Genomic DNA, 57,671 nt, shown 5'->3' on the forward strand with positions numbered 1-57,671 from the left:
TGAGATCAGGCGTTTTTTGCGCTTGCCGTTCAAACAGCGAAACAAAAGTGCCCTCAGGCAGATCCGCTTCCGTACGTTTTTCATCAGAAAGGAGCGCTTCCCGTTCAGGAGCGGACAGCAGGCTTGCGTCGGCCAGCTGAATATCCGGATTTTCAGCGCAGGCTTTAATCAGATTGACAAAATGAGCGCTCCAGCGGCGGATGGTTTCGTCCGCAAATAAGGCTTTCGCGTAATCAAAGCTCAATCCGACCTCTTCTCCGCGTTCAGCCGCTTCTAAGGAAAGATCAAATTTAGCGACATGATGATGCATGGAGTATGAAGAAATCTCCAAATCTCCGAGCCGCAGGGCCGGGATCTCCATGTTCTGCATATTAAATAACACGCTGAACAGCGGACTCCGGCTTGTGTCCCTCGTTAACGGCAGTTTTTCAATTAATTCTTCAAGCGGATAGCTTTGATGCTCAAAAGCTTGAAGGCTCGCCGTTTTCACCTCATCCAGAAATTGTTTGAACGTTTTTTTGCCGGCAGGATGCGACCGAAGCGCAACTGTGTTGACAAACATGCCCGGCACGTCTTGGAGATCAGGATGCTGTCTTCCGGCCGCCGGAGACCCGACTATGATGTCTTCCTGCCCCGAATATTTGGACAGCAGCACTTGAAAAGCGGCTAACAAGAACATGTACATCGTCGTATCTGTATCAGCCAGCAGCTTCTTAATCTGCGCCGTCACCTGTTTATCAAGCCCGAAGATGACGCGTTCCCCTTCAAAACTGCGCTCGGCAGGACGCGGGAAATCAAGCGGCAGATCCAACACCGGCAGATCGCCTTTGAACGTATCAAGCCAGTAGGCTTCGTGCTGATCGAGATTTGCTTTTTCACGCTGCCAGACTGAAAAATCCTTATAATGAATCTTTGGCAGCGCAAGCTCCGTGCCTTGATAAAGCTTCGCAAGATCACCGATGAAAATGCCCATTGAGCTTCCGTCCGTAATAATGTGGTGCATGTCAATCAGCAGAAGATGCCGGTCTTCTTCAAGCCGGATCAGCTTCGAACGGACAAGCGGCGCGCGGTTGAGCGCAAACGGCCTGATAAAAGCTTTTGTCAGCTCTTCTGCATCTTCTTCCCGGCCCTCGGCGGTTTCAAGCTCAAACGACACATTTTTGTGAATGGTCTGCACGACTTCTCCCTCTGCCATGTCAAACGACGTACGCAGTGTCTCATGACGGTTGATTAATGCCTGCATGGCCTCCTCAAGACGCTTTTTGTCTACTGACCCTTCCAGCAAAAGTACAGCAGGGACGTTGTAGCTCGTGCTTGCCTGTCCGAGCTGATTAAGGATATACATCCTGCGCTGTGCTGAGGAAACAGGATAATGCTTCTGATAAGGCGCTTGTCGGATCGGTTCAAACTGCTGCTCCTCCTCGCTCTCATGCTGCAAATAATGCGCAAGCTCCTGAATGGTCGGCTTTTCAAATAACACTTTAATCGGCACTTCTTTTTGAAAGTGCTCCTGGATTTTAGCGGTCATCATCATGGCTTTTAAAGAATGTCCGCCAATCGTGAAGAAATTGTCAGTCACACCCGCTTTTACACCGAGAATGCCTTCCCAAATGTCAGCGAGTTTCTGCTCCGCTTCCGTTTTCGGCGCTACGTATTCTTTTTGAACGGCTTCAGCCTGAGGCTCAGGCAGCGCTTTTTTATCAATTTTTCCGTTCGCCGTCAGCGGAAACTGATTCATCTGGATGAAGTGCGCGGGAATCATATATTCCGGAAGTGATTCCGAAAGCGTTTTGCGCAGGTCTTCCGGCGAAAGGGCTTGGTCTGCCGTAAAGTAAGCGCAGATTTCATTTTCATCCGCTTTATTTTTCCGGATCACAGCCGCAGATTCCGTCACATTCTCCGCCTGGCTGATTTTCGCCTCGATTTCGCCGAGCTCGATTCTGAAACCGCGGACCTTTACTTGGTTGTCAATTCTGCCGAGAAACTCGATCGTGCCGTCCGGAAGCCACTTCGCCAAGTCCCCCGTCCGGTATATCATTTCATCCGGTCTGAACGGATCGCGGACAAACTGCTTCTCCGTTAATTCAGGCAGGTTCACATAGCCTCTTGCCACTCCGCTTCCGCCGACGCACAGCTCACCGGGCGCGCCGATCGGCTGGAGATTGCGGTTTTCATCCATAATGTACGCAGTGGAATTTCCGATCGGCTTCCCGATCGGGACCGAACCGTCATAATCCTGATCAATGAGAAAACTCGTCGAAAACGTCGTATTCTCCGTCGGCCCGTATCCGTTCCAAAGCGACAGCTCCGGTGATGCCTTTCTCACTTTGCTGACGATATGCGGCACAAGTGCATCACCGCCGATGATGAGGTGCCGGAGCGTGTTAAACATGCCGGCATCCTTTTGGGCAAGCTGATTAAACAGCGGAGACGTCAGCCACATGGTCGTGATCCGCTGCTCTTTCAGAAATTGGGCGAATTGTCCGGCGTCAAGCAGCGTCTCTTTTTTCACCGGGTGCAATGACGCTCCGTTCAGCAATGCGCCGAAGACTTCGAAGGTTCCGGCATCAAAGCTGACGGCTCCCGTTTGCGCCATCCGGTCTTCTTCATGAACCGGCACGTAATTCGAATGTTTGACGAGCCTGATGATATTTCTGTGTTCAATCATGACGCCTTTCGGTTTGCCGGTCGATCCGGATGTATACATGATATACGCCAAGTCGTTGCTGCCGGTCGGAAGATTCAAGTCTGTTCCGCTTACCGTTTCATCCGCGCTTTCATCCAGCATGACGACCGGGACTTGCAATGTGCCCGCTTGTTCTTGATAGTCCTGAACTGTCAGCACGAGCCGAATCGAGCTGTCTTCCGCCATAAAGCGGAGACGGTCCTCCGGAAAAGCCGGATCAATCGGCACATATGCGCCGCCTGCTTTTAGGACGGCAAGCATTCCGACAACGGTTTCCGCAGACCGGTCGTTCATAATAGCGGCGGTCCGGCCTTTTTCCAGCCCGCTCTTCACAAGGTGTCTCGCCAGACGGTTGGCCGCTTCGTTCACTTCACGGTAGGTCCATTCGCGTCCCGCTTCTTTTATCGCGATGCTTGCAGGCGTCCGGTTTGCCTGTGCTTCAAACAAACGGTGAACGGCCTCCTCTTCCGGAAGCGCCGTTTTCGTATCATTGAATATCTCAACAATCTGCCGCTCTTCTTCGCCTGAAACAAGGCCGAGTTCCCGCACGGGCGCGTCAGGCGTTCCGACCGCGGCTTTCATCATGCGGGTCAGATGGTGCGCCGTTCGTTCGATGGCATCATGAGCGAAAGCCGCTCCATTGTATTTGATTTTGACAGTCCACGTTTTTCCCGGATACACGATGAGATTGAAATCAAAGCTCGTCTGCTCAAAAGCATGTTCAACTTTAATGGAAAAGCCGAGTCTTTCCTCCATGCCCCCGTTTTCCAGCTCTTTGTCCAGCGGATAGTTTTCAAACGCGACCAAATGATTTAAGAGGCTGCCGTCTAGGGCGGAGCGCTTTTGAATGTCATAGAGCGGCACATAATCATAGCGCTCGGCTTCCACGGCGTTTTTCTGAACTGCCGCCATCACGTCCGAAAAGGCTGCATCTTTGTCAATCTTGATTCTGACGGGAATTGTATTGATGAACAGCCCCGCCATCGTTTCTATGCCGTTGATTTCTGAAGGACGGCCTGATACGACGGTGCCGAACACCACATCGTCTGTATAGTTGTATTTGCTGAGCACCGCACCCCAAACGGCCTGAAACAGGTTAGGCCCCGTGACTTGATGTCGGTTGGCGGTCTGCTGAATCTGCGCGACCAGCTCTTCATCCCAGACAAAAGAATATTCTTCATTTTGGTAGTCTTTCTTTTCTGATGCCAGACGGCCCGGGAGCAGGCTCGGCTGTTCGAAATCCGCCAGTCGGCTGCTCCAATATTGTTCCGCCTCCTCATAATCCCGGCCTCCGAGCCATTTGATATAGTCAGAGTAAGGTTTGCCTTGGCTTCCCCCGGCAGGCCGGCCGGCACGAAGCGCTTCATAGTTTTGGAACAGGCTTTTCATCAAAACGCCCATACTCCAGCCGTCCATGACGATATGATGATTGCTCCAGACGAGATACAGCTCCTTCTCACTGAGTCTGAACACCGCCGCTTTAAAGAGAATATCTTTCGCCAGATGAAAGCCCTGCTGCTGCACGCCGCGTTTATAGCGTTCAATATATTCGGTTTGGCGCGATTCATCTAATTGACTGATATCTTCATAGTGCACCTTCGTCTTCCGCTCCGCCAATACGACTTGGCGCGGTTTTTGAAGCTGCTGGTGCACGAATACCGTACGCAAAATGTCATATGTCCGGATCAGCTCATTGACGCTTTTTTCAAAAAGCTCCAGCTGAAAGCTTCCGTGAATCCTAAGCTCTAATTGTGTGAAGTAGGAGGAAGAATGCGGATCAAGCAGCGCATGATACAGCATTCCCTCCTGCATCGGTGTGAGTGCATACACCTTTTGAATCGATTTTTTGCTCATATGTCACCTCTGTCTTTTCTGTTAGAGAATTTCCATTAATTTATCAAGTTCATCAAGCGTCAGATCATCATCGCCAAGATCGCTAGGCGTAAGCTCAGGTCCGTCTTGGGCCAGGCAGTGATCTATGATTTTCAAGAGGTGCCCTTTAAAACTGTCACTGAACGATTGAATGGTTTTTTCATGAAATTCGAGAGAATGATAGGCAAACGTCATCGTCATCTGCCCATTTTCTATAAATCCGACAATATCAAGCGCATTCGGCTTCTCTGTGTCAGGGCTCAGCGATTGTCCTGACGGCATCCCGGATCTTGTAAATAAGCCGGAATCCGACATCTCATTAAACTGGCCTAAGTAGTTAAAGCTGATATCCGGATCAATCTCAAATGAAAGATTCTCTTTATGCTCAGGCGCCGTTACATAACGCAGAATGCCGTAGCCGACTCCTTTGTTCGGGATGTGTCTGATGTCTTCTTTCATTTGTTTCAGCTGATATGAAAGATCGTCGGCGTGCTTCATCTCAAGGATCATCGGATACATGCTCGTAAACCATCCGACCGTCCGGGTGATATTCAGGCCGTCAAGAATGTCTTCGCGCCCGTGGCCTTCCAAATGAACGCCGATCGTGTCTTCACCCGTCCACTCTTTCAGCGCCAGTCCGAGCGCCGTGAGCAGGATGTCGTTCATTTCGGTGTGATAGGCTTCATGTACGTTTGTCGTCAGCTGTTCAGTTTGTTCAGGCGTCAGAGAGAAGCTGACCGTTCTCGTATGTCTCATGCGCTGATCACCAGACTGCCTGTCTTTCGGAAGCTGAGTGCATACCTCTTTTTCCTCAAGCTCTCTCCAGTAATCCGCTTCTTTCAGAAACGCCTTCGTATTTGCGTATTCTTTGATTCTCTCGGCAAATTCGGCGAATGAATGTGTTTTCGGCGGCAGCGCGGGTTCATTGCCTTGCTTCAGCTGCGTATAAACGGACGTAAAGTCCTCCAGTAAAATCCGCCAAGATACACCATCCACGACTAAGTGATGGATTGCGAGAAGAAGGTGGTCTCCATCTTCAGCCCGGAAGAGCCCGGCTTTCAAGAGATGTCCTGTTTCCAGTGAAATACTGCTTTGAAGACGGTCTGCTTCCCTTTCGATACGGTCCTCATGGTCTTCAGCAGGTCCGTTCAGCTCAAAGACGTTCAGTTCAACAGACGCATCCTCAAGCCCTCTGTAATACGGTTTTTGTTCACGATAAATCATCCGGAGCGCATCATGGTGAACCGTCAGGACATGTAATGTTTTTTCTGTTATCTCCGGATCAAAGCCGTCTTTCGCGTGAAGCATGACGGATTGGTTCCAGTGGTGTTTGTCCGTGAAGTTTCGTTCAAAGAACCAGCGCTGGATCGGCGTTAAAGCCGCTTCGCCTTCGACAGGGCCCTGGTCGGCCTGCTTGCCTTCCGTCCGCTCCACGTAGGAGACGAGCTCTTCGATGGTCGGATGCTGGAAGAGATCTTTCATCTCCAATTTATAGCCGTGCTGGTTCAGGCGGCTCGCCATTTGGATGCCTTTGATCGAGTCCCCGCCGAGCGTGAAGAAATTATCGCTTACGCCGATCTGGTCAAGACCGAGCACTTCCTGCCAAATGTCGGAAAGCAGCGTCTCCATCTCCGTTTCCGGCGCTTTGTATGCCGCGCTTCCCGCTTCAATGTCAGGCGCCGGCAGGGCTTTTTTGTCAATCTTTCCGTTTGCGGTGACCGGAAGCTCGTCCATCTCCACCCAGAACGCCGGCACCATGTAGTCAGGCAGCGTGTCTTTCAGCGCGGATTTGAGCGCTTCAATATCGTCCTGCTGAGGCGCGACATAGGCGCAAAGCGCGGTATTGCCCGCTTTGTCTTCCACGGCCGTCACCGCTGCGTCATGAACGTCCGCAAGCTGGGCGAGGCGGACTTCGATTTCTGAAAGCTCGATCCGGTAGCCCCGCACTTTGACCTGCTGGTCAATACGGCCGATGTATTCGATGCCGCACTGCGCGTTCCATTTGACGAGGTCGCCGGTCCGGTACATGCGCTCGCCGGGCACGAACGGATCTGCGGTAAACCGCTTCGCCGTTTCTTCTTCACGGTTCAGGTATCCGCGCGCCAGACCGCGGCCGGCCACGCACAATTCACCGGCAATGCCTTCCGGCTGCACCTGATCGCCGTCGCCGAGAATATAAACTCTCGTATTGGCAATCGCCCGTCCGATCGAAAGCGATCCTTCCTCCGGATTGATGACGCCGCTTGTCGCGACGACGGTGTTTTCCGTCGGGCCGTAGTTGTTGACGATCGTGTACGGCTGTTTCACCGCCCGCTTCAGCTTGTCGCCGCCGACGAGAAGCATGCGGAGAGAGGTATTTTCCAGCTCCATAAATTGTTCGGCCAGCTGCGTCGGCAGGAAAGTGATGGTCACGCCGTGCTCTTCGAAATAGTGATTTAAGCGGGTGATATCCAGCCGGATCGCTTCGTCAATGACGTGAAGCTCCGCGCCGATGGTCCATGTCGGGAACATTTCCCAGATAGAGGCGTCAAAACCGAAGCCCGCGTATTTGGCGCTTTTATCATCCGCCGTCATGGCGAATGCGTCGTGATGCCAGAAACACAGGTTCACCAGCGCATGGTGTTCGACCATGACACCCTTCGGCTGTCCGGTCGTTCCTGACGTGTAAATCATATAAGCGAGATGATCCGCCGTTGTTTCCGTCTGCGGGTTCGCTTCATCGTTTTCATCAAGCGGCAGGCTCAAAATGGAGCGGCTGCCGTCAAGCAGAATCGTTTCTCCGTTGTAGCTTTCCGGCACGTCGAGCGCTTCCTGTGTAAGAAGAAGCTTGGCGCCGCTGTCCTGCAGAATGTAGCTGATCCGCTCTTCCGGGTAGTCGGGATCAATCGGCACAAATGCCGCGCCTGCTTTCAGGACGCCGAGTACGCCCGCGGCCATTTCCAAGGACGGTTTCGTCAAAATGCCGACACGTTCGTCAGCCGTGACGCCGCAGTCCATGAGAATGCGCGCGATCCGGTTCGCCCTTGCGTTCAGCTCGCCGTACGTCCATTTCGCGCCGTTGTATGCCGCGGCCGGCCGGTTCGCGTAGCGGGCGGCCGTTTCTTCAAAGAGACGGTGAACCGTTTTATCCCGCGGCACAGAAAGTGTTTTTCCCTTCCATGCGTTGAGGAGAGCTTGTTTTTCTGTTTTATTCACCAATGAAAGCTCAGAAAGCTTCGCAGCCGGATTTTCCGCTGCGGCTTCTAACAGTTGAAGCCAGTAATGCTTCCATGTCTCTGCCGTTTCCGGTTTAAACAGCGCGGTGTTATATTCAAGCACAAACGTTAAACCTTCGTCTGTGTCCTCAGCCGTCATTGTCAGGTCAAACTTGGCTGTTTTTCTGTCAAACGGATGGTGCTTCAGCTCAATTCCTTCCATGACCAGATCTTCCGCATTTGCATTTTGCATTGAGAATACCGCATCAAACAGCGGATTTCTGCTCGTATCACGCTGCACCTCAACCTTTTGCAGAAGGTCTTCAAGCGGATAATCCTGCGCGTCAAATGCATGTAAAGCGGTTTGTTTTACTTCTTTAAGATAGTCCGTGAACGTTTTGTCCGCTTCCGGATACGTACGAAGCGCGAGTGTATTCACAAAAACACCGATGACGTTTGCGAGATCCGCATGTGACCGTCCCGCAACCGGCGAGCCGACAATGATGTCATGCTGTCCGCTCAGTTTTGATAGAAAGGCGCTGTATGTCGCCAGCAGCACCATGTACATGGTAGAATCCGTTTGTTTCGCAAGACTGCGAAGAGCCGACGTCTGTTCCTCAGTCAGAGAAAAGACCAGCTTGTCTCCTTCAAAGGTTTGCACGGCCGGACGGCTGTAATCAGCCGGCAGCGTCAATACCGGAAGCTCGCCGTCAAGCTCCCGAAGCCAATGCTCCTCCTGCTTGCGGTACTGCTCTGATTGAATAAATTTCTGCTGCCATACCGCATAGTCTTTATAATGAATCCGCAGCGGCTCAAGCGTTTCGCCGCCATACAAGCGGGACAGTTCATCTATCAGCACGCCGACTGAAGCGCCGTCCGAAATGATATGGTGCATGTCAAACAGCAGCAGGTGGTCATGTTCAGCCAGCTTGACCAGTCCCGTTCTGACGAGAGGAAGCTGATCCAGGCGGAACGGCCGGATAAAGCTCTGAATAATCCGTTCAGCATCTTCTTCAGAGGCTTCATAATATTCCATGTCGATATCAGCTTCCGTCCATATGCGCTGAACCGTTTCCCCATCCTTTATGTCAAATGTCGTTCTGAAGGCTTCATGGCGTTCTGTCAGCTGTTTCATGACGGATTTCAGCTTTTCCGCATCAAGCTTTCCTTTTAAGCGGAGCACAGACGGCATGTTATAGCTTGTTTCAGCGCCTTCCAGCTGCTGAAGCACGAACATCCGCTTCTGCGGTGAAGAAACCGGATACGTTTCCCGCTCGGCCGCCGGTGCGATGCTCTCAGCCGCCTTCCGCTCAGCCCCTTCAATCAGCTGCGCCAGCCCCGCAACCGTCGGAGAAGTGAACAGATCCTTTAAGGTAAGCTGCACGCCGAATGTCTTCTGGATAAGGGCCAGCAGTTTCATCCCCGCTAACGAGTGGCCCCCGATCTCAAAGAACTGGTCATGGACGCCGACCCGCTCCATTTGCAGCACCTCAGCCCAAATATCCGCCAGTTTTTGTTCTGTTTCATTGCGCGGCGCCGTATATGACACGGCATTCGCTGCGGTCACATCCGGCATCGGCAGCGCCCGCCTGTCGATTTTTCCGTTCCCTGTAAGAGGCAGTTCATCCAATTGAATAAAGACGGACGGAATCATATAAGCCGGAAGATCCTTCGCCGTATGCTCCCTCAGCTCCCGGGAAGAGATTTCCCTGAGGCCGACAACATACGCGCAAAGAAGTTTGTCACCCGCACCCTGATCCACAGCGAGCACAATACATTCCTGAATCTGGTCATGACTTTGGAGCTGATGCTCAATTTCGCCAAGCTCAATCCGCTGACCGCGGATTTTCACCTGATGGTCGATACGTCCGATAAACTCGATATCGCCATTCGGAAGCCATCTGGCCAAGTCGCCCGTTTTATACATCCGTTCACCTTCCTTAAACGGATGCTTTACAAATTTTTCTTCCGTCAGTTCAGGACGGTTGTAGTAGCCTTCTACGAGTCCTTCCCCGCTGACGCACAGCTCTCCCGCGATACCCGCCGGCTGAATGCGTCCGGCTGAGTTCATGATAAAGACTTCCGTATTGCTGACCGGTTTCCCGATCGGAACGGAGAGCGTATCCTCTTCAATGACATCCACCGGATGGTATGTCGCAAACACCGTGCTTTCCGACGGGCCGTACATATGAAGCAGTCTTCCTTTTCCGACTGCCGCAAGCGCCTTTTTGACATGTTCTACAGACGCTCTTTCGCCCCCGAACATGATTTTCCGAAGCGTCGTCAGACAGGACGGCTCCATATCAACAAGCAGGTGGAACAGGGCCGTCGTAATCATCAGAATGCTGACGTTCTCCCGTTTGATCACACGGGACAGGCGTGACATATCCAGCACCGTATCTTTCGGGACGATTACAAGCTTTGCACCGTTTAACAGCGAACCGAACATATCAAACATAAAAGCGTCAAAAACGTAGTTTGACAGACCGAGCACTGTGTCCTCTTCAGAAACAGTCAAATAGTTCGTGTTTTTTACCGTCCGCAAAATGTTGGCATGTGTGACGATGTTTCCTTTCGGCGTTCCCGTCGTGCCTGATGTATAAGTGAGATTGGCAATCGTTTTGGAATCAAACGGCAATGCTGGATTGCGAGAGTCCTTTTCATAGCTCGCCTCATCATCAGCAAGCACAATGACGCCTTGAAAACCGGCCTTTTCCGCAAGCGGCTTGAGGCTTTGCTGAGTCAGGAGCACATTCGCCCCGCTGTCGCGGAAGAAATGCTGAATCCGCTGAACCGGATGCTCAGGATCAATCGGCACATAGGCGGACCCCGCTTTTAACACAGCCATAATGGAAACAATCATATCCATTGACCGTTCACACAGAACAGCCGCGGTTTTTCCGCCGCCTCCGACCGAAAGAATATGCCGCGCAAGCCTGTTGGCGCGTTCATTCAGCTGCTGATACGACAGGGTTTCCCCTTCGAACTGTAGAGCCGTCCGGTCAGGGTTCTTTCGGACTTGTTCTTCAAAGATCTGCACGATCGTTTGATCTTTCGGGTATACCGTGCGTCCCGGGTTGAACCGCTGTAATTGATTCAAAGCCTCCCGTTCAGAAAGCAGATCATATTCGCTGATTTTCGCATCCGGCTGAGCTGCCGCGCTTTCCAGCAGACGGACATAGTGCGCAAGCATGCGATCCGCAGTTGAGCGCTTAAACAGCTTCGTGCAATAATCCAAATCAAGCGCAATGCCTTCCGCTGTTTCCCGAGCCTGCATGGTCAGGTCGAATTTGGCGATATTGAAGTTTGTTTCATGAAGAGACAGCGTCAGATTACCGATCTCCGGAATTCCGTCCGAGGCGTTTTGCAGACTGAACATCGTATCAAATATCGGATGCCTGCTCATGTCCCGGGGCACGTTCAGTTCCTCTGTCAGCCACTCAAACGGATAATCCTGATGAGAAAACGCATCCAGCACCTGCTTGCGCACATGACCTAACAAGCCGGCAAATGTCTGATCCTGCTTCACGGAGCTTCGCAGCGCAAGCGTGTTGACAAACATCCCGATAAGCCCCTCGGTATCGGAGTGATTTCTTCCCGCTGACGGTGTTCCCACGATGATGTCTTCCTGTCCCGAATACTTAGAAAGCAGCGTATAGTATGCTGATAACAGCACCATGTAAAGGGTGGCTCCGTTTTTCTCGGCAAGCTTCTGCAGCCGTTCCCGCAGCATTTTCGGCAGCTTGGCGGACACGCGGTCACCTTCAAAGCTTTGCACCTGCGGCCGCGGATAATCAGGAAGCAGCTGAAGCACCGGCAGTTCGCCGCTGAAGACTTCTTTCCAGTACGCCCGCTCCTTCTTGTAGCCTTCTTTCGCCCGTTCCGCCTGCCATACGGCATAATCTTTATATTGAATGCGCAATTCAGGCAGCTGATTTCCGACGTAGATGTCAGCCAGTTCCTTCAGCATGATGGAAATAGACACCCCGTCAGAAATCAGGTGATGCATATCAAACAGCAGCATATGGCGATTGTGACCGAGCGTTTGCAGGCCGATTCTGAACAGCGGCGCCTCAGATAAATCAAAACGGCGCACAAAGTCCTTCATGACCTGTTCATTCGTTCTTCCGCGCGCTTCGATCATTTCAATATGAAACGGAACATGCTCGCCAATCACTTGTCTCGGCGTGCCGTCCTCTGATTGAAACGATGTTCTGAGCGCTTCATGCCTGCTGATTAAGGCAGAAAATGCACGCTCAAGCTTTTCACGGTCTAAAGCGCCCTCAATCATGGCCGCAGCCGGCATGTTATATCCGACTCCCGCGTCTTCAAATTGGCTTGCGATATAAGTCCGCTGCTGAGCGAGCGAAAGCGGATAGCTCGCCTGCTTCTCAGCCGGCTCAATTGTACTGAATGCCGGTCCTTCGTTTCGGTTTTCCGCATAATCGGCAAGCGCCGCAATCGTCGGATGCTCAAACAAGTATTGCAGCGGAATTTCAACGCCCATTTGCTTATGAATTTTCGTCAGAAGCGTCATTGCCTTTAATGAATGACCGCCTGACTCGAAGAAATGATCATAAATGCCCGCCTTGTCCATTCCGAGAACTTCCTGCCAGATGACGGCAAGTGTTTCCTCCGTTTCATTTCTCGGCGCGGCATATTCAGATGAGCTGACAGCCTGCACATCAAGCGCAAACAGCTTTTTGCGGTCCGCCTTCCCGCTCGGCGTGAGCGGAATTTCGTCCGTTTTTGTAAAGTAAGCGGGCACCATGTAATCAGGAAGGTGCTTGGACACATACTCCCTGTACTCGGCAGGGTGAAACTCGGTTCCTTTTTCCTGAACGATATATGCGCAGACATCTAAGCTGCCCTGCTGATCCGGCCGTGCCAGCACGACGGCCTGCGCCGCGCCCGGAGCTTTTCTGAGCACCGTTTCAATTTCTCCCAGCTCAATGCGGTAGCCGCGGACTTTCACCTGATCATCTTCACGGCCGATATATTCGATCGTCCCGTCCGGCAGCCAGCGCGCCATATCACCCGTGCGGTACATGCGGCCGCTTCCGTTAAACGGGTCCTGCAAAAACTTCTCTGCGGTCAAATCCGGCAGATTTAAATAGCCGCGGCCTACACCGTCACCCGCGATATACAGCTCACCGGCCGTGCCGTCGGGCTGAAGCCGCTGGTGCTTATCCAATATATACAGACGGGCGTTGCCGAGCGGTTTTCCGATCGGAACGTACGCCGCCTGTTGATTCATTCCGTTATCCGCTGACATCTGATGCACGGACGCATCTACGCACGTTTCTGTCGGCCCGTAGACATTCGTCAGACGCGGCGTCCTGCCCGATTGATGAAAGAGCGTCATCAGCTGTTCAGCAACAGCCGCGGACAGGCCCTCTCCCCCAATGAGCATGTGGCGCAATTCAATTCCGCTGACATCTCCCGCCGCAACCATCATCTGCAGATGCGCAGGCGTTCCGTCAGTGGCTTCAATCCGGTTTTGCCGATAATAGTCCAGCAGTGCCGAGCCATTCGTCACAGTCGTTTTCGGCACGATATAAAGCGTCTGTCCCAAAAGAAGCGAGGCGAATATCTGTTTGACGGACGCATCAAAATGAAACGGAGCCAAAAGCGCCATTCTTAATGTCTGCTCACCGGATTGATAAATCTCCTGCTGCAGTGATTGCACCAGATGATGAACTTGCCGGTGCTCAATCATCACGCCTTTCGGCCGCCCCGTTGTACCTGACGTGTAGATGATGTAAGCCAGCCGGTCTGATTGTGTGATGACACCGTCCGCAGCCGTTTCAAACTGAACAGCCTCGTCAAAATCAATCCGTTCGGCATCCGCTGCAGGCACCTGTATTCCGGCCTCCGTCAGAACAGCCTTCGCTCCGCTGTCCTCTAAAATGTACTGAATCCGATCCGCCGGAAAGTCAGGATCTATCGGCACATAGGCGCCGCCCGCTTTCAAAATTCCCAATATTGCCGCAATGACACGCTCAGAACGGCCAAGCAGCACCGCGACAGGAGAATCGGCTGATATCCCGGCTTGAAGAAGGCGTCCGGCGATACGGCCTGACTGTTCATGCAATGTGCGATAGGACAATGTTCGGCCTTCATACACAACCGCGGGTTTGTCAGACAGTGACTTCACTTTCTCTTCAAACAGCCCCGGTATCGTCATCTCTCCGCGGTAATTCACCGGATTGCCGGAGGCCCGTTTCAGCAGCCGCTCTTTCTCGGATTCAGAAAGAAGAGTAAGTTCATCAATTATGCGATCAGGAGATGAAATCGCATCTTCAATCAGCGTGATCAAACGTTCAGAAACAGATTCAATCTCTTCCCCCTTGAAAATGTCGCTGCGATAGTCAAAATCAATTGTCAATTTCCCGGTGTCCCATCGTTCCTTCACATGAATTGAAATATCATTTGTACCGCTTCCGCTGAAAATAGGGTCTGTCAGGAAGGACAGATTCTCTTTTTTCTGCCACTGCATCACCTGGTACTCCAGAGCCACCGTAAACAATCTGCTCAGCGAACTTTTCGAAGCGCGCAAATCATTGACAAGCAGGTTATACGGATACTTTTGGTGGCGGAGAATTTTCATCAGATCCTTCATCCGGCCTTTAACGAATTCCAAGAACGACTGTCCTCCGTCAACGCTTGTCCGCACAGGCACCGTAGATACGAACATCCCGAGCATCTGCTTTTCTTTCGCATTCGTCCGGTTTCCCATAAACGTACCCGTGACAACGTCATCCCGGCCGGTCACTTTGTAGAGATAAGTGATCAGAGCTGACTGGAACAGAGATAGTACGCTGACTTTATGCTCCTCGCAGAATGAATGAATGCGGCCATATAAGTCGTGAGGAATTTCTTGAGAAAACCGTTTCGCATCAAGACCCGCATCTGCCCGGCTCCGTTTCAGGGACACAAGCTCCGGCACGGTCTCAAACTGCCCGTTCCAAAAATCCCGATCCTTTTTAAACCGCTTCGACTGCACATATTCCTGCTCTGTCAGCACGTGCTCGATAAAAGAAGGAATCTCCGTCTGTTCCTCACTTGCTCCGCCTGAAAGCTCCAAATAAATATCAGTAATCGCATTGCCCAGAATCGTCATGGAAATCCCGTCTGAAATAATGTGATGCACATTAGCGTAAAACCAGACCTCATTTTCACTGATCGTGTGCACGGAAAAACGGAATAAATCCTGATCATATAACGCCAGAGGCTTGCCAGCTTCTTCACGCCCCCATTTTGACAGCTCGTCCGCAGAGCAGCCGGCTTGCCTGATATCTGTGTGCCCGATGGAGAGCGGCCGGTATTCGCTCACATATTGAACGGGCTCCCCCTCATCATCAAGCCGCAGACGGATTCTCATCGACTCATACCGCCGAACGAATTCCTGTATCGCTTTCTCAACGTAATGAGCCTGTACGCCGTCTTCAGAAATGAGTTTCCCGAACCCGGCAAGATTTGAAATACTTGTGTTCGGATAGAATTTTTCTGTATACCAGATACGTTTTTGAGCATTTGTTAAAGGATAAAAAGTTATTTCCATATGTGTGCGCCTCCCCTTTTTAAGATAAAGATGTCAATTCTCCCTTAGAAACAGCCTCCCTCTATGTCCCTAACTCATTCTCAAGCCAAAAGAACCACTTACCTCCAAAAACGATCCCGATTCAATCACCGCCGAAATCCGTCATCCGTTCACCCGCGCAGTCCGAAATGCGGCATCAAATTTATGAGAAATCAAGACAAAAAGCCATTGATTGTAAGCACGAAAGGTTTACCTATTTCTGCATGTATTTCTATATATCTACTTACGTTCACTTTATATGAAAATATTGTTTTTATCACCGAAAAATGGGTGAAAAGTTTCATGCGGCACACCGAAAAAAATTCCGACAAATCCAGAGGGTATTTTGCGGCATCCCGCAATTTATTTTTAAAAATATTATTTACGTAAAATTAAAAATCTTTAAACTATAATGAAAAGCTGTCGAATATCCAGTTATGGCAGAATGAAAAAAATTTACGTACGTAAGCTGACCCGGAAAAAAAAGCGCAAGAACCGAAACAGACAGCCCAAATGTTCGCAATATGATTTCATTAAACCGCAAAAAAAGCACTCTATTTTACATAGAGCACTTCAAAAAGATTCCTTTATTGCAGTTTTATCAATGTTGATTAATTCCATATAATCTTTTCCCCACTTATACATGGCGTCCAGAATCGGCATAAGGCTTTCTCCTTGCGCCGTTAAAGAATACTCCACTTTCGGAGGGACGACAGGGTAAACTTCCCTGTGAACGATCAGATCCTGCTCCAGCTCCCTGAGCTGATTCACAAGAATTTTGTGCGTAATATCCGGAATTAAAGCTTTCAGCTCATTAAACCGCTTCGTCCCTTCTTTTCCCAAGTGCCACATAATCAGCATTTTCCACTTCCCGCCTATCACGGCAAGCGTCAATTCCTTTTCGCAATTAAACGTTTTCTTATCCATTCGGCTCACGGGCCATTCTCCTTCCTCTTACTTTTTGTACGGTCATCATCTATTCATACACGCTTACTTTTTTACACAACTTTCATCAGTTTATACTACCACGCAGTTTTGCTGAAACAAAGCGCATTGCCTGCGGGGACAGTATCCTCAAAGTAACTATTAGACTTCAAAGTGCGTACTTCTCAACATGCGGGGCACTCTATAGAATGAAAATACATAAAAAAGAGGAGTGGATATAAAGTGGAATTACAGCTGGCATTAGACTTAGTGAATATCCCGGAAGCAATTGAGCTTGTGAAAGAGGTCGAACCATATATAGATGTTGTAGAAATCGGCACTCCCGTTGTCATTAATGAAGGCCTGAAAGCCGTACAGGAAATGAAATCAGCCTTTCCTCACTTGAAAGTGCTTGCCGATCTTAAAATCATGGATGCAGGCGGCTACGAGATCATGAAAGCGGCAGAAGCGGGAGCCGACATCATCACCGTTTTAGGAGCGACAGACGACTCAACGATCAAAGGGGCGGTTGCCGAAGCAAAAAAACAGCAGAAAAAAATTCTCGTCGACATGATTAACGTAAAAAACCTTGAAACACGGGCAAAAGAAATTGACCAGCTCGGTGTTGATTATATTTGTGTTCACACAGGTTATGATCTTCAAGCAGAAGGAAAAAATTCATTCGAGGAACTGACGGCGATTAAAAAAGCGGTCAAGAGCGCTAAAACCGCAATTGCCGGAGGCATTAAACTTGATACGCTTCCTGAAGCCATCAAACAAAACCCAGATTTAATCATTGTCGGCGGAGGCATTACGGGAGCTGACAATAAAGCGGATGCTGCTGCTAAAATAAAACAGCTGATCACACAAGGATCATGAAAACGACTGAATACTTACATGAAATACTAAATGAAATATCCCGCACCGCAGCATTAATATCCGACAGTGAAGCTGACAAGCTTGCGGATCAGATTTTATCGGCAGATCAAATCTTCACGTCCGGAGCGGGACGTTCCGGCTTTATGGCTAAAGCGTTCGCCATGAGGATGATGCACATCGGTCTGAACGCTTACATCGTCGGTGAGACGCTTACCCCTCCCCTCCAAGAAGGCGGTCTCGTCATCATCGGCTCAGGCTCAGGCGAAACAAAAAGTCTGCTTCATACGGCTGAAAAAGCCAAAAGCCTTAACGGCATCATCACTGCATTAACGATTAACCCCGACTCAAGTCTCGGCAAACTTGCGGATCTTACAATAACGATTCCCGGCTCTCCTAAGGAAGAGACCGGCGGAGACAGAAAGACGATTCAGCCGATGGGTTCTTTATTCGAACAAACTCTTCTGCTGTTTTACGATGCAGTTATTCTAAAAATCATGGAGAAAAAAGAATTGAATTCAGCAGACATGTTTACAAAGCATGCGAATCTGGAATGATTTGCTGACGGCCTTCTTATCAGATGGCCGTCTTTTTATCGTCCTGTTGCGCCCGGTCATGCAGGCCAAGGTTTTCGGGTCGGACACTCGCAACGAAAATATCCTGCCGGTGAGCTTATCGCTATAATAAGTCAATTGACGATACGGCCGCAACCATTCATTTCTGAATAGGGAAACGGCAAAAAACACTTTCTGATCGAATTTTTAATGAATAAAGTTGATTTGTGCGGATGGTTTTACAGATATTCAGCTGAATTGCCGCTGAGAAATATATTTTAACAGCTTTACAGCCGGCCGATTCTGCTTTATTCTTGGACCAGCTTTACAGCAATTAAAACTGGAGGTGATTGATACTCTTGAAAACATTAAAAGCACTGCTGCTTGTTCTTATCATCATTGCCGGAGCAGTCGCGGCCCTGATCAAGGGTGATCTTTTCTCCGATAACGAGCAGGCCGTTCAGAAGAGTGATTACGACAAAGTAATCTTATTTCCGTCCGATCGATATCCGGAAACAGCAAAGCATATTAAGGACGCGATAAAAGAAGGACATTCCAGCATATGCACCATTGACAGAGACGGAGTACATAAGCGGCGTGAGCAATCTCTTAAACATGTGCCCGTCAAAACGGGATACGATAGAGATGAATGGCCGATGGCGGTTTGTAAACAGGGCGGAAATAATGCCTCCGTAGAATATATTTCTCCGGCAGACAACCGCGGAGCCGGCTCATGGGTCGGACACCAGCTTACCAATGATCCCGACGGAACGAGAGTATTATTTAAAATCAAGTAAAAAACAGGAGGAACAGCGCATTGAATAAATCATGGAAACCGCAAGAACTGGCCATTTCTTATCATCAATTTACAATCTTCCAAAAAGATTCAGAACCGCCTGTTATCGATTGGACCGATGAAGCCATTGAAAAAGGATATGCGGAAGCTGACGGAGCTGTTTCATTTGAGGCAAGGAGAAATACGAGGGCATTTATCGTTCTCAGGCTTAACACAAGTGAACCGGTACCATCCTATGAGAAAAAAGCGACTGTTCCCTTTGAGGCTGTAAAAGATGGAATTGAGATTGAAAGCGTGATGTCAAAGCGGCTTTCTTTTAATATTCCGAAAGGCCGATACAGCCTTACCTGTTATTCAGTGCCTGCCGAAATATCCGATCTTCATGCGGATACGTATATTATTAATGCAGCCGCAATGTAAAAGAAATCCCTGAGAGAATCTTATTTCTCTCAGGGAACTTTTATAAACTTTTACCGTTTGTTTCAATTACATTCTGGTACCAATAAAAACTTTTTTTCCTGATCCGTTTCAAATCCTTTTCATCTTCTTCATCTCGATTGATATAGACAAAACCGTAGCGTTTTTGATAGCCGTTCAGCCAGCTTAACAGATCCGTGAATGACCAGCTGCAGTAGCCGATGAGATGAACTCCGTCACTAATGGCCTCTCTGCACTGTTCAAGATGGGAGCGTAAATAGTCAATTCTGTAGTCATCCTGAATTGAGCCGTCTTCTTCTATTTTATCGAATTCCCCCAGCCCGTTTTCTGTTATAAAAACCGGCAGCTCATAGCGGCTCGTTATACGCCGGAGGCCGATGCGCAGACCTATCGGGTCAATCGTCCAATCCCAATTACTTGTCACGAGGTTAGGATTCTTTTTCGTTTTAAACAGCCCCGGTATACCGGTATCCTGGTTTGTCCCTTTCTGACCAGTCGTGTTCATTTTCCCCTCCGATACACCGTCAAGAGGATTTCTTTCGTACGTAATCGTCTGATAATAATTAACACCGATAAAATCCGGCTTGCCTTTCGCAAGCAATTCCATATCCCCGGCTTCAATGGCGGGCGCCCAGCCCTTTTCCTTTAAATAATTGAAAGGAATTTGCGGATAAGTCCCCCGGCAATACATATCAAGCCACCAATGATTCATAAATTCCTCTGCGTTTTCAAATGCAGTTATGTCTTCAGGGTGACTTGTAAGCGGATAAGCCGGTGAATAAGCGAAGCTCGGGCCGATCAAACCGTCAGGAACATATTGTCTGAAGGATTCAATCGCTTTGGCATTAGCTAAAAATGCGATATGATTCGCTTCATAAAATCGTTTTCTGTCCTTTACGCCGGGCGGATGTGCAGCTGTAATAAACCCGTTATGAAAATTATAATTCTGCTCGTTTAACGTGACCCAGTATTTCACCTTGCCGGCAAATCTTTTGTATAACGCAATGCAGTAATCATTAAAATCATCAATAATTTTTCTTGATTCAAAGCCGCCGTATTCATCCATCAGCGCCTGAGGCAAGTCCCAATGATAAAGAGTCAGCACCGGCTCAATATCGTTAGAAATCAATTCATCGATCAGGTCTTCGTAAAATGCGATCCCTGATTCGTTGATTTCCCCTCTGCCATTCGGAAAAATTCTCGGCCAGCTGACAGAAAAGCGGTAAGCTTTCAAACCCATTTCTGCCATCAAGGCGATATCTTCTTGATAGTGCTCATAATGGCCGACTGCTGTATCGCCATTTGAGCCTTTAAACGTTTTACCCGGTATTTTCGTGAATAAGTCCCATACTGAAGGTCCTTTACCGTCTTTATTCCAGGCTCCTTCAACCTGATAGGCAGCCGAGGCTGACCCCCATAGAAATGTATCAGGGAACAGGCCCTGTTTTTTATGTATCATGTGTTTCATCCTCCTGATGCGTATGATATTGATATCATACGTTATGAAACGCGTTTCAGAGCAATCCCGATAAAAACAAAAAAGCATCCGGCTTGCCGGATGCTTAAGAATGATGATGCCGTTTTTCCAATTTATGAGGCGGAGGCTTCGGGACAAACCCATTTTGTTTCATCATGTTAAAGCGCCTGTCCATATGCTGTTTAATATGTTCTGCTTTTTCTTTCGGCAGGACCCCGTACTCAACATATTTGGATATAACATGTTTTCGTTTTTCGAGCACTTCTTTTTCAAGTGATTCAATTTCTTTTTTCTGCTGTTCCGTGAGTGACATTGTTGAAGGCATTTTTGTTCCGGCGGCGTGTGCCGGCATTGTGAAAACCATTGCTGTAATGAAAAACGCAGCTAAAGACAATGCAGCTTTTTTCATGACTCTTTCCTCCTTTAACGTTTGTTATATGTTGCTCCCTCATCCATTTTTTATGCAAAAAAAAGAGCGAAATTATTCGCTCTTTTCAATCGATTCGTCCGGCAGCGCGTATGTGACATACGTTCCTGCTACAAAATCGTGGATTGACCGTTTGTCTTCTCTCATTCCGACCATGAATGCGCTCACGATCACGCCGATTCCAAACGTCACGCCATATATCAGGCCGCCCAAAAGCACTCTCAAAATCATAGTGAGAAAGCCTACCTGAGTGCCGTCTTTTTTGACGATGCGGATACCGCAGATCTTTTTGCCGATAACATAACCGTTCCAGTATACAGGGAGCAAAATAGCATAAAGAGTCAAAATGATGCTGATCATTGTGCTCTCATTCGGATCTTTTCCTGTTGCCAGCATAAAAATAATCGCCAAAGGCACTGAAGTAATTAAATAGTCGAGTACCACGGCTCCCAATCTGATCCAAAATCCCGCCGGTCTGTAAATATTCATCGTGTTTCTCCTCGCTATGGCTTTAAAATCACTTTAATGTTGCCATCTTCTTTTTTGTCAAATATATCATATGCAGCAGGAGCTTCCGCAAGACTCATTTTGTGTGTAATGATATCCGTCGGATCAATTTCATTTTGTTCGATCATTTGATACAGCATCGGCATCAGATGAATAACGGGTGCCTGGCCCATTTTCAAAGAAACGTTGCGTGTGAAAAAATCACCGAGCGGAAAGCCGTCCGCTTCAGAAATGTATGCGCCCGTGAGCTGCACGGTTCCGAACTTTTTAACGGCTTCTGATGCTGTAAGAATCGGACTGATCGTTCCGAACTGATTCGGTTTTTGCTCTGCTTTTTCTTTTGAAAGCGGCGTGCCGTCCATTCCGACACAATCAATCACTACATCCGCGCCCCCTGACGTATGTTCATGCAGCAGTTTCCCGATCTCATCATGTTCTGAAAAATTGAAGGTCTCTGCTCCGTTTATGCGTCTCGCATGTTCAAGGCGGTGCGGGACTTGATCAACTGCGATAACCCGTTTAGCTCCTTTTTTCCACGCGAATTTTTGCGCCATTAAACCGATCGGACCTGATCCCAGAATAACGACTGTATCTCCTTTTTTCACTCCGCTGTGCTGGACGCTCCAAAAGGCGGTCGGCATGACATCTGACAGAAGCAGCACCTGCTCATCTTCAAGCTCACTGTCTGCCGGAACCAGAAAAGAAGAGAAATCAGCATAAGGAACACGTAAATATTCAGCCTGCCCGCCGGGATAATTACCGTTAAACTCCGAAAAACCGAATAAGCCGCCGGCATCTGTATGAGGATTTGGATTAGATTCATCACACTGGCTTTCCATCTGGTGCTTGCAATAATGACATTCTCCGCAGCCGATGTTAAAAGGAATCACGACCCGGTCGCCTTTTTTCAGCTTTTTGACTTGACTGCCCGTTTCTTCAACGATTCCCATCGGCTCATGCCCAACGATATAACCCGGATCGGCGGGTATTCCGTTTTTATATAAATGAAGGTCTGAACCGCATATCCCGGTTGCGGTGATTCGAACGATGACATCTCTCTCATCTTGAATGGCGGGTGCCGGGACTTCTTTCACTTCCATATGTTCTTTTCCTTGGTATGTCAGTGCTTTCACACTTGGTCAGCTCCTTTTTCATCACTCCTTCCCTTTTCACCTGCTTCTAAACTTGGCCGGTATGTTATTCGGCCCGCTGAATATCCCATTGAAAAGGATCTTCAAGCTGCGACCAATCGGAATCGAACTCAGACGGCGTGAGCAGGCACTGATCCAATTCCTTTGTAATGGCTGCTTCATCTAAATCTGTTCCGATAAACACCAGGTTCGTATGACGGTCTCCGAATTGGTCGTCCCAATCTTCCAGAATCTCCGGTTCCTGCTGTTTGATCTGCTCCTGCTCAAGTTTCGGCATTGCCGCCACCCAATAAGAAACAGGCTCAATCGAAACCGCCGGACCCGCCTGAGACATCAGCAGCGCAAGGCTGTTGCGGGTTGCGCACCAAGCAATTCCTTTTGCGCGCACAATGTTGTCAGGCATTGATTGATGCAGCCAGCTGTCAAAACGAACGGTATGAAACGGCAGACGCCGCGAGTACACAAACGAAGTGATACCGTACTCTTCCGTTTCCGGAGTGTGCGCTTCATGACCTGCCGTCAGCTCCTTTATCCATCCTGCTGATGAACTCGCTTCCTCAAACTCAAATAAACCGGTATTCAATATGTATTCGGCGGGCACTTCTCCGCGGACGGACCGGATCAGTCTGGCACGGGGCTGTAATGCGCGAAGAACCGTTTCCAGCTGTTCAAGCTCTTTTTCGCCGACCATGTCGCATTTATTTAAAATGAGCACATCACAAAACTCGATTTGGTCAATTAATAAATCGGCAATCACCCGTTCATCCTCTTCTCCCGCCGCTTCCTTCCGGTCAAGAAGGCTGTCACCGGACTGGAAATCATGCCAGAAGCGGTTTGCATCCACCACGGTCACCATTGTGTCCAGCCTGCAGAATGTTGTCAGATCAATGCCCATTTCTTCATCTATATAAGAAAATGTCTGGGCAACGGGAATCGGTTCGCTGATCCCGGTTGATTCAATCACTATATAATCAAATCTGCCGTCTTTCGCGAGTTTCTCAACTTCGACTAATAAATCTTCACGCAGCGTGCAGCAGATACAGCCGTTGGATAATTCTACGAGTTTCTCATCCGTCCTTGACAAGCCGCCTCCCTGCTTCACCAAGCCCGCGTCTATATTTACTTCGCTCATGTCATTGACGATGACGGCAATTTTTAAACCGTTGCGGTTTTGTAAAATATGATTCAAAACGGTCGTCTTTCCGGCACCAAGATAGCCGCTCAATACTGTAACCGGAATTTTTTTCATAAAATAGCCTCCTGACAAAATAGAATGATTACGATTTACACCCCGCACCTGCCTTATTATCATGATGTACATTGTTGTAAATCGTAATTGTTACTATTTATTCTGATATATTCTCCGTTTAAAATCAAGTGAAAAATAATCAATCATAAAAAAGACACGCTGTCATACGTGTCTTCCGCCCAAACTTAAACATCCGCAGGACTGTTTTCAGTGCCATAGCTTTTTCTCCAAAAATAGCCTGCGGCCAGAACAAGCACAAATGCGAGCAATGCGATACATGAGAAAGAGATAAAACCGATCGCATACGTTCCCGTCATCTGCTTCAATGATCCTAAAATATTCGGAAGGAAAAAACCCCCTATGCCGCCGGCTGCTCCGACGATTCCCGTCACCATTCCGATTTCTTTTGCAAAGTGCTGAGGGACAAGCTGAAATACCGCTCCGTTGCCCATACCGAGTGCCATCATTCCGATAAACAGCAGAACGATAACCGTTGAAAGCGGAGGCAGGCTGCTGACTCCCGCCATACACAGAGCCGCGATGACAAACAGTACAGCCAGAACTTTCGCACCTCCCGCACGGTCTGAAATCCAGCCTCCTGCAGGGCGAAAAAAACTGCCCGCTGCGACACATATTGTGACAAAATCACCGGCATGGATTTTTGACAATTGATATTGATCAACGAAAAAAATCGCCAAAAAACTTGATAACCCCACAAAACCTCCGAAAGTGACGCCGTACAGAAGACAGAAACACCATGTTTCCTTCTGCCTGAACACGTGAAGGTAGTTTTTAAGCGGCTGCGGTGCGGGCTGTGCAGGAGAGTCCTTCGCCATGACGATAAACAGTATAAAAACGATCATCAACGGAAGAAGCGCAATTCCCATTACACTGTGCCACCCAAACTGTTCCGCAAGGCGGGGGCCGAACAATGTCGCAAACAAAGTGCCGCTGTTGCCGGCACCTGCTATCCCCATCGCAAGCCCCTGCAAGTGAGGCGGATACCACCGGCTCGCCATCGGAAGCGCAACAGCAAAACTTGCGCCCGCTACGCCCAGCAGAATGCCGATCGCATACAGCTCAGTCAAAGAACGGCCGCCGAATGCCCCCCAAAGCAGCGGGATCATCGTGATCAGCATCCCGATCACGGCTGTTTTCTTCGGCCCGATCCTGTCCGTTAACACACCTAAAATGATCCGAAACACAGATCCTGATAAGATCGGCAGAGCCACGACAAACCCTTTTTCAAAAGAAGATAACCCGAAATCCTGAGAAATATAAACGCCGAGCGCCCCCAGCATTACCCAAATCATAAAACTCACATCAAAATATAAGAAGGAACAGAGCAGAGTGAGCGGATGACCGCTTGTTTTTAATTCCGACAGCTTCATAACATTCTCCTTTCCGGTCTTCTATCATTTCAAATTGCTGAATCAAGAATATATGACCGGCATTCACCGGAAAAGACATGTGTAAGATAATGCGACACATTTAATGCGTTAATCAGGCAATGTGCCATAATTTCTCATAGAGAAGCAATCTTACAGGCAGCTGCAAAGGAGGTTTGGCGAATGAAGAAACAACGATTAATTGCAGCAGGGAACGGAATGGCCGGAATCCGCTGTATTGAGCACATTTTAAAGATGAACCGTGACATGTTTGAGATTGTCATTTTCGGAAGCGAACCTCATCCCAATTACAATCGCATTCTCTTATCCTCCGTTTTACAAGGTGAGGTTTCGCTTGATGACATTACGCTGAATAGCCGCGAATGGTACGAAAAAAACGGAATTACGCTTTACACGGGAGAAACGGTTGTACACATTGATACAGAACGGCAGGTTGTCACAACGGATCGGAAGCGCAGCATGACTTACGATCAAATCATCCTTGCAACGGGCTCCTCTCCTTATATTCTCCCCATACCCGGAGCAGATAAAGAAGGTGTGTACGGCTTTCGGACAATAGAAGACTGCCAATCCCTTATCAATGCGGCCGGCCGGTATCAAAAGGCGGCGGTCATCGGCGCCGGTTTATTAGGTCTTGAAGCGGCCGTCGGCTTACGGCAGCTCGGCATGGACGTCAGCGTCATTCACCACTCTTCCGCCATTATGCAAAAACAGCTTGATCAAACGGCATCCCGCCTGCTGCAGAAAGAGCTGGAACGAAAAGGCTTAGTCTTTCTTTTAGAGAAAGGCACGGCATCCATTACAGGGAACTCACGGGCGGAAGGCATTCGTTTCAAAGACGGTTCTTCCATAGAAGCAGACCTGATTGTCATGGCCGCCGGTGTGAGGCCCAATATCCGATTGGCTCCATCTGCCGGACTTTCAGTGAACAGAGGAATCATCGTCAATCAATTCATGCAGACGAACAAACCGAATGTGTATGCCGTCGGTGAATGCGCGGAGCATGACGGGATTGTATACGGATTGGCGCCGCCGCTTTATGAACAGGGAAAAGTGCTCGCGCAGCATCTATGCGGCGTCCCGTGCGAAGGGTTTCAAGGCTTTGCACAATCTGCAGCCTTAAAAATAGCCGGTATTGATGTATGGTCGGCAGGAAAGGTGCACGAGGATGAGCACACAGCCGGCATATTGTTCCATGATGAGCATGCAGGCATCTACAAAAAAGCGCTCTTTGAGGACGATAAACCGGCCGGCTTTATTTTATTCGGGGACACGCGCGGTAAACAGCGGCTTCTCGACAGTCTTGTGAAGCAAAGAGATATTTCCATCGTGAAAAAACAGCTCATGGAACCGGATCAAGGCGGTATATCCTTTGAATCCATGCCTCCCCATGAAACCATTTGCCAATGCAGCTCAGTGACCAAGGGCTCCATTGAAGAAGCGGTGAACAAATATGGCTTAAAAACCGCGGAGGAAGTGAAGCACATGACAAAAGCGTCCGGATCTTGCGGAGGATGCAGGCCGCTCGTTGAAGACTTGCTGAAGTATATGGCAAGCGATGATTACACAAAACCCTCCCGCCAGCCTTCGTTTTGCGGCTGCACCGATTTGACAGAAGAAGAAGTCATCGCCGAACTTCGGCGCCGTCCGTTCACTGATGCCGCCGAGGTGATGGAAGTGATCGGCTGGAAAACAGAAAACGGCTGCCGCATTTGTATTCCGGCGCTTCACTATTACTTGAAAAGGACGCGGCCTGATTTTATGCAGTTCAATGAAATATCGGCAGAAGAGACATGCACCCTGATTCCGCAAATGTACGGCGGACTGACAAGTGCGGCAGAGCTCAAAAACATCGCAGACGTCATCGAAGCATACGGCATCCCCGAGGTTTCGATGACTGACAGTCACCGGCTGAGGCTTTCCGGAATCAGGCCAAATGACCTTGCAAGCATCAGAAAAGCACTGAACATGCCGGTTTTCTCCCCCCGGCACCGCTGGACGATGCAAATCAGAGCATGTACGTGCGGACAGCATCGCTCCTTTCAAGAGCTGGCAAGCAGGATTGAACGAGATACCGACACACTTGCCGTACCCGCTTATGTATCCGTCAGCTTGTCATGTGAAAACAATTGCACCGATGCTTACATTCAGGATATCGGCGCGCTTCAGACACAAACTGGCTGGGAGATTTATATCGGGGGCGTCCGCGGAAAACAAGCCCGCGCCGGCAGCCTTTTTTGTGTGACGGATAACGAAGACAGTACCGCCGCTATGATGAAAGGCCTTATTCAATATTATCGCGAAACAGCTCACTACAACGAAGCGATTTATCAATGGGTTGACAGACTCGGCCTCGTCCATATCAGAGAAATGCTGTTTGAAGAAGATATGCGGACACAGCTTCTGAAAAATCTCCGTTCAGACATATCCCTGCTGCAAAACCTGTCTGCCGGGAAAACGCCATACGAAAGGATGAAGCTTTTTGACTGAACCGATGCTCCGTTATTTCCGTGACAAACTGCAAGATGTCCAATCGGAAAAAACATATGAGACGCAATGCCCGTTCTGCAGCATGCAATGCAAAATGCAGCTTACGGAACAAACCTTCGCGGCACGGAAGAAATACACTGCAATCGGCATTGATAATCCGACGACACATGGCCGTTTATGTACAAAAGGCATGAATGCCCATCAGCATACCGTGCACTCTTCCCGCATTACGCGCCCCCTGCTTAAAAAAAACGGTGAATTTGTGCCTGTCTCTTGGGCTGAAGCACTGAATCGCATTAAGGAACAAATCAATCTGATCCAAACCGAACACGGCAATGATGCGATGGCTGTCTACGGGAGCGCCTCAATTACAAATGAAGAAGCCTATCTGCTTGGAAAGTTCGCACGGGTCGGCTTACAGACGAAATACATCGATTACAACGGGCGGCTCTGTATGTCTGCCGCAGCAACGGCGGCCGGCCAGACATTCGGCGCGGACAGGGGCCTGACGAATCCATTATCGGACATCCCGCATACACGTGTCATCATCCTGGCAGGCACCAATATCGCCGAATGCCAGCCGACGATCATGCCGTATTTTGATAAAGCGAAAGAAAACGGGGCTTACATTATCGCCATTGATCCCCGGGAAACGGCGACGACCAAAATAGCCGATCTTCACCTGAAAATCAAGCCCGGCACAGACGCAGCCCTGGCAAACGGACTCGTCAAAATCTGCATTGACGAACAGCTTACAGACAAAGACTTTATCCGCACACGCACAAACGGATTCAATAAGCTCAAACGGCATACCGACGCTTTGGATCTGAAAGAGATCTCCGAGCAGACAAGTGTTCCTTTGGAGCATATACGAAAGGCCGCCGTGAAGTTTGCCAAGGAAACATCCGGCATGCTGTTTACAGCGCGGGGGATCGAACAGCAGACTGACGGTACCGCGGCAGTGAAAGCTTTCTTAAATATGGTGCTGATCACCGGAAAAATCGGCAAGCCCTTCTCAGGTTACGGGGCGATTACCGGTCAAGGCAACGGACAAGGCGCGAGAGAACACGGCCAAAAAGCGGATCAGCTTCCGGGCTACCGTTCTATCGAAATTGAAGAACACCGGGCGCACATTGCGAAGGTGTGGGGGATTCATCAGGATGAGCTGCCGCGCAAAGGCGTCTCAGCCTATGAAATGATAGCAAAAATAGATAGCGGCGACATCAAAGGACTGTTTCTCATGTGTTCCAATCCGGCTGTTTCCGGCCCAAATGCGAATTTCGTCAAGCAGGCAATCAAGAAACTGAGATTCTTTGTCGCAGTTGACTTATTTATTTCTGAGACCGCGGCATTCGCGGATGTGATTTTACCCGCCTCCTCTTATTTGGAAGACGAAGGCACGATGACAAATGTAGAAGGCCGCGTGACATTAAGAGAAGCGAGCCGCACCTGCCCCGGAGAAGCGAAACATGATTGGCAGATCATCTGTGACATTGCCTCGGCTCTTGGTAAAGGGCATTATTTTCCCTATACGTCGGCGGAGGAAATCTTTAACGAACTGAGAGAAGCGAGCCGCGGCGGAATTGCTGATTACTCTGGCATCACCTATGACAGGCTCAGGCGGGAAGGCGGCATTCAGTGGCCATGTCCTGAAGCGGATCACCCCGGAACCGGGCGATTGTTTGAGCACTCATTTGCCCATCCCGATCACAGAGCTGAATTAAGCGTGATTCCAAATGAACCGGCCGTCCCGAAAGAGAAACCGAGCGCCGGCTATCCGCTTTATTTAACCACAGGAAGGGTGATGTCTCATTACTTAACGGGTGTCCAAACGAGAAAAAGCTCTGCCCTGGCTGCAAGACATTTCGAATCCTTTGTGGAAATCCATCCAAAAACGGCGGCCGACTATCATATCGAAGACCGTGTTCTCGTGAAAATAGAATCCCCCCGGGGCAGCATCACGGTCCGGAGCAGATGGTCGGAGAAAGTACGAAAAGACACGTTGTTTGTTCCCATCCATTGGTCTGACACGCAAAACGTCAACGACTTAATTGGTGAAGCCTTGGATCCGGACTGTAAAATGCCCGGTTTTAAGATGTGTGCGGTACGAATCAGCCCTATATAATTTTTCATAAAATTTTTAGATTTTTTAGTATTTTTTGTTACATTTCATAACATGCATCTTAAATATTTGTTTTTGCTGTGCTACGCTAAAAAAAACAAAGATAAGGAGCGGATCATCTGATGGGAAAAAAACAGCTAGTTCTTGTTGGAAATGGAATGGCCGGGGTAAGAGCGATTGAAGAAATACTGCGTGTTTCAAAAGACGAATTCGAGATTACAATATTCGGGGCCGAACCTCATCCCAACTATAACCGAATCCTTCTGTCAAAAGTGCTGCAAGGCGATACCGACATTCAAGACATTACGTTAAACGATTGGAACTGGTACAAAGAAAACAACATTCAGCTGTATACCGGTGAAACAGTCATCAAAGTCGACACGGAAAACAAAACCGTCATCACCGATGCAGACAGAATCCAGCCTTACGATGAACTCATCCTGGCGACAGGCTCTGTCCCTTTTATCCTTCCGATTCCGGGCGCAGACAAACAAGGCGTCACGGCTTTCCGGGATATAAAAGATACCGACACGATGCTCTCCGCGTCAAAACAATATAAAAAAGCAGCCGTCATCGGCGGAGGACTGCTTGGTTTGGAAGCCGCACGCGGACTGCTGAATCTCGGAATGGACGTGTCTGTCATCCACCTCGCCCCATTCCTGATGGAGCGCCAGCTTGACGCAGCGGCGGGACGCCTGCTGCAAAACGAATTAGAAAAACAAGGCATGACCTTTTTCCTTGAAAAGCAAACCGAAGAAATTCTCGGTACTGAACGTGTCGAAGGGGTACGCTTCAAAGACGGCACAAGCATCGAAGCTGACCTGGTCGTCATGGCGGTCGGCATCCGCCCGAATACACAGCTTGGCACAGAAAGCGGCATTCCGGTAAACCGCGGAATCATTGTCAACGATTATATGCAGACTGACATTCCGCACATTTACGCGGTCGGTGAATGTGCCGAGCACCGCGGAATCGCATACGGTCTTGTGGCGCCGCTCTATGAACAGGCAAAAGTGCTGGCCAAACATATTTGCGGCATTGAAACAAAACCGTATGAAGGCTCCGTTCTCTCCACTCAATTAAAGGTATCAGGCGTCGAAGTCTTCTCTGCCGGTGACTTTAACGAATCAGAGGACAAAAAAGCGATTAAAGTGTTCGATGAGCAGGACGGCATTTATAAAAAAATCGTCCTGAGGGGCAATCAAATTGTCGGTGCTGTTTTGTTCGGCGACAGCAGCGAGGGCGGCCGCCTGTTTTCTATGATTCAAAAAGAAGCCGATATCTCCGAAACTTCCAAAATATCAATCTTACAGCCTCTTGATCAGGAAGCAGGCGCAAGCATGACCGCGGCGATGAGCGACGATGAAATCATCTGCGGATGCAACGGCGTTTCAAAAGGCGCGATTATTCAAGCCATTCAGGAAAAAGGCTGCACATCTACGGACGAAATCAAAGCATGCACCGGGGCATCCCGTTCCTGCGGAGGCTGTAAACCGCTCGTGGAAGACATTCTTCAATATACACTGGGCTCAGAATTTGACGCGTCCGCGCAAAAAGAAGCGATTTGCGGCTGCACATCACTGTCGAGAGATGAAGTCGTAGAAGAAATCAAAGCTAAAGGGCTGTCCCATACAAGAGAAATCATGAACGTGCTCGGCTGGAAAACGCCGGAGGGCTGCTCCAAATGCCGTCCTGCCCTCAACTACTACTTAGGCATGATTAATCCGGCTACATACGAGGATGACAGAACATCCCGTTTTGTGAACGAACGGATGCACGCCAATATTCAAAAAGACGGAACATACTCAGTCGTTCCCCGGATGTACGGCGGCGTGACCAACTCTCAGGATCTCCGCAAGATCGCCGATGTCGTCGACAAATATGAGATCCCGCTCGTTAAAATGACAGGCGGCCAGCGAATTGATCTCATCGGCGTCAAAAAAGAAGACCTGCCGAAAGTATGGGCCGAGCTTGATATGCCGTCAGGCTACGCGTACGGAAAAACACTCCGCACGGTAAAAACGTGCGTAGGCGAACAATTCTGCCGCTTCGGCACGCAAGACTCCATGGCACTGGGCATTGCGCTTGAGAAAAAATTCGAAGGGCTCAATACGCCTCACAAGGTCAAAATGGCCGTGTCCGCCTGCCCGCGGAACTGTGCGGAATCAGGCATTAAGGACCTTGGCGTTGTCGGCATCGACGGAGGCTGGGAGCTTTATGTCGGCGGAAACGGCGGAACCCATTTGCGCGCCGGTGATTTGCTGATGAAAGTAAAAACGAATGAAGAAGTCTTAGAATATGCGGGGGCTTACCTTCAGTACTACAGAGAAACGGCAAACTATCTGGAGCGGACATCCACATGGCTTGAGCGCGTCGGTTTATCTCATGTCCAATCCGTATTAAACGATCCGGAAAAACGGCAGGAGCTCAACGACAGAATGAATGAGACACTCTCTGTCCACAAAGATCCGTGGCAATACTTCCTTAAAGATAAAAAAGCATCTAAAGATCTATTCGAAAATGTCGTCACGACTTCATAAAACAGTAAGGGGGAACGGACATGGTGAATAAAGATATGACAAAGGTTTGCATAGGCAAAGTAAACGAATTACCCGAGGAGTTAGGAAAAACCGTATATATAGAAGATAAAGAGCTTGCCGTATTTAAGCTTTCTGACGGGAGCGTCCGCGCCGTCGAAAACCGCTGTCCCCATAAAGGGGGCGTCTTGGCTGAAGGCATCGTCAGCGGAGAATACGTCTTCTGCCCGATGCATGACTGGAAAATCTCCTTAGAAGACGGAAAAGTCCAAGAGCCGGATCATGGCTGTGTCAAAACATACGAAACACTGATTGAAGGAGAGAATGTATACCTCCTGTATTGAGCAAAGACCGGATCACTTTTTCAAGTGGTCCTTCATTTTTTAAACTGCTGAAGGGATGACGCCATCATGAAAAACGGAATCGTATATTTTGTCGGTGCCGGACCAGGAGACCCGGGGCTGATCACCGTAAAAGGAAAACAGGCTCTGGAGAAAGCGGATATTATTTTGTATGACCGGCTCGCAAACCCAAAGTTTCTTGAGTATGCCTCACCGGACTGCCGGTTCATTTATTGCGGAAAGCTGCCCGACCGCCATTTTATGAAACAGTCTGAGATAAATGCCCTGCTGATTGAAAAAGCGGCGGAGGGCTACACCGTCGTCCGCTTGAAAGGCGGAGACCCAAGTGTGTTCGGCAGAGTCGGCGAAGAAGCAGAGGCGCTTCATCAGCACGGCATCCGCTACGAAATGGTGCCCGGCATCACCTCGGGAATCGCAGCGCCGCTGTATGCGGGAGTCCCCGTCACCCATCGTGATTTCGCTTCGTCCTTCGCGATGATCACCGCTCATGATACATCATTGCACGGCAGGCCGAATCTCGACTGGGAAGGGCTTGCCCGAAGCGTTCAAACGCTTGTGTTTTATATGGGCGTTAAAAATCTGTCATTTATATGCCGTAAGCTTACGGAGTACGGAAAATCCCCTTCCGTTCCCGTACTCGTCATTCAATGGGGGACGTGGGGGCGGCAGCGGAGCGTTAAAGGAACGCTTCAGGATATCCATGAAAAAGTTCAAAGCCAAAACATCACCAACCCTGCCATTATCGTCATCGGTGATATTGTCAATTTTCAAACACACAGCTGGTTTGAAAGCAAGCCGTTCATCGGGCGGCATATCATGGTTGTCACTCATGGCGATGAAGAACATACATTGACAGACAAGCTGCGCGAGTATGGCGCCGATGTTATTGAATGGCCGAAGCGGATCGTTAAAAAAATGCCCGCAAACGAAAACATCCTGAAACAGATCAGCACCTTTGAACAACTATTTTTCACATCACGCCTTGCGGTATGCGAATTCTTTGACACACTGGCTTTCAAGCAGATCGACATCCGCCGGGTGACCGCAAGCCTGAATGCAGCGACTGAGGCCGCAAAGACGGAACTGACAAAACGGGGCTTTCTCCTATCCGAATGTCAAATTGATTCTCCGCATTCACTCATTGTAGGAAGCCGTCAAGCAGCAGAAAACTTGTCAGACTCAAAATCATGCCCGTTTTATATTACCCATGAACATATCGCAGATGAGCGGTTCACTTCCATGATCGAACGCACGATCAGCGAGTCTCCTCTGCAAATGATTATCTGTACGGGCAAAGAATCCGCTCAGCATTTGATCAGCGCCGGAAAACAAATCGGCATATCACCGGATTCGTCAGCAAACCGCCCTCCCGTCATCTGCATGGGCGAAGACGTCCCCGCCGGCTGCGGGTTTACCGCCGTGAAAAATCAGGAACAGTTATTTGCGTTTATACGAAATGAAATGAAAGACATGCTCGTTCACAGCTGATACGCCGGAATGCTTTTCTGACCCCCCAGACTCAACATCGGGGGTCAGCCCTTTTTTATTGTGTCACCAATTTTTTATGGTGAGTCGAATACATCGCCATCTGATCCGCCTGCGGGTCCAAATAGGCTTTGGCGCTGTTAACGGCGGTCGGCCCCTCCGTGAAACCGCCTGCAATCAATCTGAGCTTACTTTCATAATGGGCGGCGTCACCGGCGACAAACACGCCCGGAAGATTCGTCCGCATATGTCTGTCAGCTTTAATCCTGCCTTCTTCTATCTCAAGCCCCCAGTCCTTCATCGGACCGAGATCAATTTTAAACCCGTGGTTGATAATGAGCTCATCAAGCTTGATGACTTCAGAAAGTCCGGACTCAGTTTGGCAAATGGTGACGCTCTCGATCCGTTCTCCGGTGCCGTTGAGATGCTTCAGACAATACGGCGCAAGCACCCGCACGGAAGACCGCTTCATTTTCGCGACGCTGCTTTCCAAACCGCCGAACTCCTCCCTGCGGTGCAAGACGGTAACAGACGCCGCAATCGGTTCCAGCTCATTCGCCCAGTCAACCGCGGTATCTCCCCCTCCGGAAATCACGACATGCTTATCTCGAAACGCATCAAGCTTCTCCACCTTATAATGAAGGTTCTTTCCCGAATAACGGCTCGCATCCGCGCTGTCAAGTTCATTGACCTCAAGCGTCCCCATGCCGACGGCCAAAATCACCGTGCGCGTATAGTGCTTTTCCCCTTTGGAACTTTCCAGCACAATGGTTCCGTCATCCAGCCGTTCAAATCCGGTCACCCGCTGATTCAACACGATATCCGGCTCAAATGTCGCAGCCTGTTCCTTCAGCTGCTTAATCAGCTGTTCTCCGGCAATCCCGGGTATTCCGCCGATATCACGGATGATTTTTTCAGGGAAAAACATAGACACTTTCCCTCCGAGCCGCGGCAAAAACTCGATCACTTTCGTTTTCAGCTCGCGCATCCCGCAATAAAAAGCCGCAAACAGGCCGATCGGGCCTCCGCCTATAATCGTGACGTCATACACCTCATGATTTTCCGCCATCGTTCTGCCTCCCGTTTATATCTATACTTCAAACATTTTTAATTGAGAATCAATATCAATGAAAGTATAACACATATTGAGGAGAAGTGTTTATTCATTTCTCTCTTGCGGAAAAGGAGTGATTCAGAAGTGAGGTTCTGAGATTGATAAGCGGGAAGGTATTAAAACTGAAACCAGTACGGCGACTGGTTTCTTTTTTATCTCTTTTTCATCAGCATGATATCGAGATACAGCTGGCACCTTGTCCTGAAGTCGTTTAAATTAATTGCTGTCATGTCAAGAATCTGTTTGATACGGTAGTTCAATGTGTTTTGATGAATAAAAAGCTGTTCTGCGGCTGGTTTTGTTTTGCAGTTATTGAGGAGATAGATTTCTAACGTTTTCAGCAGTTCGGTACTGCTTTCTCTGTCTTTGGCTTTTAATAACGCTAAATCTTCGTTTACATATTCCAGTGAGGCGTTTTTTTCTTCGATGCTTTCAAGATAGCGGTAAATCCCGAGCTTACTGTATTCGTACGGGATATTTTCCTGATTTCCGGTAATTTCGGCGGCCTTTATGACTTCAAGGGCCTCTATATAACTTTTGCCGAGCTTCAGGATGCTGCTGTATTCATTGCCGATTCCGATATAGATGGGAGTGGGGATCTTCTGAAAGTGAAAATGAGTCAGCAGTTTGTGGATGAATTCAGATGCTGCCGAAGTGCCGGAGCTTTTTTGCGAGAAGCTTGCGACGACGATGACAATATTGGAATCAATGGTTAAGACGTGACTGACTTTATCCCGCAAATTCAAGTACGATTTGATGTTTTCCTTCACATCTTCGACTGCCTCCCCATCCCCATTCGCGGCGTGCAGGACGACTACCGAAAAAACCGACGGCAGCACGGCGTTCATCTTTTCCGCTTCCCGCCTGAACTCCTTTTCAGAGGAGAATTGCTGAAAGATCGCCCGTTTCACCAGGTCTTCCGCTCTCTCTTCTTTTTCCTGTTTCAGCCGGTTCGTTTTATAGATGATTTTTCCGACATGGAATGAAGTTTCATATAAAAAGTCGAGCTCCTCGTCCGTCAAGTTTCGGTCGAGCTCCTGAATCCAGATGTAGCCCATCACTTCGCCTTTATGTTTTGCGCTTACAACCACTCTCTGATTCAGTCCGATACTGTCTATTTTTTCGACACGGAACGGTTCAGGAACGGTTTTCAGCTTTTCGATCACCCCGTCCTTCAGAAACCTTTCAAAAATCTGCACGGGGCATTTTTTTGAAAATATCGTCTGCTGGTTGGCGGAGTCGAAGTGATTAATGTAATAAGAATTATAGGCAAGCAAAAAGAAATCCGCGCTTTCCAGAATAACGGGCTTCTGCAATTCATAACTGATGAAATCAATTAATTTATCAATGTCCGTAAATGAAAAAACTCTCTCTAAAAGCTCTTCCATACCTATTTCTCCTATGCTCTTTTTATCTTTATCATACTCTGCGGGGTGACTTTTTGTATAGAAAAAAATTCACATAATCCCAAAACGGCATGATCCGGAATTCTGTATCGTGAAAAGAGGAAAAAGGGCGGTCCCTTCTTCCTCTCGTTCCTTGCTTTTATTGAGAAAGTGTATCACGGTACTCATGAAACTGATCTGTGACATCTTTTGACGGAGCCTGTGTCAATAAGCTGACGACAAATACAGCGGCAAGGCTTACAGCAAAGCCCGGAATGATTTCGTACAAAAAGTCTGAAAGACCGGCATTCGCCCAAATGATTACGGTAATCGCTCCCGCAATCATGCCGGCGAGTGCCCCCCATTTCGTCATCCGTTTCCAAAATAAACTGAGCAGTACGACCGGCCCGAATGAAGCGCCGAATCCCGCCCATGCATAGCTGACAAGACCAAGTATCGTGTTGTTTTTCTCCCAAGCGAGCACCAAAGCGATGATTGACACCGCAAGCACTGCCATTCTCCCCAGAAATACGAGTTCCTTATCAGAAGCCGAACGCCTGAACATGGACTTATACAAATCCTCTACTAAAGAACTGGACGTAACGAGCAGCTGAGACGAAATCGTACTCATAATGGCCGCTAAAATCGCAGAAATGAGAAATCCCGTAATAATCGGGTGGAACAGAATGTTGCCGAGCTGAATAAAAATGGTTTCCGGATCAGCCAGCTTCAGTCCGTTCTGGTGGTAATACGCGATTCCCGCAAGACCCGTAAACAGCGCGCCTAGTGCAGACAAAATCATCCATCCCATTCCGATCCGTCTGGCTCGTTTGATTTCTTTCACAGACGTGATCGCCATAAAGCGCACAATAATATGCGGCTGCCCGAAATAGCCGAGCCCCCACGCAAATAAAGAAATAATGCCAAGGACGGTCGTCCCTTTGAACATGTTAAACAGTTCCGGGTTGACGGAACGGATATCGGCAACGGTTTCCCCCGGGCCGCCCGTATGGAAAATCGTCACAATCGGCACAAGAATAAGCGCCACAAACATAATGATCCCTTGAACAAAGTCCGTCCAGCTTACCGCCAAAAAGCCCCCGAACAAGGTGTAGGCGACAACGACGCCTGTCACGACCCACAGTCCCGTGTGGTAATTCAACCCTAAAATGCTGTTGAATAAGACACCTCCGGATACCATGCCGGATGATACGTAAAATGTGAAAAAGACGAGAATGACAAGACCCGAAAACAGTCTGAGAAGCTTCGTATGATCACCGAAACGGTTTTCAAGGAAACCCGGAATGGTGATGGAATTCCCCGCTTTTTCGGTATACGTTCTCAGTCTCGGCGCCACGAAAAGCCAGTTCGCCCACGCCCCGAGCACAAGCCCGAGCACAATCCAAGCGCCGCTTAATCCTGTCGAGAACATAGCACCCGGAAGCCCCATCAAGAGCCATCCGCTCATATCCGCCGCTCCCGCGCTGAGCGCTGTGACGGCAGGGCCTAAAGAACGCCCCCCGAGCATGTAATCCGTCAGATTTGACGTCCGTCTGTAGGCGAAATAACCGATAAACAGCATACCCGCCATATAAATACAAATGGAAATAATCAACTGAATGTTTGCTATGGCATTTCCTCCTCCGCTTTATATGTTTATGGTGAAATGGACACCCCCCGCGAGGAGGATGCCCATTCAGTCCCTCTTAAAACATTTCACTGATTGTTTTCGCCTGCATGTGGAGGGCCAAATAATCCGGGCCGCCCGCTTTTGAATCAGTGCCGGACATTTTGAAGCCTCCGAACGGATGGTAGCCGACAATCGCTCCCGTACAATTGCGGTTGAAGTACAGGTTGCCGACATGGAATTCCTGTTTCGCCCGTTCAATATGTTTGCGGTTATTTGTAATGACCGCGCCTGTCAAACCGTATTCAGTATTGTTGGCCACTTCTAAAGCTTCATCAAAGTTTGACACTTTAGAAAACGCCACGACAGGCCCGAAAATTTCTTCCTGCATGAGTCTGGCTTTCGGATCAAGGTCAGCGAAGATCGTCGGCTTGATAAAGTAGCCTTTTGAATCATCTCCGGTGCCGCCGCTTACTAAACGGCCTTCTTCTTTTCCGATTTCAATGTAGCTCATGATCTTGTCGTAAGAACCTTGGTCGATGACAGGCCCCATATAAACATCTGCACTGTCAGGTTTAGCAGTTACTTTTGATTCCGTAATTTCAATGACACGCTCTAATACTTGATCATACACTTTTTCATGGACAACTGCACGTGAACCTGCAGAACATTTTTGTCCCGCGAAGCCGAATGCTGATGTAAAGATGGATTGAGCCGCCAATTCAATGTCCGCATCTTCGTCAACGACAACCGTATCTTTACCGCCCATTTCTGCAATGACGCGTTTCAGATGCTGCTGGCCCGGCTGCACTTTCGCCGCGCGTTCGAAAATTCTCGTACCGACTTCTCTTGATCCTGTAAATGTGATAAGGCTTGTTTTCGGATGGTCAACAAGATAATCGCCTACTTCTGCTCCGCTTCCAGGAACAAAGTTGACTACGCCTTTTGGCAATCCGGACTCTTCAAGCACCTCAACAAATTTTGCTGCAATAACAGGTGTAGCACTCGCAGGTTTTAGAACCACTGTGTTTCCAGTAACGATCGGCGCCACTGTTGTTCCTGCCATGATCGCAAACAAGAAGTTCCACGGCGGAATAACAACTGTCACTCCAGTCGGCGTGTATACATATTGGTTTTTCTCGCCTTCACGGCTGTTGACCGGTTTGCCTTTTGCCAGTTCGATCATTTGGCGTGCATAATACTCCATGAAGTCAATCGCTTCAGCCGTATCCGCATCAGCTTCGTTCCAAGGTTTTCCCGCTTCCTTGACGAGCAGGGCGGAGAATTCGTGCTTTCTGCGGCGGACTTTGGCAGCTGCGCGGAACAAAACGGCCGCTCTTTCTTCAGGGGATGTGTATCTCCACTCTTCGAACGCTTTCGCAGCAGCTTCAATCGCTTGCTCAGCGTGCTCCTGGGACGCCTTTGACACTTTTCCGACGACTTCTTCTTTATCAGCCGGATTGATTGAAACGATTTTCGCTTCCGTCTCTACCTTTTCACCGTTGATGACGAGCGGATAATCTTTTCCCAGATACTCATTTACCGTCGCAAGCGCTTTCTTAAATTCTTCAACGTTCGATTGATCTTGGAAATTCGTGAATGGTTCGTGTTTATAAGGTGTAGTCATTGTCATCTCTCCCTTTTTTACTTCTTAGTCATTCCTTTAAAGGCGAATGCGATGTTTGAGGGGCGTTCAGCGAGCCGTCTCATGAAATAGCCGTACCAGTCATCCCCGTAAGGCAGGTAGACTCTCATGCGGTATCCTTCTTCCACCAGGCTGAGCTGGGTTTGCGAGCGCATGCCGTACAGCATCTGAAACTCAAAACGGTCGTTTGGAATGCCGTGCTCTTTGGCAAGCTGTTTTGTAAACTCGATCATTTTGTCATCATGCGTGGCAACTGCCGTATAATGTCCTTTTAAAAGCTGTTTGCGGATGAGTCTTTTATAATTTTCATCGACGTCGCTTTTTTCAGGATAGGCCACCTTTTCCGATTCTTTATAGGCCCCTTTGACAAGCCGCAGAAACGGATTCAGCGGGCTGAGGTCATCAAGATCCTTCTCCGTTCTGTACAGATAGGCCTGCACCACGGTGCTTACATATTCATACCGGCTTCGGAAGTCTTTAAAGATATCCAGCGTCTTCTGGCATCTCGTTTCATCTTCCATGTCAATCGTCACCATGACTTTATGTTTTTCAGCCGTCTGGAGGATTTTCGTCATGTTTTCATAGACGAGATCGAGATCTATATCAAGACCTAAAGACGTCATTTTTAATGACACTTGGGAATTCAGCTGTTCATCAGCGATTAAGGCGATGGTCTGCATGCACTCCTCGGTGCGTTCTTTCGCGACATCACCGCTGTTGACAAATTCCCCCAAATGATCGACAGTAACTGACAGCCCCTGGCTGTTCAAATGTCGGATTGTCGGGATAGAACTGCGGAAATCCATTCCTCCGATGATTTTGCCGGCTGCCACACGGCTTCCCCAGCTTCGCGCCATCTTATTGAGAAAGCTGCTCTTGGATAAAAATAAGAAAAAATCTCTTGTAATCACTTCCAACCTTAACACCCCGCAATCTAAGAAGTATTTGTATGAGTCTATTGTAAATGGACAAAACATCCTCTCACAATATTCTAAAAATACAAAGATTCTGATAAATTTTTGTGGTTTTACCACAATCAGCTTCTTAGATAGCAGGCGGATTATGCCGAAAAAAGGCGGACGGAAATGACGGCAATCGTCAATTTCCGCCTTTTGCCCCCCACGCCTCTTCGATGGTCTGAATCAATAGCCGATTCAGTTCCTCCGTTATGTCAGGTTTCGGCGTTTTGATCGTTTTGACATAGTGCCCGATGCGTTCTATTTCTTCTTCTATAAATGCATGAATGATCGTATTTCTCGGTTCCGGAGCCAGCTCCTGACCGCTTTTTTTCCTTGTAAGCAGTGTATTGATTTCAGAAATGAGCGCTTCATCCGTCAATAAGGCATCGGCCAGTACGGGAAATGACATCGGCGGTACGGAGCCGAACGTTTCAATCCATCTGCAGGCAAGGAGAGGACGCAGAACATAAAAATACTTTTTAATCTTCACTTCACTGCCCCGCAATTCCGTTTTTTCATTCCGTTTTGCCATATTGAGATAATGATAGATGCCGGCTTCAGGCGAAAAGGCGCGGATTTTCAGTTTTCGAAGCTTTTCAGCCGCTGAGAAAGCTTCATAATAGATCATCTCAGAAGAGAGCCATTCCAAAAGAGGCGGATTTGATTTTTTAAAAAGCCGCAGCGCTTTTCTCAGTTCCCAGCCGCTGATGTCAAGCATGTCATGAATCGGCTCTTCTATGACATCCCTATGCGGTTCGATCGAAAAGTACCATTCCTTTTTCGGCACATAGAGAAACCGCACATCGTAGTCGCTGTCGCTTGACGGAAACCCCCATGCGCGGCTCCCTGATTCTACGGCGTAAAGCACCTTGACGCCGTGCTGTGCTTCAATTCGTTTTAATTCTTCGATGATCCTTTGTTTCATCTGTATCCGTCCTTTTCCGTGATCATTCCTGAAAAAAGCCCAAGTACTTGGGCTTTTCGCTGTCGTCAGCCTTTCAGATGCGCTTTCAGAAAGGCCAGCTTTTCCCTATGGAAAGAAGGTATGTATTCATGTCCGAAATACCGGTAAACCTTCAATTCTTTTTCCGTTTCCAGATGATTGTACGCGGCAAATACCGTCGACGGCGGGGTCACACGGTCAATCAGCCCGATGGACATGAGCACCGGAACTTTTACGCGGTCCGCCAGATTCATGATATCAAAATAGGCCAGTGTATTCATCGCGGCCTTCTCCGTTTCGGGGCTGCCGTTCTTTCTGAAAAAGGAGTTAATCTCAAGATACGGCTCATCAAGAGCGACATCAATGGCCCGCTCAAAATTGCTTAAATAAGGATAATCGGCCGCAACCGCTCTCGGAATGTCAGATAGTGCCGCCGCGGCGATTGAAAGTCCGCCTCCCTGGCTCCCGCCGATGACGGCGATCCTCGTTTCATCCACTTCATCAAAGCCGCTGATGACTTCCAAAGCCCGGACGGCGTCTAAGTACACGCCGCGGTAATAATATGTATCTTTATCTAAAATCCCTTTCGTCATCCAGCCGGGAACGTGTCCGTGCGGTGAGACGCTTGTATCTGTGCTGCTGTGCTGGCCGCGGACAAGCATGCCGAACGCGGCATATCCGTGAAGCGCCCAATTTACGATGTCATGTATATCCCCGTCATAGCTCGCGTTATAGCCGTGATATTTCACGATGGCCGGATGCGGTCCTTGCCGGTCGGGAACGGCGTACCATCCCTCAATTTCCGCCTTGCCGAAGCTTCGGTATGTCAGCCGGAATACTTTCACGCCGTCAGCCGGGTAGCTTTCAGCCGTCAATTCAGGCTTTGCCTCTTCCTTTGCAAGCTCATGTAATGATGATGCCCAAAAATCCGAAAAGTCATGAGGAGCGGTTTTATTTGGTTTATAGGTTTGCAGTTGGTCGAGCGGCAAGTCGTATAATTGCATATCCGATTATTCTCCTTTGTTTTATAAGATTTAATTTTCTGACTCTATCTTAACACGATTTTACACTCATTTTCTAAACATTTTAATAAACGTTTGTTTAAAAACAAAAAAGCCGTGCGCTCACAGCGTCACGGCTCTTTTTACATCGGCTGATACAGGTCCCAGCCGATTTTTAACGTTTCTACGATATAATCGGCGATTTCTTCTGGTTCCAGATTATCCGTCGCCACTTTTGAATTATGTTTATCATAGATGCTTTGGCGCTCGTTAAAGAGCTGCTGCATTTCATCCATGGAACGGTTATGCAGAACGGGACGGCTTTCAATCAGCAGATCAGCCCGCTGCTTCCAATTCTCCCATGATAAATCAAGATGGAGCACGAGACAGTTTTCAAGGCAGCACTGTCTGATTTCCTCTTGTTTAAACGAACCGCCCCCAAGCGACACGATCTTGAATTTCGTATTACGGCAAATATCTAATATATAATCCTTTTCGGTCTGACGGAAAAAGGCTTCACCCTTCTGCTCAAACATTTCAGGGATGGACATATTGAAATCTTTCTCAATCTGCAAATCAATATCAATAAAGTCTCTGTATAGTTTCTTAGCGACCAGCTGGCCGATTGTTGTCTTTCCGACACCCATGAATCCGATCAGTACGATATTTCTTTCTCTTACGGGAATGGCACGTTTTGCGTTCATCTTCGGCGAAATCCTCCTAAGAAATGAAAAAGTTATGTTTATTATATGATAACTCAATATTGAAATATAGAGATAATGCAATGAAAGAAAACCCATCCTTTATAAGCAGAGATGAGTTTTTCTTTCTATCGGAGCTTAATGCGTTCCACCTTTCCGACAATGAAAATATAAGAAAATGCCCCGATAAATGCGACAGCGCCGACAAACAGAATCGCTCCGTTATATGAACCGGTCGCAGAAACGATAAACCCGATGAGAAGCGGGGTGATAATGCCGGCCATATTGGCGAAAAAGCTAAAGACGCCCCCTGCCAATCCGATTGTTTCGCTTGGCGCGACCTCACTCAGCATCGTCCAGGATATATTGGACATGCCCTGCGCAAAAGAAGCAATGGATAAGATCGTCAAAACCGCGGGAGCAGAATCCGTAACATTCGCGAGCACGATGGAGCCTGTCAGCAGAAGACCGAGGATGACGGGCGTTTTCCGGGCAACGTTCACCGACACCCCCCGTTTCATCATGCCGTCAGACCAATACCCGCCGAACAATACGCCGAAAAAAGCGGCGATATACGGAATTGATGCGGCGAAGCCGACTTTTAAGAAAGCCATGTGCTTTGCCTCCGCCAGATAAGTCGGAAACCATGTCAAAAAGAAGAACAGCGTGGAGGCTACGGCGAATTGGCCGATATACAATCCGACAAGCTTGCGGTATTTTAGAAGCTGGACGAAATCCGCCCACGATATCCTGCCGGCTGCATCAGACACCTCAGTCAGTCCGCCGCCTTCTTTAATATAATCAAGCTCCTCACGATTCACTTTCCGATACCCGTTCGGCTCGTGATACATTTTAAACCAGAAAATGGAGAAAACAATTCCGAGCACCCCTGAGGAAATAAATACGGCGCGCCAGTCAAATGCCGTTAACACCCAGAATAAAACCGGTGTGGCAAACGCCAGCCCGACATATTCCCCCGCCGTATAAACACCCGTCGCAAAGGCGCGTTCCCGCCTTGGAAACCATGTCGTGACAATCCGGTTGTTTGCCGGAAACGCCGGCGATTCAGCTATGCCGATGAGCAGGCGGCAGCCGAATAGAAACCCGAAACTTGTCGCAAAAGCTTGTACTCCGGTAAAAACCGACCACACAAATAAAGAAATTCCGTATGTCCGTTTTGACCCGAATTTATCCAAAATGAGCCCGCCTGGAATCTGCATCCCCGTATAGGTCCAGCTGAACGCAGAAAAAACGATGCCCAAAAGCGCGGGGCTTAGGTTCAGCGAATGTTGAATGGATGGGCCGACAATAGATACACTGGCTCGGTCTATATAATTAATCGCAGTGATAAAAAACAAAAGAACCAATATCACATAACGAGCGCGAGTCGGTTTATTGCGGACGGGACTGAAGGCCCTCAGCTCCGTTTCTTTTTTCAATGGCTTCTCCCCCCTTACTCGAATGAAATTAATTGTACAACACTTCGGTTAATTATTTAATACTTTGACGCAAAAAAGCGTTAAACAATTTGTGTGCCGCACTGACCTGATGCAGACACACCCCGCTTATAAAAAAGTGTCTGCCCTTTTCACCTGTTTATCCGTATCGCACCCGGGGAAAAAGTACACATATGATAGACAGTTACGGGAGGATTACCGATGAAACTGAGTTTTTGCACGACAGGATTTAAGAAAGAGCATATTTTTGACATCATTTCTTTCGCGAAGGAGCACTCCTTTGAGGGAATCGAACTGTGGTACGGACACGCTAAACAATATATAGATGAAATCGGCCCGCTCGACAAGCTTTATCAGCAGCTTCAGGAGGAAGGCATCGGGGTGCCTGCCGTCAGTTTGTACACTGACTTCGCCACTCAGGATGAAAGGCAGGCGTTAAAGGATGTTCAAAGGGCATTAAGCGCGGCACGACAGCTGCACAGTCCCTTGATCAGAGTCTTTGCCGGCAATCTTCCTTCGCACCGGACGTCACCGGAAAAGTGGCAACGTGCGGTTGATCAATTTCAGCAGGCGGCACGGCTCGCAGATGACTATGAAGTCGATATCGGGCTTGAGATTCATTACGATACGTACGCGGATACACCGGAGGCGGCGCTGGCATTTTTGGAGGATGTCGGACATCCGCGGGTCCGCACCATTTTTGACGGCTCCAACCTACACGTCAATCACGTTGACCAAATGTCCGCTTTGGAAAAACTGTATCATACCGTCAGCCACATTCATCTGAAAAACTATCACTGGAATTTTGACAACTGGTATCTCAGCAAGCCAACTCCGATTTTTCAAGGAGATCTCGATCAAAAAGCATTTTTAAAAGAGCTGATGAACAGACAATATGACGGTTTTGTTTCTCTTGAGTATTTTGGGGAACATGCCTTTACGCATATAAAGGAATCGCTCCGCGAATATACGTCTGTTTTTTCCCGCTGACTCTTCGATCGAAGGGTCTTTTTTTGTATCATATAGAAAAAGGGTGATATCATGATGATCATTTGGATAAATGGGGCTTTCGGTTCCGGAAAAACACAAACAGCGTTTGAACTGCACAGAAGACTGAAACCGTCTTACATATATGATCCTGAAAAGATGGGGTTTGCGATGCGTTCGATGATACCGCCGGATATCGCTGAAGATGACTTTCAAAGCTACCCTCTGTGGCGGGAATTCAATTACAGCATGCTTTCCTATTTGTCAGATACATATCAGGGCATCATCATTGTGCCCATGACCATTACGAACGATCAATACTTCCATGACATTATCAGCAGGCTGAGACAGGATGGCCGGACCATTCACCACTTTACCCTGCTGGCTTCAAAGGAAACATTGCTGAAACGCCTGCGCACCAGAGCGGAAGGAAAAAACTCCTGGGCCGCAAAACAAATCGACCGCTGCATCAACAGCCTGTCTGATAGCCTCTTCACAGAACATCTCCATACAGACCAAATGTCTATTCAGCAGGTCGCAGAAACGATCGCTGCCCAAGCAAATCTGCCTCTTGAGCCTGATTCGAGAGGAAGCCTTCGAAGATTCACCGACAGATTGATGGTGAAGCTGAATCATATCCGTATCAAATAAAAAAACGTTTTGAAAACATGTCCCTGATCCATGCAAATGGATCAATAAATAAAAAGCCCCTCTGAAGGTTAAGAAAAAAATTTTAGAAATGCAGAAGGAATTTTATGGATAATAATCTAATTATTAACACTGTAACACATTTCATTTGAAAAGGGAGTGCTCGAAATGAAATTCAAAAAAGTGTTAACCGGTTCTGCGCTGTCTCTTGCCTTACTGATGTCTGCCGCTCCTGCCTTTGCCGCATCACCAACAGCATCCGCATCCGCGGAAAATAGCCCAATCTCAACGAAAGCAGATGCCGGCATTAATGCCATCAAACTCGTTCAAAGCCCTAACGGCAACTTCGCTGCTTCTTTCGTTTTAGATGGGACAAAATGGATTTTCAAAAGCAAATACTACGACAGCAGCAAAGGGTATTGGGTAGGGATTTATGAAAGTGTAGATAAATAAAAATGAGATAAACAAAAAACCTCCCTTTCAAAAGGGAGGTTTTTTTCATTCTATTTCCACCAATCATCAAACATCGATGCCGGCACCTGGCGCTTATGCTCCGTACTGAGATAGCGTTTTTCCAGCGCCTCAATCACTTCGGAAGAAACATCCTTGCCTTCTAAATAATCATCAATGTCATTGTATGTGATGCCGAGTTCGGTCTCATCAGTCTGCTGCGGTTTTTCATCGAGCAGATCGGCCGTCGGTAATTTCAAATACAGGCGTTCCGGCGCGCCGAGCTCTTCTAATAAACGTCTGCCCTGGCGTTTCGTTAATCCGGTCAGCGGCAGCAGATCAGCTCCGCCGTCACCGTATTTCGTGAAGAAACCGGTCACCGCCTCGGCCGCATGGTCGGTTCCGATGACAAGCAGCCCCTCTTGTCCGCCGATGGCATATTGAGCGATCATTCTCATTCTGGCCTTTACATTTCCTTTGTTAAAGTCAGACAGCTGATCGCCCGTGTCTTTCTTATACTGATCAGCGAACGCGCTGACAGCGGACTTAATATCAAATGTCCATGATTTATCAGGTTTAATGAATTTGAGCGCCAATTGGGCGTCATCCTCATCCTGCTGTGTGCCGTGCGGAAGGCGGACTGCGATAAATTCAGCGTTTCCGCCTTCTTCTCTGATGCTTTCAGCCGCCAATTGGGCGAGGCGTCCCGCAAGCGTGGAATCCTGCCCCCCGCTGATGCCGAGCACAAAGCCTTTGGCACCTGTTTTTTTCAAATATTGTTTCAGAAAGTTCACTCTGTCCTCAATTTCTTGTTTCGGATCAATTGAGGGCTTTACATGGAGATCATTCATAATTTGTTTCTGGATGCTCATCCCAATCACTCCTCCTGCATTGTTTCTTTATGATCCATTTCCCGTTCATGCTGAAAATGAATCATGCCACTATGTACGACTCTCTGTTAAATATAGCACAGGTGCAGATTTTAAGTGAATCAAATACACCGGGATCAGCTGATTTCCACCCGCAGCGCCGTGATGCTGTCTCCGTTGCATTTTCCTTTTTCAATCGGACAGGATGAAAACGCGACGACGAGATCCATTTCCGCACGGAGCCGTACATAATCACCCGCGTCAGAAAGAGGCGTTTCGACTGATAAGTTCCCCTTCTCATCGAGCACCGTGTTCATAAAGATGGCAAATGGGTAATGCATATGCGGCCGCGGCACCCCGAACGGTTCAAGCGCCCCGCTCATATTGTCATAGCACGTATCCTGGAGCTCGTCTTTATGCTTTCCGTATAAAAGCCTGTTCATATCCGGACGGCAGGCGGGAAGCAGCAGGTCATGCTTGCCGACTGTATCCTCAATCAGCGTCAGCATCGGCTTGTATAAATTCGAATAAATATGATCACCCGTTTTTACATGAATGGACTGGTTGGCATCAATCGTCGCGCCCTGATCAAGGTGTTCATAAAAGTCCTTGGCATGGTACGCCGTGAAGTCAGCCACCTGCTGTCCTTCCACATCGACTACTTTTATGATCTGCCCTTTGTGAACCTTCAGGCCGAGCCCTTTTTTCGGCGGTACAATAAATTGCTGTGTCATCAGACTGCTCCTTTTTTTCTTCTATTATGAACTTCGGCCGTTTGTTTCATGTAAAGCAATTTATTGGATGTATATTCCCCTTCTGACGGCCGCAATCTAAGCTTTGATAAAGGGGTTGAACTTCATGGGTAAATCACAGGACCAGCCTAAAGGAAATCTCGCTTGGTGGCAGCTCTCCTTAATCGGCGTCGGCTGCACAATCGGGACGGGCTTTTTTCTCGGGTCCAGCATCGCTATTGTCAAAAGCGGATATTCCGCGCTGATCTCATTTCTTATTGCCGGGCTTGGCACCTATTTTGTCTTTGAGCAGCTCGCGAAGCTTTCGGCCAAACAGCCCGAAAAGGGGTCTTTTTGCGCTTATGCGAGAAAGGCTTTCGGCACTTGGGCCGGTTTCAGCAACGGATGGGTGTACTGGTCGTCCGAGATGCTGATCACTGGAAGCCAGCTGACAGCGATCTCGCTGTTTACGAAGCATTGGTTTCCGAATGTGCCGCTGTGGATTTTCGCCTCCATCTATGCGGTGCTCGGTCTTTTGATTATATTTACGGGGCTGTCCGTTTTTCAAAAAACGGAAAATGTGCTCGCTGTTGTCAAGACGGCGGCGATTTTTATGTTTATCGTGATCGCCATATTGGCGCTGTGCGGTATATTTTCTCATAAACCGGATGTGCAGGTGCCGAACGAATCAAAGGATTTGTTCCCGCACGGAGCGATGGGGTTATGGACGGGATTGATTTATGCGTTTTACGCCTTCGGAGGAATTGAAGTCTTGGGGCTGATGACCGTGCATTTGAAAAAGCCGGAGGAAGCCTCAAAATCAGGCCGGCTGATGCTTGCCGTTCTTGCGGTGATTTACGTCATTTCTCTCGGCCTGGCGCTGCTGTTAGTGCCGCTGGGCAAATTCACCGAACAGGACAGCCCGTTTATTACATCGCTGAAGGGTTTTCATTTAGATATCATTCTTGATATTTTTAACGGGATTTTTATTATTGCGGGATTTTCCACGCTCGTCGCCTCGCTGTTTGCCGTGACGACATTGCTTTGTACGATGGCAGATGACGGAGATGCGCCGAAATGCTTCAGATTAAAGGAAAACAAAAAAATCTGCTGGCCTGCGCTCGGATTGACGTTTGCCGGACTCATCGTCTCCATCATCCTGTCATTGGTGCTGCCGAAAAATATATATGAACACATGACAACCGCGGCGGGCCTGATGCTTCTTTATACGTGGCTGTTCATTTTGTTCTCGGGCAAGAAACTGCTCGAAACGACAAAGATGGGAACCGTACAGATTGTTATCGCCCTTGTGCTGATTGTCGCGGCCGTCTCCGGGACGCTGTTTGAGAAATCGAGCCGGCCCGGTTTTCTGGTCAGCCTTTGTTTTCTCGCCGTCATTGCGATCGTGACATGGATCGTACAAAAAAAGCAGGGACACAGCCCTGCCGGATCATAGCTTATTTCGTCGGTTTAAACAGCCTCTTTAAATAAGAAAAGGGACACTTTGACACTTCCGTCTCATCATCACGGAGGAAATATTGCTTCCATTCTAAATTGTCTTTTCCTCCGTACCACCCCAATCGGGGATGAAGAGGGGCTTCGTCATATGCCTCTAAACGTTTTCTGATCAGCCGGCTCATGTTTCGTCCGAACGCGGTTGAATCGTTTAATCCTTCGAAAACCCATCTCGGCTGAAACGCCAGCATAAAAAACGGGAAGCTTCTGCTTTGTCTCGCTTCATGCGCAGGCGTCGCGCACAGAATAAAATACGGCTCGCCGTCAAAGCAGAACTCCCATTTATAATGTTCAGGGTCTTCCGGCATGTCTTCCGGCCAGTCTTTCGGGTCGCAGCCGCTCAGCCGGTTTAAAAAAGACCAGAACAGCTCTTCATACGCCTCAACGGAATAATGCTCAGCTAAATCCTCAGGCGTATCAAAAATCACAAGCAGCGACGCGTATCTTCCGGTATTCCTTGAGATCTTTCCGTACTCGGACAGCAGCATCCCCACTTCCTCCGGGGTTCCCTCTTCGCGGGGATCACCCGCAAAGGATATCCGGAGCTGATCTGTCAAAAATCCCTGACGTCCCGGAATGCACGGAAACGTATCCGCTTTATCACCTATTGTTTCTGATAGAAGCTCAAAAGCGACTCTCTGCCAATTTGGCAGATCCAACAACTTTTCCTCAAGGCAACTTTTTGTGTACAGCTCGCTTGCCATCAGCCCACCTCCAGTATCGTCATGATACGTTATGATGAAGATAGGCGATGGGTGACTCTTCTATTTATGAGATGAGCATTTGAATCCCCTGCCATCCGAAATAAAATCCGAAAACGATCAAAGACACACCCGCCGCTCCCGTCAGCCAGCGAAGCGCTGTTTCATGAAGAAGATTTCTGAAAGTGCTCGCAGCGACCGCCATGCAAAAATCCCAGATCAAAATGCCGAGAAGAATGCCGGAGCTGTAAATCAAAAGCTGATTTGCATCGAAGGATTCAGCGGTTTTGGCGAGAATGCTGCCGTATATGCCGAGCCAGAATAAAATGCTCAGCGGATTGGAAAGAGAAATAAAAAATCCCGCGCCGAATGTTTTGTAAAAAGCCGGTTTTCCTTTTCCGCTTCTGACATTCATGGCTTCCCTTATATTTTTTAACGTTTCGACTCCCGTATAGGTCAGCACGAAAAAACCGAAGAGCCACAAAAACGTTTTTACAAAAGGAGCGGTCAAAAATTGAGACAGCCCGAAATAGATCAGAATCATATACAGCCCGTCCGCGGCCATGGCGCCAAGACCGAAAATCCATGCATGCCAAAAGCCGTTTTTGATGCCTTTGTCAATTTGCGCCGCATTGACCGGTCCGACAGGTGCTGACAATGACAGCCCGAGAACGATGTAGCTTAAAAAGATGTTCATTGGCTTCCCCCTCATTCATGCAACTTGTACAAGTTATTCATGAATGGGCCGTGCTATGATATATTATTTTAATTTCTCAAGCTCGTCTTCCATCATGTCCGTCGCTTTTCCTAAAAAATCGAATATCAGCCGCAGTTCTTCTTCTTTATATTGCCGGCAAAGGCTGATCGTGGACTGGGATAAGGAGCTGAACAATTGCTTCACATTCGCCTTTCCGGCTGTCAGCGGCACGATAATCACCCGACGTTTGTCTTCGGGGTCTTTTTTCCTCATGACATATCCCGCTTTTTCGAGCCGGTCAATGAGCGCCGTTACCGAACCTGTGCTGAGACCGGTTTTTTTCCCAAGCTCGCCTGCGGTCATCGGGCCTGCTTCATTTAAGATATCAGCTGATTTTAAATCGGTCGGAAACAGACCGAGAGATTGAGCGGCCGCCTGATGAAAAAGGATCGTCCTTGTGGCCATCTTTCGGAATAACTGTATCGCGGTTTCCTCCGTCTCGCTTCTGGTATTTCTTGTTGACAACTGACAGGCCTCCCTATAAAATCAATTTATCTTGACGATCAAGATAATTTTCGGCAAATCTAATATGATCATAGCAAATTTAATGATCAAAAGTAAGTATGGGAGGAAAAAGCATGGAACAAACAGCCGCGAAGGACGCCTCGACGAAGTTTGTCGTCATCGGTCTTTTGCTGGGCATTTTAATGTCGGCTATGGATAATACAATCGTTGCCACTGCGATGGGAAATATCGTGGCGGACCTCGGAAGTTTCGATAAGTTCGCGTGGGTGACAGCATCATACATGGTAGCCGTTATGGCCGGTATGCCGATTTACGGAAAACTGTCCGATATGTACGGACGGAAACGCTTCTTTTTATTCGGTCTTATTCTTTTCTTAATCGGATCTGCATTATGCGGAATCGCCCAAACAATGGATCAGCTCATTATTTACCGCGTCATTCAGGGAATCGGCGGAGGCGCGCTGATGCCGATCGCCTTCACGATCATTTTTGATTTATTTCCGCCGGAAAAACGCGGAAAAATGTCGGGCATGTTCGGTGCCGTTTTCGGCCTGTCCAGCGTTCTCGGGCCGCTTTTAGGCGCGCTCATTACCGACTCCATCAGCTGGCACTGGGTGTTTTACATCAACGTGCCGATCGGTATTTTATCATTGTTTTTCATTCTTCGTTATTATAAAGAATCCCTTGAACACAAGAAGCAGAAAATCGACTGGGCCGGCGCAATCACGCTGGTGGTTTCCATTGTCGGTCTGATGTTCGCTCTTGAGCTCGGCGGAAAAACGTATGATTGGAACTCCGTGCAGATCATCGGTCTGTTCGCTGTGTTCGCCGTGTTCTTTATCGCCTTTTTTATTGTGGAAAGAAAAGCGGAAGAACCGATTATCTCATTTTGGATGTTTAAAAACCGTTTATTTGCTACGGCACAGATTCTGGCGTTCCTTTACGGAGCCACGTTCGTCATTTTAGCGGTGTTTATCCCGATCTTCGTTCAGGCTGTGTACGGAAGCACCGCGACAAGCGCGGGCTTTATTTTGACGCCGATGATGATCGGTTCTGTTATCGGAAGTATGATCGGCGGAATTTTCCAGACAAAAGTGCGGTTCCGCACTTTAATGCTGATTTCCGTGGTCGCTTTCTTTATCGGAATGCTGCTGCTTTCCAATATGACACCGGATACGGCGCGTACGATGCTGACGGTATTCATGCTGATCTCCGGATTCGGCGTCGGCTTCAACTTCTCACTGCTGCCGGCTGCGTCCATGAACGATCTGGAGCCGCGTTACCGCGGAAGCGCCAACTCAACAAACTCGTTTTTGAGATCATTCGGTATGACGCTCGGTGTGACGATTTTCGGAACCATCCAGACGAATGTGTTTACCAACAAGCTCACAGATTCATTCAGCGGCATGAAAGGAGCGGGCGGCGCGATGCAGAACATCGGAAATCCGCAGGAGATTTTCCAGGCCGGCACGCGCGCTCATATTCCGCCGCACATTCTGGATCGCATTATTGACGCCATGTCGCAAAGCATCACATATGTATTTACGCTTGCGCTGACGCCGATCGCCATTGCGGCCGTTACCATTTTGTTTATGGGAAAAGCGAGAGTAAAAACCTCTCAGGAAATGGCGAAAAAAGCGAATTAAAAAAAGCAGTACATGGCGTTTGTCATGTACTGCTTTTTTGTTTACTCTGCGAAATGCGGAGCGAGAATATCTTTCAGCACATTTGCGCTGCGGCTGAATTGAGCCTGTTCTGTTTCATTCAGCTCAAGTTCCGTCACACCTGCAATGCCGTTCCGATTGACGACGGCCGGAACGCCGATAAAGACGTCGTTTACACCGTATTGGCCGTCCAGATATGTGCTGACGGTTAAAATGCTGTTTTCATTACGCAAAATCGCTTTTGTGATGCGGGCGAGGCTCATCGCCACTCCGTAATATGTCGCGCCTTTTTTCTCGATAATATGGTAGGCCGCGTTTTTCACATCGTCAACGATCTGATCCAGCTCGTCCTGCTTGTAAGCTGCATGTTTCTCCAGCAATTGCTGCACCGGCACTCCGCCGATATTGGCGTGACTCCATACAGGAAGCTCGGTATCGCCGTGCTCGCCGATAATGTGGGCGTGTACGTTTTGCGGAGCGGCTCCGAAGTATTCACTCAGCATATAACGGAATCGCGCAGAATCCAGTGTCGTGCCGCTGCCGATGACGCGTTCTTTCGGCAGCCCGCTGAATGTCCATGTCGCATAAGTGAGAATGTCGACCGGGTTTGTGGCAACGAGGAAGATGCCGTCAAATCCGCTTGCCATTACTTCACCGACAATGCTTTTAAAAATGGCGAGATTTTTTTCGACCAGCTCAAGTCTCGTTTCGCCCGGTTTTTGATTGGCCCCTGCACAGATGCACACGATATCGGCATCCTTGCAATCCTCATATGTGCCGTAAGACGTTTTGACCGGATGAGGCGCAAATGCCTTTCCGTGATTTAAATCCATGACATCTCCCATGGCTTTTTCTCTATTTACATCAATGATCACAAGCTCATCTGTGATCCCTTGGTTAATTAACGCAAATGCATAACTGCTTCCAACAAAACCTGCTCCGATTAATGCTACTTTGTTCACTCGTTCGTTCATCATGTATGCTCATCCTCCAGTGTTTCGTGGTGTCTGTTTTATCTTGTGAAGTATTTCACATTTATATTGTGCAATACTTCACAAACTTTTGCAAGAGAAAAGTTTGATTTTTGGACAAAAAAATATCGGTGATGGTTTCCGGATTGTTGACAACATCCTAAAACGGAACCGTTTTAGGATGCTGTCATCTTTTCAGCGTGATTGAAGACGCGCTGTTCCTTTCCCAGAAGCGGGGGTTTGCCGGCACGATGATGTGATGATGGCCCTATCCATTAATGCGGAAGATAACCGTTTAAACCGGAGTTGTTATACAAACCATTCTGCACATAATCAAAGCCGGGCTGGTTCTGTCCGGGCACTTGGGCGCTGCCATTGTTAAAAATCACTTTGGCGTTGGCCGTATCCGCATTCTCAGGCAGCGTCAGCGTGTACATTCCATCTGCATTCTTAGTCATGGCTTTCCCCGGCCACGATCCGGTTAATTCTATGGCCCTGCCTCCATCATGTTTGTAAATATAAGCATTTACCTGGCCCCAATGGTCCGGATTTTGATAGCCAATGATGTTGGTTTGGGACGGGTCTTTTTTAACAAACTTGTATTCTTGGGTCCTCGCTGCACCCTCGCCGTTCGTTCCGGTTAATTTGATGTTGTATGTCGTGCCGATTGGATCTCCTTTCCCGATCGTTAGTCGGTCTCCATCCTTAAATGCTGTCTGCTGCCCATTATTGATTTGGTAAACGGCTTTTGTTGTTTTCGCATTTGCACGCAGGGTGACCGTCAGCTGATCATTGAAAGAATGGACTGCCCCCGTTTGGTAATTCTCAAGAAAGACATGAGGCGCATTTCCAATATCATCAGGATAAAGAACAGCCGCCGATCTGGCATTGATCGTACCTGTCAGTTTGCCGTTCGCTACTTGAAATGAACCGGCGCCGGCCCTATTATCATACCTGCCGTCAGGTAATTTCGCTGAAGTATTGATGGTGACAGAAGACGATCCCGCATTTGCCAGCACAACGCCTTTTGAGCCGCGCTGATTCATAAAGATTTGGTTGTTCCCATTCGGATTCGAGAGTTCCTCAGGCTGCCCGGCCATTACATTGTGAAATGTATTGACCGCAGTGATCGCCTGATCTTTAAATAAGGCGCTCCCGCGATCTCCTATTTGACTTTTTCCGGGAAATCTTACACCATTTCCTCCGCCCTCAGGTCTGGAAAAGAAAAGAGGCGTGCTTCCTGAGCGGGAACCAATCACTGCCCAGCCTAAACGAATATCGTCATCACTCATCCATGTGGACTCTTCATCATCATTGGCATACGTATCATGTGATTCCACCCATGTGACTAACTTGTCCGCAGACACGTCAGATGCATAATGGGAGATATTCGACACACTCAGATTACGGTTCTTTAAAGCGGATCTGATGGAATGCCCGTAGTTAGAAGCCGTCACATTCATATAATTCGCATAAGCTGTATCTCTGGACGCGCTGTCTTGCAGGATTTCTCCGTATTGGAACTCCGCCGATGTATTTGTGATATTCGGCCAAAATTGGCTGCCGTAATTCCCATCATCCGGAAGCTCTATATGCTTGGCGGCATCATAGCGGAACCCGTCTGCTCCGTCATTCAATGCTCTTTCCAAGAAACGTTTCAGATATGCCTGCACCTCAGTATTCTGTGTATTCCAATCATACAGCCCAAGCAATGAATTTTGAGTGACGTCCCATCGATCCGACCAATTTTTAATTTGTGTGTTTCCATGGGTCCAGTTTGGAATACGCTTAATCTCGTCAGAAATCGCGCCATAATCGCTGGTAGTATGATTGATAACCGCATCGACAATGACTTTTACGCCATATTTTTCCGCGGCTGCACACATGTCCTTAAATTCTTGTTCAGTGCCTAAGTAACGGTTGCCGATTTGGTACGATGTCGGCTGATACAGCCAGTACCAGTTCCTCATGCTTTTATCTCCTTGGTTCCCTTCCTTTACTTGGTTAATCGGAGACGTCTGAATGGCTGCATAGCCCGCATCACGAATATCTTTCATATTTTGTGTTAACGTATTGAACGACCAATTCCATGCATGGAGGATGGTCCCGTTTTTGACCGATGACGCGGTCACCTTATTCGATTTGTTTGCAGTTTCAGCGTTTGCAGCCGCCGGGCCTGACAAAACCAAATGAAACAGCAATAAAAATCCGGCGAATAACGGCAGTAAAGAGGTTTTGAATCGTTTTTCAAACATTTTTGACACTCCTTATTTGATTTTTGAAGACTGACTGCGGAGTCAAAAATTCCTCTTACTCTTTCTTCAGCTCCTTTCAACTGTTGTGAAGACTGGAGAATTCTGTCAACGCTTACATTTCAACTTATCACACACTCTCTATCAAAGCAACGTGGCAGAGTGAATTCAAATCTATATTCCTATCAATTAAAAAGACTTCCCGCTTTCGAACAAAAAAAGAAACCACCTGTCAAGATGATTTCTTTTTTATTTCTTTTATCGCTCTTCTGTAAGACAGCTTCACAATGACATACCGAAGCAGAAACAGAATGCCTCCGCAGACGATAAAAAGAAAGATCATTTTCAGCCAAGCAAAGAATGTATGGGGAAACCCCCTGTCGTACATCGTAATCGCCGCTACCGCAAAAGTGACCGCAATTGAATCTATCCGCTGCTGCTTCACCCGCTTTTGCAGTTCTTCTTTGGTGTCTATTCTCGGCATGAGCATTCCCGACGCTCCCGCCCTGATGCAATAATAAACAATTATAATGAAGAAAACCGCCAAGCTACCGGCCCATTCCCTAAACGGACAGTTCAGAACAAGTCCGCGTACGATGATGTCAAGCAAAGACAGTGTGCCCACAAGCATTCCGACTTCTGACCAAATCATTCGTTCTTTCTCTTTCACACTCTCACTCTTTCCATTCAC

At 48.4% G+C, this 57,671-nt stretch carries 40 protein-coding genes (2 of these 40 cut by a window edge); 14 read left to right on the top strand and 26 right to left on the bottom strand.

Features of this window, described 5'->3' with window-relative positions; all coding sequences use genetic code 11:
• The 3 genes from srfAB to hxlR form a co-directional block, all read right to left on the bottom strand.
• Positions 1–4,540 carry the start of a surfactin non-ribosomal peptide synthetase SrfAB gene (gene srfAB, locus NQS30_RS12205; protein ID WP_167340473.1) on the bottom strand. Its footprint begins 6,221 nt before the window's first position, so the window shows 4,540 of its 10,761 coding nt (coding positions 1–4,540); it begins with the start codon at positions 4,538–4,540; its stop codon lies off the left edge, out of view.
• A 21-nt stretch (positions 4,541–4,561) separates the two neighbouring features.
• Entirely contained in the window at positions 4,562–15,316 is a 10,755-nt protein-coding gene (srfAA, locus tag NQS30_RS12225) for a surfactin non-ribosomal peptide synthetase SrfAA (protein ID WP_218791483.1), read from the bottom strand.
• Between the two features lie 591 nt (positions 15,317–15,907).
• Positions 15,908–16,270 carry a transcriptional activator HxlR gene (gene hxlR, locus NQS30_RS12230; protein WP_012116770.1) on the bottom strand — a complete coding sequence of 121 codons (363 nt, stop codon included), beginning with the start codon at positions 16,268–16,270 and terminating at the stop codon, positions 15,908–15,910.
• Between the two features lie 231 nt (positions 16,271–16,501).
• Between hxlR and hxlA the strand changes: the two genes are divergently transcribed.
• From hxlA to NQS30_RS12250, 4 genes are all read left to right on the top strand, one after another.
• Entirely contained in the window at positions 16,502–17,137 is a 636-nt protein-coding gene (hxlA, locus tag NQS30_RS12235; RefSeq protein WP_012116769.1) for a 3-hexulose-6-phosphate synthase, read from the top strand.
• Positions 17,134–17,691 carry a 6-phospho-3-hexuloisomerase gene (gene hxlB / locus NQS30_RS12240; RefSeq protein WP_007409354.1) on the top strand — a complete coding sequence of 186 codons (558 nt, stop codon included), beginning with the start codon at positions 17,134–17,136 and terminating at the stop codon, positions 17,689–17,691. Before hxlA ends, hxlB begins: the two co-directional genes overlap by 4 nt.
• A 356-nt stretch (positions 17,692–18,047) precedes the next feature.
• Entirely contained in the window at positions 18,048–18,485 is a 438-nt protein-coding gene (locus NQS30_RS12245) for a NucA/NucB deoxyribonuclease domain-containing protein (RefSeq protein WP_218791482.1), read from the top strand.
• Positions 18,486–18,505: 20 nt separating this feature from the next.
• The gene (locus NQS30_RS12250; RefSeq protein ID WP_218791481.1) at positions 18,506–18,904 is read left to right on the top strand and encodes a competence protein ComJ; all 399 of its coding nucleotides are present in this window, start codon (positions 18,506–18,508) and stop codon (positions 18,902–18,904) included.
• 40 nt (positions 18,905–18,944) lie between these two features.
• On the opposite strand, the gene NQS30_RS12255 is transcribed toward NQS30_RS12250, so the two are convergent.
• The 6 genes from NQS30_RS12255 to NQS30_RS12280 form a co-directional block, all read right to left on the bottom strand.
• On the bottom strand, positions 18,945–20,381 hold the full coding sequence (locus NQS30_RS12255; protein WP_072588782.1) for a glycoside hydrolase family 1 protein: 1,437 nt from the start codon (positions 20,379–20,381) through the stop codon (positions 18,945–18,947).
• Positions 20,382–20,484: 103 nt separating this feature from the next.
• The gene (locus NQS30_RS12260; protein ID WP_263612330.1) at positions 20,485–20,763 is read right to left on the bottom strand and encodes a YckD family protein; all 279 of its coding nucleotides are present in this window, start codon (positions 20,761–20,763) and stop codon (positions 20,485–20,487) included.
• Positions 20,764–20,880: 117 nt separating this feature from the next.
• A complete protein-coding gene (locus NQS30_RS12265; RefSeq protein ID WP_059366555.1) occupies positions 20,881–21,315 on the bottom strand; it encodes an RDD family protein in 435 nt (144 codons plus the stop codon).
• 14 nt (positions 21,316–21,329) lie between these two features.
• The gene (locus tag NQS30_RS12270; protein WP_025284207.1) at positions 21,330–22,466 is read right to left on the bottom strand and encodes a zinc-dependent alcohol dehydrogenase; all 1,137 of its coding nucleotides are present in this window, start codon (positions 22,464–22,466) and stop codon (positions 21,330–21,332) included.
• A 64-nt stretch (positions 22,467–22,530) separates the two neighbouring features.
• Positions 22,531–23,733, bottom strand: a complete 1,203-nt coding sequence (locus NQS30_RS12275; protein ID WP_012116765.1) for a GTP-binding protein — start codon at positions 23,731–23,733, stop codon at positions 22,531–22,533.
• A gap of 185 nt (positions 23,734–23,918) precedes the next feature.
• On the bottom strand, positions 23,919–25,124 hold the full coding sequence (locus NQS30_RS12280) for an MFS transporter (protein ID WP_014416869.1): 1,206 nt from the start codon (positions 25,122–25,124) through the stop codon (positions 23,919–23,921).
• A 180-nt stretch (positions 25,125–25,304) separates the two neighbouring features.
• Between NQS30_RS12280 and nirB the strand changes: the two genes are divergently transcribed.
• From nirB to cobA, 5 genes are all read left to right on the top strand, one after another.
• Positions 25,305–27,632, top strand: coding sequence for a nitrite reductase large subunit NirB (gene nirB / locus NQS30_RS12285; RefSeq protein ID WP_059366551.1), 2,328 nt, complete (start codon positions 25,305–25,307; stop codon positions 27,630–27,632).
• A complete protein-coding gene (gene nasC, locus NQS30_RS12290; protein WP_218791480.1) occupies positions 27,625–29,757 on the top strand; it encodes an assimilatory nitrate reductase catalytic subunit NasC in 2,133 nt (710 codons plus the stop codon). The genes nirB and nasC overlap by 8 nt, the downstream gene beginning before the upstream one ends.
• A gap of 119 nt (positions 29,758–29,876) precedes the next feature.
• Positions 29,877–32,294: an NADPH-nitrite reductase gene (nasD, locus tag NQS30_RS12295; protein ID WP_218791479.1), complete on the top strand. Its 2,418-nt coding sequence runs from the start codon at positions 29,877–29,879 to the stop codon at positions 32,292–32,294.
• Positions 32,295–32,314: 20 nt separating this feature from the next.
• Positions 32,315–32,635, top strand: coding sequence for a nitrite reductase small subunit NirD (gene nirD, locus NQS30_RS12300; RefSeq protein ID WP_007409365.1), 321 nt, complete (start codon positions 32,315–32,317; stop codon positions 32,633–32,635).
• A gap of 66 nt (positions 32,636–32,701) precedes the next feature.
• The gene (gene cobA / locus NQS30_RS12305; protein ID WP_205164447.1) at positions 32,702–34,141 is read left to right on the top strand and encodes a uroporphyrinogen-III C-methyltransferase; all 1,440 of its coding nucleotides are present in this window, start codon (positions 32,702–32,704) and stop codon (positions 34,139–34,141) included.
• 55 nt (positions 34,142–34,196) lie between these two features.
• Here the strand turns inward: cobA and NQS30_RS12310 are convergent, their stop codons facing one another.
• The 9 genes from NQS30_RS12310 to NQS30_RS12350 all read right to left on the bottom strand — a co-directional run bounded on the left by NQS30_RS12310 (position 34,197) and on the right by NQS30_RS12350 (position 44,952).
• Positions 34,197–35,207: an NAD(P)/FAD-dependent oxidoreductase gene (locus NQS30_RS12310; protein ID WP_038456912.1), complete on the bottom strand. Its 1,011-nt coding sequence runs from the start codon at positions 35,205–35,207 to the stop codon at positions 34,197–34,199.
• Positions 35,208–35,404: 197 nt separating this feature from the next.
• A complete protein-coding gene (locus NQS30_RS12315) occupies positions 35,405–36,640 on the bottom strand; it encodes a PucR family transcriptional regulator (RefSeq protein ID WP_167340468.1) in 1,236 nt (411 codons plus the stop codon).
• A 157-nt stretch (positions 36,641–36,797) separates the two neighbouring features.
• Complete coding sequence (gene putP, locus NQS30_RS12320) at positions 36,798–38,252, bottom strand: sodium/proline symporter PutP (RefSeq protein ID WP_015239118.1); 1,455 nt, start codon at positions 38,250–38,252, stop codon at positions 36,798–36,800.
• A 91-nt stretch (positions 38,253–38,343) separates the two neighbouring features.
• Complete coding sequence (gene pruA, locus NQS30_RS12325) at positions 38,344–39,891, bottom strand: L-glutamate gamma-semialdehyde dehydrogenase (RefSeq protein WP_011996302.1); 1,548 nt, start codon at positions 39,889–39,891, stop codon at positions 38,344–38,346.
• Positions 39,892–39,908: 17 nt separating this feature from the next.
• Positions 39,909–40,820 (bottom strand): proline dehydrogenase family protein, encoded by a 912-nt coding sequence (locus tag NQS30_RS12330; RefSeq protein WP_087920787.1) that lies wholly within the window; start codon positions 40,818–40,820, stop codon positions 39,909–39,911.
• A gap of 187 nt (positions 40,821–41,007) precedes the next feature.
• Positions 41,008–41,793, bottom strand: a complete 786-nt coding sequence (locus NQS30_RS12335; protein ID WP_218791478.1) for a nucleotidyltransferase domain-containing protein — start codon at positions 41,791–41,793, stop codon at positions 41,008–41,010.
• Between the two features lie 65 nt (positions 41,794–41,858).
• The gene (gene cah / locus NQS30_RS12340) at positions 41,859–42,815 is read right to left on the bottom strand and encodes a cephalosporin C deacetylase (protein ID WP_122503698.1); all 957 of its coding nucleotides are present in this window, start codon (positions 42,813–42,815) and stop codon (positions 41,859–41,861) included.
• A gap of 140 nt (positions 42,816–42,955) precedes the next feature.
• Positions 42,956–43,516: a shikimate kinase gene (locus NQS30_RS12345; protein WP_038456909.1), complete on the bottom strand. Its 561-nt coding sequence runs from the start codon at positions 43,514–43,516 to the stop codon at positions 42,956–42,958.
• Positions 43,517–43,641: 125 nt separating this feature from the next.
• Complete coding sequence (locus tag NQS30_RS12350) at positions 43,642–44,952, bottom strand: MFS transporter (RefSeq protein ID WP_136396081.1); 1,311 nt, start codon at positions 44,950–44,952, stop codon at positions 43,642–43,644.
• 219 nt (positions 44,953–45,171) lie between these two features.
• Between NQS30_RS12350 and NQS30_RS12355 the strand changes: the two genes are divergently transcribed.
• The 3 genes from NQS30_RS12355 to NQS30_RS12365 all read left to right on the top strand — a co-directional run bounded on the left by NQS30_RS12355 (position 45,172) and on the right by NQS30_RS12365 (position 47,058).
• Complete coding sequence (locus NQS30_RS12355; protein WP_094031480.1) at positions 45,172–45,960, top strand: sugar phosphate isomerase/epimerase family protein; 789 nt, start codon at positions 45,172–45,174, stop codon at positions 45,958–45,960.
• 54 nt (positions 45,961–46,014) lie between these two features.
• Positions 46,015–46,608: a tunicamycin resistance ATP-binding TmrB gene (gene tmrB, locus NQS30_RS12360; protein WP_007409063.1), complete on the top strand. Its 594-nt coding sequence runs from the start codon at positions 46,015–46,017 to the stop codon at positions 46,606–46,608.
• A gap of 165 nt (positions 46,609–46,773) precedes the next feature.
• On the top strand, positions 46,774–47,058 hold the full coding sequence (locus NQS30_RS12365; protein ID WP_007409062.1) for an antimicrobial peptide LCI: 285 nt from the start codon (positions 46,774–46,776) through the stop codon (positions 47,056–47,058).
• Positions 47,059–47,108: 50 nt separating this feature from the next.
• Here the strand turns inward: NQS30_RS12365 and nadE are convergent, their stop codons facing one another.
• Positions 47,109–47,927, bottom strand: a complete 819-nt coding sequence (gene nadE, locus NQS30_RS12370; RefSeq protein WP_007409061.1) for an ammonia-dependent NAD(+) synthetase — start codon at positions 47,925–47,927, stop codon at positions 47,109–47,111.
• A gap of 134 nt (positions 47,928–48,061) precedes the next feature.
• Positions 48,062–48,658: a DUF1989 domain-containing protein gene (locus NQS30_RS12375; RefSeq protein WP_011996295.1), complete on the bottom strand. Its 597-nt coding sequence runs from the start codon at positions 48,656–48,658 to the stop codon at positions 48,062–48,064.
• 124 nt (positions 48,659–48,782) lie between these two features.
• Between NQS30_RS12375 and NQS30_RS12380 the strand changes: the two genes are divergently transcribed.
• Entirely contained in the window at positions 48,783–50,111 is a 1,329-nt protein-coding gene (locus NQS30_RS12380) for an amino acid permease (protein ID WP_007409059.1), read from the top strand.
• A gap of 1 nt (position 50,112) precedes the next feature.
• Here the strand turns inward: NQS30_RS12380 and NQS30_RS12385 are convergent, their stop codons facing one another.
• The 3 genes from NQS30_RS12385 to NQS30_RS12395 all read right to left on the bottom strand — a co-directional run bounded on the left by NQS30_RS12385 (position 50,113) and on the right by NQS30_RS12395 (position 52,093).
• Positions 50,113–50,874, bottom strand: a complete 762-nt coding sequence (locus NQS30_RS12385) for a YqcI/YcgG family protein (protein WP_011996294.1) — start codon at positions 50,872–50,874, stop codon at positions 50,113–50,115.
• 64 nt (positions 50,875–50,938) lie between these two features.
• Positions 50,939–51,568 carry a LysE family translocator gene (locus tag NQS30_RS12390; RefSeq protein ID WP_003156625.1) on the bottom strand — a complete coding sequence of 210 codons (630 nt, stop codon included), beginning with the start codon at positions 51,566–51,568 and terminating at the stop codon, positions 50,939–50,941.
• A gap of 63 nt (positions 51,569–51,631) precedes the next feature.
• Entirely contained in the window at positions 51,632–52,093 is a 462-nt protein-coding gene (locus NQS30_RS12395) for a MarR family transcriptional regulator (RefSeq protein ID WP_003156626.1), read from the bottom strand.
• Positions 52,094–52,206: 113 nt separating this feature from the next.
• Between NQS30_RS12395 and NQS30_RS12400 the strand changes: the two genes are divergently transcribed.
• Complete coding sequence (locus tag NQS30_RS12400) at positions 52,207–53,739, top strand: MDR family MFS transporter (protein WP_218791477.1); 1,533 nt, start codon at positions 52,207–52,209, stop codon at positions 53,737–53,739.
• Between the two features lie 41 nt (positions 53,740–53,780).
• Here NQS30_RS12400 and NQS30_RS12405 read toward each other — a convergent pair whose 3' ends face one another.
• The 3 genes from NQS30_RS12405 to NQS30_RS12415 form a co-directional block, all read right to left on the bottom strand.
• Positions 53,781–54,734 carry an L-lactate dehydrogenase gene (locus tag NQS30_RS12405; protein ID WP_011996292.1) on the bottom strand — a complete coding sequence of 318 codons (954 nt, stop codon included), beginning with the start codon at positions 54,732–54,734 and terminating at the stop codon, positions 53,781–53,783.
• Between the two features lie 269 nt (positions 54,735–55,003).
• A complete protein-coding gene (gene amyE, locus NQS30_RS12410) occupies positions 55,004–56,983 on the bottom strand; it encodes an alpha-amylase (RefSeq protein WP_124692602.1) in 1,980 nt (659 codons plus the stop codon).
• Between the two features lie 229 nt (positions 56,984–57,212).
• A protein-coding gene (locus tag NQS30_RS12415) for a DUF6773 family protein (RefSeq protein ID WP_007409054.1) crosses the window boundary here: on the bottom strand, positions 57,213–57,671 show its 3' portion. It continues 30 nt past the right edge of the window; the window shows 459 of its 489 coding nt (coding positions 31–489); its start codon lies off the right edge, out of view; it ends in the stop codon at positions 57,213–57,215.

The sequence above is a fragment of the Bacillus sp. B1(2022) genome, from assembly GCF_040259625.1.
GTDB lineage: Bacteria > Bacillota > Bacilli > Bacillales > Bacillaceae > Bacillus > Bacillus velezensis.

What these genes read in the sequence shown, in the direction of transcription:
- nadE (WP_007409061.1), bottom strand. Translation starts at nt 47,927, where the DNA reads ATGAGCATCCAGAAACAAATTATGAATGATCTCCATGTAAAGCCCTCA.
- nirB (WP_059366551.1), top strand. Translation starts at nt 25,305, where the DNA reads ATGAAGAAACAACGATTAATTGCAGCAGGGAACGGAATGGCCGGAATC.
- NQS30_RS12280 (WP_014416869.1), bottom strand. Translation starts at nt 25,124, where the DNA reads ATGAAGCTGTCGGAATTAAAAACAAGCGGTCATCCGCTCACTCTGCTC.
- NQS30_RS12385 (WP_011996294.1), bottom strand. Translation starts at nt 50,874, where the DNA reads ATGGCAAGCGAGCTGTACACAAAAAGTTGCCTTGAGGAAAAGTTGTTG.
- nasD (WP_218791479.1), top strand. Translation starts at nt 29,877, where the DNA reads ATGGGAAAAAAACAGCTAGTTCTTGTTGGAAATGGAATGGCCGGGGTA.
- NQS30_RS12335 (WP_218791478.1), bottom strand. Translation starts at nt 41,793, where the DNA reads ATGAAACAAAGGATCATCGAAGAATTAAAACGAATTGAAGCACAGCAC.
- NQS30_RS12260 (WP_263612330.1), bottom strand. Translation starts at nt 20,763, where the DNA reads ATGGTTTTCACAATGCCGGCACACGCCGCCGGAACAAAAATGCCTTCA.
- NQS30_RS12255 (WP_072588782.1), bottom strand. Translation starts at nt 20,381, where the DNA reads ATGATACATAAAAAACAGGGCCTGTTCCCTGATACATTTCTATGGGGG.
- NQS30_RS12345 (WP_038456909.1), bottom strand. Translation starts at nt 43,516, where the DNA reads ATGAACGCAAAACGTGCCATTCCCGTAAGAGAAAGAAATATCGTACTG.
- pruA (WP_011996302.1), bottom strand. Translation starts at nt 39,891, where the DNA reads ATGACTACACCTTATAAACACGAACCATTCACGAATTTCCAAGATCAA.
- NQS30_RS12390 (WP_003156625.1), bottom strand. Translation starts at nt 51,568, where the DNA reads ATGAACATCTTTTTAAGCTACATCGTTCTCGGGCTGTCATTGTCAGCA.
- NQS30_RS12375 (WP_011996295.1), bottom strand. Translation starts at nt 48,658, where the DNA reads ATGACACAGCAATTTATTGTACCGCCGAAAAAAGGGCTCGGCCTGAAG.
- srfAA (WP_218791483.1), bottom strand. Translation starts at nt 15,316, where the DNA reads ATGGAAATAACTTTTTATCCTTTAACAAATGCTCAAAAACGTATCTGG.
- amyE (WP_124692602.1), bottom strand. Translation starts at nt 56,983, where the DNA reads ATGTTTGAAAAACGATTCAAAACCTCTTTACTGCCGTTATTCGCCGGA.
- NQS30_RS12400 (WP_218791477.1), top strand. Translation starts at nt 52,207, where the DNA reads ATGGAACAAACAGCCGCGAAGGACGCCTCGACGAAGTTTGTCGTCATC.
- tmrB (WP_007409063.1), top strand. Translation starts at nt 46,015, where the DNA reads ATGATCATTTGGATAAATGGGGCTTTCGGTTCCGGAAAAACACAAACA.
- NQS30_RS12355 (WP_094031480.1), top strand. Translation starts at nt 45,172, where the DNA reads ATGAAACTGAGTTTTTGCACGACAGGATTTAAGAAAGAGCATATTTTT.
- NQS30_RS12365 (WP_007409062.1), top strand. Translation starts at nt 46,774, where the DNA reads ATGAAATTCAAAAAAGTGTTAACCGGTTCTGCGCTGTCTCTTGCCTTA.
- NQS30_RS12310 (WP_038456912.1), bottom strand. Translation starts at nt 35,207, where the DNA reads ATGGCGGAAAATCATGAGGTGTATGACGTCACGATTATAGGCGGAGGC.
- NQS30_RS12405 (WP_011996292.1), bottom strand. Translation starts at nt 54,734, where the DNA reads ATGATGAACGAACGAGTGAACAAAGTAGCATTAATCGGAGCAGGTTTT.
- cobA (WP_205164447.1), top strand. Translation starts at nt 32,702, where the DNA reads ATGAAAAACGGAATCGTATATTTTGTCGGTGCCGGACCAGGAGACCCG.
- NQS30_RS12265 (WP_059366555.1), bottom strand. Translation starts at nt 21,315, where the DNA reads ATGAATATTTACAGACCGGCGGGATTTTGGATCAGATTGGGAGCCGTG.
- cah (WP_122503698.1), bottom strand. Translation starts at nt 42,815, where the DNA reads ATGCAATTATACGACTTGCCGCTCGACCAACTGCAAACCTATAAACCA.
- nirD (WP_007409365.1), top strand. Translation starts at nt 32,315, where the DNA reads ATGGTGAATAAAGATATGACAAAGGTTTGCATAGGCAAAGTAAACGAA.
- hxlB (WP_007409354.1), top strand. Translation starts at nt 17,134, where the DNA reads ATGAAAACGACTGAATACTTACATGAAATACTAAATGAAATATCCCGC.
- NQS30_RS12275 (WP_012116765.1), bottom strand. Translation starts at nt 23,733, where the DNA reads ATGAAAAAAATTCCGGTTACAGTATTGAGCGGCTATCTTGGTGCCGGA.
- NQS30_RS12380 (WP_007409059.1), top strand. Translation starts at nt 48,783, where the DNA reads ATGGGTAAATCACAGGACCAGCCTAAAGGAAATCTCGCTTGGTGGCAG.
- NQS30_RS12315 (WP_167340468.1), bottom strand. Translation starts at nt 36,640, where the DNA reads ATGGAAGAGCTTTTAGAGAGAGTTTTTTCATTTACGGACATTGATAAA.